The 57,671-nt window shown below is 73.4% G+C and carries 17 protein-coding genes (2 of these 17 running past the window's edge); 3 read left to right on the top strand and 14 right to left on the bottom strand.

The genetic code is table 11. The annotated features are described in order from the left end of the window. The 12 genes from ACH4D5_RS19620 to ACH4D5_RS19565 all read right to left on the bottom strand — a co-directional run. On the bottom strand, positions 1-337 hold the start of the coding sequence (locus ACH4D5_RS19620) for an MFS transporter (RefSeq protein ID WP_398303906.1). It extends 941 nt beyond the left edge of the window; only the first 337 of its 1,278 coding nucleotides appear in the window; it begins with the start codon at positions 335-337; the stop codon falls past the left edge of the window. Further along, positions 334-1,101, bottom strand: a complete 768-nt coding sequence (locus tag ACH4D5_RS19615; protein WP_398303904.1) for a GNAT family N-acetyltransferase — start codon at positions 1,099-1,101, stop codon at positions 334-336. The genes ACH4D5_RS19620 and ACH4D5_RS19615 overlap by 4 nt, the downstream gene beginning before the upstream one ends. A 147-nt stretch (positions 1,102-1,248) precedes the next feature. Then, entirely contained in the window at positions 1,249-1,452 is a 204-nt protein-coding gene (locus ACH4D5_RS19610) for an MbtH family NRPS accessory protein (RefSeq protein ID WP_067045059.1), read from the bottom strand. 164 nt (positions 1,453-1,616) lie between these two features. Beyond that, positions 1,617-22,124: a non-ribosomal peptide synthase/polyketide synthase gene (locus tag ACH4D5_RS19605; RefSeq protein WP_398303901.1), complete on the bottom strand. Its 20,508-nt coding sequence runs from the start codon at positions 22,122-22,124 to the stop codon at positions 1,617-1,619. Between the two features lie 13 nt (positions 22,125-22,137). After that, positions 22,138-41,247, bottom strand: a complete 19,110-nt coding sequence (locus ACH4D5_RS19600; protein WP_398303899.1) for a non-ribosomal peptide synthase/polyketide synthase — start codon at positions 41,245-41,247, stop codon at positions 22,138-22,140. A gap of 1,511 nt (positions 41,248-42,758) precedes the next feature. Further along, on the bottom strand, positions 42,759-44,111 hold the full coding sequence (locus tag ACH4D5_RS19595; protein WP_398303898.1) for a serine hydrolase domain-containing protein: 1,353 nt from the start codon (positions 44,109-44,111) through the stop codon (positions 42,759-42,761). A 105-nt stretch (positions 44,112-44,216) separates the two neighbouring features. Beyond that, entirely contained in the window at positions 44,217-45,425 is a 1,209-nt protein-coding gene (locus ACH4D5_RS19590; RefSeq protein ID WP_398303896.1) for a cytochrome P450, read from the bottom strand. 1,031 nt (positions 45,426-46,456) lie between these two features. Beyond that, positions 46,457-47,263 (bottom strand): xanthine dehydrogenase accessory protein XdhC, encoded by an 807-nt coding sequence (xdhC, locus tag ACH4D5_RS19585; RefSeq protein ID WP_398303894.1) that lies wholly within the window; start codon positions 47,261-47,263, stop codon positions 46,457-46,459. 1 nt (position 47,264) lies between these two features. Continuing rightward, a complete protein-coding gene (xdhB, locus tag ACH4D5_RS19580; protein WP_398303892.1) occupies positions 47,265-49,730 on the bottom strand; it encodes a xanthine dehydrogenase molybdopterin binding subunit in 2,466 nt (821 codons plus the stop codon). Beyond that, on the bottom strand, positions 49,727-51,223 hold the full coding sequence (locus tag ACH4D5_RS19575; RefSeq protein ID WP_398303890.1) for a xanthine dehydrogenase small subunit: 1,497 nt from the start codon (positions 51,221-51,223) through the stop codon (positions 49,727-49,729). The genes xdhB and ACH4D5_RS19575 overlap by 4 nt, the downstream gene beginning before the upstream one ends. A gap of 442 nt (positions 51,224-51,665) precedes the next feature. Beyond that, entirely contained in the window at positions 51,666-52,040 is a 375-nt protein-coding gene (locus ACH4D5_RS19570) for a VOC family protein (protein ID WP_398303888.1), read from the bottom strand. A gap of 125 nt (positions 52,041-52,165) precedes the next feature. Next, entirely contained in the window at positions 52,166-52,951 is a 786-nt protein-coding gene (locus ACH4D5_RS19565) for a helix-turn-helix domain-containing protein (RefSeq protein ID WP_398303886.1), read from the bottom strand. A 63-nt stretch (positions 52,952-53,014) separates the two neighbouring features. Here ACH4D5_RS19565 and ACH4D5_RS19560 point away from each other — a divergent pair, with 63 nt between their 5' ends. Next, complete coding sequence (locus tag ACH4D5_RS19560; protein WP_398303884.1) at positions 53,015-53,821, top strand: SDR family oxidoreductase; 807 nt, start codon at positions 53,015-53,017, stop codon at positions 53,819-53,821. Positions 53,822-53,956: 135 nt separating this feature from the next. Here ACH4D5_RS19560 and ACH4D5_RS19555 read toward each other — a convergent pair whose 3' ends face one another. Then, on the bottom strand, positions 53,957-54,946 hold the full coding sequence (locus ACH4D5_RS19555) for an NAD-dependent epimerase/dehydratase family protein (protein ID WP_398303882.1): 990 nt from the start codon (positions 54,944-54,946) through the stop codon (positions 53,957-53,959). A gap of 151 nt (positions 54,947-55,097) precedes the next feature. On the opposite strand from ACH4D5_RS19555, the gene thpR reads away from it, so the two are divergent. Both thpR and ACH4D5_RS19545 read left to right on the top strand, forming a co-directional pair. Next, positions 55,098-55,754, top strand: coding sequence for an RNA 2',3'-cyclic phosphodiesterase (gene thpR / locus ACH4D5_RS19550; protein ID WP_398303880.1), 657 nt, complete (start codon positions 55,098-55,100; stop codon positions 55,752-55,754). A gap of 182 nt (positions 55,755-55,936) precedes the next feature. Then, positions 55,937-57,343 (top strand): erythromycin esterase family protein, encoded by a 1,407-nt coding sequence (locus ACH4D5_RS19545; RefSeq protein WP_398303878.1) that lies wholly within the window; start codon positions 55,937-55,939, stop codon positions 57,341-57,343. Here the strand turns inward: ACH4D5_RS19545 and ACH4D5_RS19540 are convergent. Continuing rightward, positions 57,336-57,671 carry the 3' portion of an isoprenylcysteine carboxyl methyltransferase family protein gene (locus tag ACH4D5_RS19540; RefSeq protein ID WP_398303876.1) on the bottom strand. 231 nt of this gene lie beyond the right edge of the window, so 336 of the gene's 567 nt are visible here — the last part of the coding sequence; its start codon lies off the right edge, out of view — the gene reads right to left on this strand; it ends in the stop codon at positions 57,336-57,338. The two genes, ACH4D5_RS19545 and ACH4D5_RS19540, sit on opposite strands and share 8 nt — an antisense overlap.

The following is a 57,671-nucleotide window of genomic DNA, read 5'->3' as shown; positions in this document are numbered from 1 at the left end:
CCACTGCCCAGCCGAGCAGCGCGTACCCCGCGAGCCGCAGTACGTCGCAGGTGATCATCAGGCGGCGCCGGTCGAGGCGGTCGGCGAGGACGCCGGCCGGCAGCCGGCACACGAGGGTGGCGACGAGTCCGGCGGTGCCGACGAGCCCGGCCTGGGCAGGGGATCCGGTCTGTTGGAGCACCAGCAGCGGCAGCGCCAGTTCCACCATGGCGCCGCCGAGGTCGGACAGACACTGCCCGGACCACAGCAGGTTGAAGTCGCGGTTGCGCCACAGCCCCGGCGACCGGTCGCCGTCCGCCGTCGCGGCGGTTCCCCCGCCGACGGACGGCCGGCTCATACCGGTCCCCTGGCGGGCCCGGCCCCGGCAGACCCGGCCTCGGCCGTCCCAGCTGTCCCGGCTGTTCCGGCTGCTCCGGCTGTTCCGGCTGCTCCGGCTGCTCCGGCTGCTCCGGCGCCACCGTCCGCGTCGGACGTGCCTGAGCCGGACGTACCTGCGCCTGCCGCCCCGCCTCGTACCGGCTCCGTGCCGTCCGGCTCCCCGGCACTCCGCTCGTTTCCGAACTCCCGGCGTCCGGTGTCGGATGCCACCTCATTCGGATCCGGACACGGAATGACCATCATCTTCGTGACGGAGCCGTCGTCGCCGACGACGTCCCGGACGTGGCGGAACCCCAGGCGGCGGCACAGGGCGAGGCTGGCGGTGTTCTCGGCGCCGACCATGCCGTAGGCCTCGCTGAGTCCGAGGTTGTCGGCGGCGTGCCGGAGCAGGCCGCGCACGGCCTCGCCGCCCAGCCCCTGTCCCCAGTACGCGGGGGCAAGCGCGGTGACGAGTTCATGGCCGTCGACGTTGCCGGTGGGCTTCACCTCCGCGTGCCCGACGTAGGCGCCCGCCAGCCACAGGCCCCACACGTCGAACCGGTGCGTGGGGTAGACGTCGGTAAGGATGGCGCGGAACACCTCGCGCAGCTGTGGTTCGGGCACGAGGTCCTGGCCCATCCAGCGGCACACCTCCGCGTCCCGCAGCAGCGCGACGAAGTGGTCCTCGTGTTCGGGTCGGTACGGGAGGAAGTCCAGGCGTTCGGTGCGCAGGACGGGGGTCATGGCGGGCTCCTCGGGAGTGGTGCCGTGCGGTGGTGGGCCGAGGGCGGTGGGGCGCCGGAACGGCGACGCGTGGGGGGCGCCGGGCCGCCGCGGGTGCGGTCGGCCCGGCGTGCGTTCGCGGGTGCGGGTGCGGGTGTGGGTGGCCGGTCAGGCCCCGGCGTTCTCCATGCGCTCGCGCAGGCTCTTGGGCCGCATGTCGGTCCAGACCTCGTCGACGTAGGCGGAGCACTCGGCCTCGGTGCCCTCCTTCCCGACGGGCTGCCAGCCCGCGGGCACCTCGATGTCGGCGGGCCAGAGCGAGTACTGCTCCTCGTCGTTGCGCAGCACCTGGTAGCGGGTGTTCTCGTCCATGTCGCCTTCTTTCGTCGTCCGTCGTTCGTCGTTCGTCGTTCGGTTCGGTTGGGTTCGTTTCGGTTGGTCGATGAGTCGTCGAGGGTGGGCGGTCGGGGCGCGGGGTGCGCGAGGGCTGTGCCGGGCGGTCCGCCTGGACGGTGCCTCGCGGGGGCGGAGTGTCGTCACCTGCCTCCCCGGGCGTGCCGGGCGAGGTGGCGCAGGGCCTCGGCGAAGTCCTCGGCTGCCCGGCGCACGGTCGCCGTGTCGTGGAGGCCCGGCCGGTGGTGCCACGTGAAGGCGAGTCGGCCGTGCTGCACCGCGCCCACGACTTCCACCGGGTGCGAGCCGGGGTCCCGGGGGTCGTGGTCCTGTCCGAAGGAGCCGTGTTCGGCGCGGACCAGGCCGCCGTTCGCCGTCTCGGGGCGCGCGTCCCACTGGCCGAGGTAGTTGAACACCACCTGGCTGTGGGCCCGGTCGCCGAGGCGTTCGCGGACCTCGGGCGAGCCGAAGGTGCGCAGGGCGCCGTATCCGATGCCGTTGCCGGGCACGGCGCGCAGCTGGCGGCGGACCGCCTTGACCAGGGATCGCCAGTCGCGGTCCGGGCCGAGGTCGCCGGGTCCGGGCACCTGGATGGCGACCGGGTAGACGGTGGTGAACCAGCCGACGGTGCGCGAGAGGTCTACGTCGTCGAGCAGGTCCTCCCGGCCGTGGCCCTCCAGGTCCAGGCGGACCCGGTCGTGGCCGGTCCAACGGGCCAGTGCCAGGGCGAGCGCGGCGAGCAGTACGTCGTTGACGCGGGTGCGGTAGGCGGTGGGCGCGGAGCGCAGCAGGGCCGTGGTGTCGTCCTCGTCGAGTTCCACGCTCACCGTGGCGGCCGGCTCGTCGCCGGTGGCGGTGGCCGGGTCCGCGGGGGCGGTGGCGGGGGCCGGTTCGGCGCCCGTCGTCTGCTCCCAGTGCGGCAGTTCGTGGTCGAGGCCGCCCTCGGCGACGTGTTCGGCGAGGCGCCGGGACCAGGTGCGGAAGCTGGTGCCGCGCTCGCCCAGCGCGACCGGGTCTCCCTGGAGGGCCTGTCGGTAGGCGCTCTCCAGATCGTCGCGCAGGATGCGCCAGGAGACGGCGTCCACGACCAGGTGGTGCGCGACGAGGAGGAGGTACGCGGGCCGGCCCGGGTCCCCGGTGAACAGAGCTGCCCGCAGGTGCGGGCCGCGGGCCAGGTCGAAGCCGGCGTGGAGTTCGTCGGCGGCCTTCGCCATCGCCGCGTCGGCCTCCTCGGCGGACAGACCCGTCAGGTCGTGACGTACGAGGATGTCGTCGCCTGCGGCGGGTGGTGGGTTGAATTGCCGCCAGCCGTGCTCGTCCTGGGTGAAACGCATGCGCAGGGCGTCGTGGTGCTCAAGGAGGGCGTCGAGCGCGGCGCGCAGCGCCCCCGGGTCGGGGCGGCCGTCGAGTTCCAGCAGTGCCGACTGGTTGAAGTGGTGGTGGGCCGCGCGGGGTGTGGTGAGGAACCACTCCTGGATCGGGGTGAGCGGTACCTCGCCGGTCACGGGGCCGCCGGCGGAGCGCCGGGGCGTGGTGCGGACCACGGTGGCGAGTTCGGCGACGGTCTGGTGCGTGAACAGGTCCCGGGTCGCCACGTGCAGTCCGTCGCGGCGCAGCCGGGAGACGACCTGCATGCTCAGGATGGAGTCGCCGCCGAGCGCGAAGAAGTTGTCGTCGGCGCCGACCTCCTCGATGCCGAGCACATCGGCCCAGATCCGGGCGATACGGCGTTCGGTGTCGGTACGCGGCGCGGTTCGCGGACCGTGGGCGGCCTGGGCGGGCCCGGGCGCGGGCAGCGCCCGCCGGTCGGTCTTGCCGTTCGGGGTGAGCGGCAGCCGGTCGAGCGGCACGAAGACTGAGGGCACCATGTGCGGTGGCAGCGACCCGGCCAGGTGCAGCCGCAGTTCGGCGATGGGCAGGGCGGGGGTGGGCGGAGCGGTGCGTGAGGCGCCCGTTCCGGGCAGGTCGGCGCCCGGGGAACCCATCCCGGGCAAGTCGGCGCCCGGGGTACCCGTTGTGGACAAGTCGGCGCCCGAGGCCGCGTTTTCGGGCGGGTCGGTGCGCGAGGTGCCGGTTCCGGTCTGATCGGGGTGGGCGGTGACGGGCGGTTCAGCGCCCGACGGCCCGGTGGCGGCCGGGTCGGTGCCCGAGGAGCCCGTGTGGGACGGGTCGGCGCCGGACGGATCGGCGCTCGACAAGCCGGCGCCTGACGGATCGGTGCCCGACGAACCGGCGCCTGACGGTTCCGTGCCCGAGAAGCCGGTGCCCGACGAACCGGTGCCCGACGAACCGGAGCCCGACGGGCCGGTGCCCGACGGGCTGGCGCCGGACGGGTCGGTGCCGGACGGGTCGACGCCCGACGGATCGGTGCCCGAGAAGCCGACGCCAGACGAACCGGCGCCCGACGAACCGGCGCCCGACGGATCGGCGCCCGACGGTTCCGTGCCCGAGGAGCCGGCCCCCGACGGATCAGGGTGAGCCGGTGTCGTAGCGGACGGCGGTGTCGGGACGACGTAGGCGACGAGCCGGGCCGGCGCGCCGGCCCCCTCCCCCGCGCGGACGACCACGGCCGCGTCCCGCACCAGCGGGCTGCGCCGCAGCGCGCTCTCGATCTCCCCGGGCTCGATGCGGAAGCCGCGCAGTTTGACCTGGTCGTCGGCGCGGCCGGCGAACCGCAGCCGCCCGTCCGCGGTCCAGCGGACCAGGTCCCCGGTGCGGTACATCCGCTCCCCCGGCGCGCCGAACGGGTCGGGCAGGAACCGCTGGGCGGTGAGCTGCGGCCGCCCCAGGTAGCCGCGGGCGAGGCCGGGCCCCGCGATGTACAACTCGCCGGTCACGCCGGGCGGTACGGGGCGCAGGGCGGCGTCGAGCACGTACACGCGCGTGGCGCCGGACGGGCGTCCGATGGTCGGGGTACCGGTGCCCGCGACCAGCGGGCCGGTCCAGGTGGCGACCACGGTGGCCTCAGTCGGGCCGTAGGAGTTGACCATGCGGCGGCCGGGAGCCCAGGTGTCGACCAGGTCGGCCGGGCAGGCCTCGGCGCCGACGATGAGGGTCCGCAGGTGGGGCAGGGCGGCGGCGCTCTCCGGCGGCAGCGTGGCCAGTGCCGCCGGCGGGATCAGCGTATGGCTGACACGCCGTTCGGCCAGCACTTCCGCGAGCCGCTCCCCGACCAGTGGCCCTTCCTCGCCCGTCACCAGCGCGGCCCCGCTGAGCAGGGAAACACACAGTTCGAGTACGGACGCGTCGAAGCTCGGGGAGGCGAACTGGAGCACCCGGTCGCCGGGTCCCGCCGCGTACTGCTCGGCGGCCGCAGCGGCGAAGGAGGCGAGGCCCCGGTGGGTGACCACGACGCCCTTGGGCGTGCCGGTGGAGCCTGAGGTGTAGATGACGTAGGCGGGATGGGCAGGGGTGAGGGCGATGGTGCGGTCGGCGTCCGTGAGTGCCGTGTCCGGCCCCTCGGTGGACCACACCTCGGCCGGATCGTCGAGGACCAGGTGGGCGCCCGCGTCTCGGATCATGAACTCCCTTCGCTGCGGCGGGTAATCGGGATCCACGGGCAGGAAGGCCCCACCGGCCTTGGTGACAGCGAGCTGCGTGACCACGGCCGCCGCCGAGCGCGGCAGCGCGAGGGCCACCACACGCTCGGGTCCGACCCCGTCCCGGACGAGCCGGTGGGCCAGCCGGTTGGCGGCCCGGTCCACGTCGGCGTACGTCAGCTCCCGGTCGCCGTCGATCAGCGCCACGGCATCCGGGGTACGTGCCGCCTGCCGTTCGAACAGGGCGGGCAGGGTGGCTTCCGGCACGGGGCGGAAGGTGCCCCGGCCCTGCGCCAGCAGGTCCCCTCGCTTGTCGTCGGAGGCGAGTGGCAGCGCGCCGAGCGGACGGCAGGGGTCCTCGGCGACGGCGTGCAGCAGGGTACCGAGCTGGCCCGCCATCCGGTCGGCCGTGGCCGCGTCGAACAGGTCGGTGTTGTAGGTGAGCAGGGCGTGCAGCTCGCCGGAGTCGGTCTCGGCGAACTCCAGTGTGAGGTCGAACGCGGTCTGCTCCGACTCCGGTTCGACGTCGGTGACGTCCAGGCCGGGCAGGTCGAGGGCGACGGCCGGAGTGTTCTGGAGGACGACCATGACCTGGAAGAGCGGGCTGCGGCTGGTGTCGCGGACGGGCTGCACCTCGTCCACGACCCGTTCGAACGGCACGTCCTGATGGGCGAAGGCGTCCATGACGGTCTGCCGTACGTCGCCGAGGAACGCGGTGAACGGCCGGTCGGTCTCGACCCGGGAGCGCAGCACCAGGGTGTTGACGAAGAAGCCGACGAGGGCCTGCGTCTCGGGCCGGTCGCGGCCGGCGTTGACGGTGCCGACGGCTATGTCCTCGCTGCCGGAGAGCCGGGCGAGGTAGCTCTGGGCGGCGGCCACGAGCGTGGTGAACAGGGTGGTGCCGTGGTCGCGGGCGATCCGGGTGAGCCGCCGGGCGGTGGAGGCGGGCACGACCAGCCGGGTGTTCGCGCCGGCGCTGGTGCGGACGGCAGGCCGGGGCCGGTCGGTGGGCAGCTCCAGCGGTGCGGTGTCGGCCAGTTGCTCCTTCCAGTAGGCGAGGTGCCCGTCGGCCTCGGTGTCGCCGGTGGTGCGCTGCCAGTGGGCGTAGTCGGCGTACTGAACCGGCAGAGGCATCAATTCACCTACCTCTACGCCGAGTTCGGTGCGGTAGAAGTGCGCGAGGTCGCCGAGCAGGACGGAGGTGGACCAGCCGTCGGTGACGATGTGGTGCAGGGTGAGGGTGAGTACGTGGTCGTCCTCGGCGAGCCGGAGCAGGCAGGCGCGCAGCAGCGGACCTTCGCGCAGGTCGAAGGGGCGGAGGCGTTCCTCGGCGAGCAGTCGGCGCACGGCGGGTTCCTGCTCCCCCGCGTCGAGCCGGGACATGTCGTGCACGGGCAAGGGCACGCCCTGGGGCGGGTGGACACGTTGAATCCCATGCCCGTCGATGCTGTCGAAAGTGGTGCGCAACGACTCGTGCCGGGCCACCACCGCGCCGAGGGCGGCGCGCAGCGCGTCTGCGGCCAGGGTGCCGCGCAGCCGAAGAGCGAGTGTGGTGACGTACTCGGCGCTGTCGGGCTCGAACTCGTGCAGGAACCAGAGGCGTTGCTGGGCGTGCGACATGGGTGCGACCGCGTCGCGGGCGACCGGGACGAGCCCCGGGCGGCCGGAGCCCCGACGGTCTTCGCCGAGCAGGCGGGCCAGGGCGGCCGGTGTCGGGTGGGTGAAGACCGCGCGCGGTGTGAGGTCGGTGCCGAAGGCCTCGGCGAGGCGGGAGGCGAGCCTGATGCTGAGGATCGAGTCGCCGCCGAGCTGGAAGAAGTCGTCCTCCACACCGGGCGGTTCGCTGCCGAGCACCTCGCCGAAGACGTCCGCTGTGCGACGCTCGGCCTCGGTGCGGGGCTCGACCCGCTCGCGGCACGGCGCGGCGTCGGCGTCCGGCGCGGGCAGGGCGGCCCGGTCGACCTTGCCGTTGCGGCTGAGCGGCAGCGCGGTGAGCGGGACGACGGTGGTGGGCACGAGGTAGTCGGGCAGGGTACGGGCGGCGTACGCCCGCAGCGCCTCGCCGTCCTCACCGGCCGGTCCGACGACGTAGGCGACGAGCCGCTTGGCGCCGGGGCGGTCCTCGCGGGCCAGGACGGCCACGTCGACGACGTCCGGGTGGGCGGCGAGCACGGCCTCGACCTCGCCGGGCTCCACCCGGAAGCCCCGGATCTTCACCTGGTCGTCGGCGCGGCCGAGGAACTCGACGGTGCCGTCCGGGCGCCGCCGGGCCAGATCGCCGGTGCGGTACATGCGGGCGCCGGGCGGACCGAGCGGATCGGCGAGGAAGCGGCCTGCGGTGTCGCCGGGTCGGCCCAGGTATCCCCGGGCGACCCCCTCCCCGGCCAGGTACAGCTCACCTGGGCAGCCCGGCGGTACGGGCCGCAGCCGGGAGTCGAGGACCAGCGCCCGCATGTCGTCCAGCGGCCGGCCGATGGGGATGGTGCCGGGCACCGCCGCCGGGTCGGTGAGGGCGAAGGAGGTCGCGAAGGTGGTGGTCTCGGTGGGGCCATAGCCGTCCACGACAGTGAGGCCGGGGCAGGCGTCGAGCACCCGGCGTACGGCCTGCGCCGGTACGACGTCACCGCCGGTCCACAGCTGCGCGAGGCCACGGAAGCAGTCGGGCGCGTCCTGCGCGAGCAGCCGGAACAGACCGGCGGTCAGCCACAGCGCGGTCAGTCCGCCGTCGGCGGCGATCCGGCGCAGCGAGGCCGCGTCGACGGTGCCGCCCGGCGCCACGACCACGCAGCCGCCGTTGAGGAGCGGCGCCCACACCTCGAAGGTGGCGGCGTCGAACGCCACCGGCGAGTGCAGCAGCACACGGTCGCACACCCCGCCGGTGAACCGACTGTCGGTTGCCAGCGCCGCCACGTCCCGGTGCCGCACCGCGACCGCCTTGGGCAGCCCGGTCGACCCGGAGGTGAACATCACGTAGGCGAGTTGGTCGGGGTCAATGGTCGGCACGGGCCGACCGTCTCGCTGCGGGGTCCCGGGCCGGGCCGCCGCTACCTCCACGGCGGTGAGCCGGCGGGTCGCGCCCGCCTGGGCGAGCAAGGTGCGGCGGCGTTCCTCGGGGGCGCGGGTGTCGACGGGGACATAGGCCCCGCCGGCCATGAGGACGGCGAGCTGGGCGACGACCAGTTCGGCGGAGCGGTCGAGGAGCAGCGCCACCCGCTCCTCGGGGGCCAACCCGTCGGCCCGCAGCCTGGCGGCCAGCGAGTGTGCCCAGTCATTGAGTTGACGATAGGTCAGTTGCCGGTCGCCGTCGTGGATCGCGGGTGCGTCTGGCGTGCGTCGGGCCTGCTCGGTGAACAGGTCGACGGGGCTGCGCGGCGCGGTCCGGCGGGCGGTGATGTTCCAGGTGGCCAGCAGCTCGCGGTCCGCCGGGGCGAGCACGTCCAGGTCGGTCAGGTCGGTGTCGAACCCGTCGGCGAGGGCGGTGAGCAGTCCGGCCAGTCGGGCAGCTGCCCGCTCGGCGGTGGCGGGGTCGAACAGGTCGGGGTCGTAGGCCAGGTCGAAGCCGAGCCGTTCGGCCAGGTGGGCGCGGAGGCACCAGGGGAACGTGGTGGCGTCGTCGGCGCGCACCTCCTCGACCTGGACACCGGTGCGAGCCGTCGCCGACTCGTCCACGGGGTAGTTCTCGAACACCACCATGCTGTCGAACAGCGCCTCGCCGGAAGGGACTTCACTCACGGCCTGGATGCGAGGCAGGGCGAGGAAGTCGAAGCGGCGGGCGTCGCTCTGCCGTTCCTGGAGGTCGCGCAGCCACGGCAGCACCGGCCCGCCGGGTATGCGGACCCGGGTCGGCACCGTGTTGATGAACATGCCGATCATGCCTTCGACACCGGGCAGTTCGGCCGGGCGGCCGGAGACGGTGGTGCCGAAGACCACGTCGTCGCGTCCGCCGGAGCGGGCGAGCAGCAGCGCCCAAGCGCCCTCCACCACCGTGTTCACGGTGAGTCCGGCGCGGGCGGCGGTCTCCCGCAGTCGCCGTGAGAGACCGTCGTCCAGCTCGTGGTGGACGGCCGCCGCGGAGCGGGCCCGGTGGGCCTCGGTGGGCGTACGGTCGTACGGCAGCGGGGTCCTGGCGGTGAACCCATCCAGGGCGTCGGCCCAGTGCCGCTCCGCCGCCGCCTCGTCCTGCTCCCCCAGCCAGTGCAGGAAGTCCGCGAAGGGCCGCCGCAGCGGGGGCGCCTGGTCCGGTCCGCCGGTGAGTGCGGCGTAACGTTCGCACACTTCAGTGAGCAGCTGCCCGGTGCTCCAGCCGTCGAGGACGATGTGGTGGGTGGACCACACGAGCAGCACCTCGTCGCCGGGCAGGGCGGCCAGGGCGAGCCGGGTGAGCGGCGCCGTGCCGAGGTCCATTCCGGCGGCGCGGTCCTCGGCGAGCAGCTGATCGGTGGCCGAGGCGCGCTCGGCGGGTGTGAGCGCGCGCCAGTCGAGGTGGCGGACGGGCAGTTCCGCGTGGCGGTGGACGACCTGGACCGGGTGCGGCAGGCCGTGCCAGTGGACGCTGGTCCGCAGCACCGGGGTGCGATCGGCGACCTGCTGCCAGGCGGCGGCGAAGGCCTGCGGGTCGGCGACGCCGGACAGGCGTACGGCCGTGCGGTCGAAGTAGGCGTGCTCGGTGTCCACGAGGCCGTGGAAGAGCATGCCGGACTGGAGCGGCGTGAGCGGCAGGACGTCCTCGACGTGTTGGCCGTTGCCCAGGAGCCGGTCGAGCTGTTCCTGGGCGAGGTCGGCGAGGGGGAAGTCGGAGGGGGTGCGGCCGCCCGCCTCGGGGCGGGCACAGTGCGCGACGATCTCCCGCAGGGCCGTGAGCATGTCCTCGGCGAGTCGCTCGACGGTGGCGTGGTCGTAGACGGCGGCCGGGTAGGTCCAGCCGAGTTCGAGCTGCCCCTCCTGGACCACGCCGGTGATGTCCAGGAGGTAGGGCCGTGGTTCGTCCGGGTCGGTGTCGCGGCCCGCCGGGGGCAGGGCGCCACGGAACAGGCCGTCGGCGGTGTCCGTGTCCCACTGGCCGTGGTAGTTGAAGCCGATTTGCGGGGCTGGGGCCGTGGCGAGCGGGCTGCCGGGCACGAGGTGGCGCAGGGCACCGTGGCTCAGGCCGTGCAGCGGCACCGCGCGCAGCTGTTCCTTCACAGAGCGGAGAGTGTCGTGCCAGCCGCCGTCCGGGGCGACGCGCAGGGCGAGCGGGAACTCGGCGGTGAACCAGCCGACGGTCCGCGACAGATCCACGTCCGCGAACAGTTCCTCGCGCCCGTGGCCCTCGACGCCCAGCAGGACGGTGTCGCGTCCGCACCAGCGGGCCAGGGTGCGGCCGAGGGCGCTGAGCAGGACGTCGTTGACCTGGGTGCGGTAGGTCGGGGGGACCTCGCGCAGCAGGGCGTCGGTGGTCCGCGCGTCGAGGGTGACGGTGAGGGTGGTGGCGGTGCCGTGGGTGTTAGGGCCGGGTCGGCCTGCGGGCAGTTCGGCTGGTGCCGTGCCGGTGCGAGTCCAGTACGGCAGGTCGGCGTCGAGTCCGCCGGAGCGGGTGTGCCGGTCCAGTCGGGTCGCCCAGTGGCCGTACGACGTGCCGGTGGGAGGCAGTTCCACGGGCAGGCCGTCCGCCGCCGCCCGCTGGGCGGTCTCCAGGTCCGCGATCAGGATGCGCCAGGACACGCCGTCGATGACCAAGTGATGCGCGGTGACGACCAGTTGCCCGGGCTGTCCGGGGCCGCGGTCGAAGAACAGGACGCTGACGACCCGTCCGGTGGTGGGGTCGAGAGCGGCCTGCGCCTCGTCCGTCAGCCGCTGGACCTCGGCCTCCAACGACGCGTCGTCCAGACCGACCGCGTCGTGCCGGGTGAAGACGCCGTCCGGCGCCTCGGGCAGCACATCCTGGCGCCAGCCGTCGGCCGTGCGGCGGAATCGCGTGCGCAGGGCGGCGTGGTGGCGTACGAGGGCGTCGGTGGCGGCCCGGAGCGTCGGTCCTGTGGTGTCAGGGGCGAGTTCGAGGCGCTGGGTCATGGTGAAGCGGAGCCGCCGTTCCCCCGGGTCGCGGCCGTCCAGGTACCAGCGCTGGATCGGGGTGAGCGGCGCCTCGGCAGGCTCCTCGACAGCATCCTGCTGCGGGGCCGCCTCCCGTACGCACAGAGCGAGTTCGGCGACCGTCTGGTGGCGGAAGACGTCCTTGGTGGCGAGGGCGAGTCCTGCCTGCCGGGCGCGGGAGACGATCTGGATGCTCAGGATGGAGTCGCCGCCGAGCGTGAAGAAGTTGTCGCGGGCGCCGACGCGTTCGACGCCGAGCACCTCCGCCCAGATCGCGGCCAGGCGTTCCTCCGTGCCGGCCCGGGGAGCGACGTAGGGCGTGCCGCTGTCGGGCTGTGCGGGCGGGGCGGGCAGGGCGCGCCGGTCCGTCTTGCCGCTGGTGGTGCGCGGTATGCGGGCCAGCGGGACGAACGCGGCGGGCACCATGTGGTCGGGCAGGGTGCGGCGCAGTGCGAGGCGCAGGTCGTCCGGGGACGGCACGCGGTCAGCGGTGGCGGGCACGACGTAGCCGACGAGCATGAGGCGGCCGGCGTTCTCGCGGGCGGCCACCGCCGCGTCGGCGACGTCCGGGTGGTCCAGGAGGGCGGCCTCCACCTCACCTGGTTCGATGCGGAACCCTCGGATCTTGACCTGCTCATCCGCCCGGCCCAGGAATTCCAGAAGGCCGTCGCGGTCCCAGCGGGCGCGGTCGCCGGTGCGGTACATCCGCTCGCCGGGCGCCCCGAACGGGTCGGCGAGGAAGCGGGCCGCGGTGAGGCCGGGCCGGTTCAGATAGCCGCGGGCGACCTGCGCCCCGGCCAGGTACAGCTCGCCGGGCGTGCCGGGCGGCACCGGGCGCAGGGCGCCGTCGAGGACGTACGCGCGCAGGTTGCCGCCGGGGCGGCCGATGAGCGGACGATGCGGCTGGTCGGAGCAGCGGCCGTAGACGGCGTCGACGGTGGTCTCGGTGGGCCCGTACATGTTGTACACCGCCACGCCCAGGTTCTGTTCGGCGCGCACGAGGTCGCGCCAGTCGGCCGTGGTGACGGCCTCGCCGCCGACGAGCAGCAGGCGCGGGTGGTGCCGGTCGGCGGCGAGCAGCCCGGCGGCGATGAGTTCGCGCAGGTAGGACGGGGTGACGTTGACCAGGTCGAGGCGGTGTTCGGCGACCTGGGCGCAGAACGCCCGCGGGTCCAGGCGTACGTCCTCGTCGATCAGGTGGACCTCGTGGCCGAGGGCGAGGAGCAGCGGTCCTTCCCAGGAGGTGTCGAAGGAGAAGGAGGCGCTGAGCGCGGCCCGCAGCCGCTGCCCGTCGGCGGTGTGCGGGGCGAGCAGGCCCGCGCGGTGGTCGTGGCAGAGGTTGACCAGGTTGCGGTGTTCGACGCTGACGCCCTTGGGGCGGCCGGTGGAGCCCGAGGTGTAGATGACGTACGCGGTGTTCTCGGGCAGCAGGGGCCGGACGCGGTCGCCGTCGGTCGGGTCGTGGGCGGACAGCCGGTCCCAGGGCACCGCGTCGAGGCCGGTCAGCAGGGTGTGCGGGCGGGCGTCGGCGAGGAGGAACTCCTGGCGTTCGACGGGGAGTTCGGAGTCGAGGCAGAGCAGGGTGGCGCCCGCCTTGAGGACGGCGAGCACCGCCACCATCAGGTCGCTGGTGCGCGGCAGCCGGACCGCGACCACATCTTCGGGCCCCGCGCCTTGAGCGATGAGGTGGTGGGCGAGCCGGTTGGCGCGCTGGTTCAGCGCGGCGAAGTCCAGCGTGGCGTCGCGGGCGACCAGGGCGGTGTGCTCCGGTGTGCGGGCGGCCTGGGCCTCGAACAGGGCGGGGAAGGTGGTGTCCGGCTCGGGCAGGCGGATGCCCTCACCCTGGCGCAGCACGCGGTGCCGCTCGTCGTCGGTCATCAGCGGCAGCCGGTCCGCGCTCTGCCCGGGATCCGCGGCGACGGCCTCAAGCAGAACGCGCAGCCGGGTGGCGAGGCGTTCGGCGGTGTCGGTGTCGAAAAGGCCGGTGTTGTACTCCAGGTGGGCGGTGAGTCCGTCGTCGCCCTCCACGAAGTCGAAGGCGAGGTCGTACGTGGCGACGCGCACCGGCGGGGTCACCGGCTCCGCCGTCAGGCCGGGCAGCCGGAGCGGCTCGGCGCCGAGGTTGTGCAGGGCGACCATGACCTGGAACAGCGGGGTGCGGCTGGTGTCGCGTTCGGGCTGGAGGGCGTCCACCACGCGCTCGAAGGGCACCTCCTGGTGGGCGAACGCCTCCAGGGCGGTGTCGCGCACCTCGGCGAGCAGTTCCCGGAAGGGCACACCGGGGCGGATCCGGGCGCGCAGCACCAGCGTATTGACGAACATGCCGACCAGGTCGTGCAGTTCGGCCCGCTCGCGGCCGGCGGTGACGGTGCCAACGGTGACGTCCTCTTGGCCCGCCCACCGGGCGAGCAGGGTCTGGCAAGCCGCCACCAGGGTCATGTAGAGGGTGGCGTCGGCCTCCCGTGCCCGCTCGCGCAGCCGCTCGGTGAGCGCGGCGGGCAGGGTGAAGGTCAGCAGGGCGCCGTCGCGGGTGCGGACGGCGGGGCGCGGCCGGTCGGTGGGCAGCTCCAGCGGGGTTACGCCGTCCAAGGCCCGGCGCCAGTACGCGAGTTCGGTGTCGGAGCGGTCGGCGCGGGAACGCTGCCAGGCCGCGTAATCGGCGTAGCGGACGGGGAGCTCGGGCAGCTGCGGGCGGCGGTCCTCCAGGGCGGCCGCGTACAGCTCGCCCAGGTCCCGGGCCAGTACGCCGACGGACCAGCCGTCGGTGACGATGTGGTGCACGGCCAGGACGAGGACGTGCTCCTCGGGGGCGAAGCGCGCCAGATGGGCCCGCAGCAGGGGGCCGGTGGCCAGGTCGAAGGGGGTGGTGGCGACCCGCTCCACGAGGGTGTCCAGGGCGGCGTCGTCCGGGAGGTCAAGGACCGGCAGGTCCACGGGCCGGGGCGGGTGGACGATCTGCCGGGCCTGACCGTCGTGCTCGGCGAACGTCGTCCGCAGCGCCTCGTGCCGGGCGACCAGGCCGTCCAAGGCGGTGCGCAGGATTGCACAGTCCAGCGGACCGCGCAGCCGCAGCACGGACAGAGTCGTGAACTCCGTGCTGCCCGGCTCGAACCGGTCGAGGAACCACAGGCGCTGCTGGGCGTACGACAGGGGCGCCGGGACGTCCGGGTCGGCGGCCGGGATGACGTCGGCGGTGTCCGCGCCGCCCGGCTCGCCGAGGGCGGCGGCGAGATCGCGGAGCGTGGAGTGGGTGAACAGCATGCGGGGCGAGACGTCCGTGCCGAAGGCGGCGCGCAGCCGGGATGTGACACGGACGGCGAGGATGGAATCGCCGCCGAGGGCGAAGAAGTCGTCGTCGGCGCCGACCTCGTCGGTGTCGAGTACGTCGGTCCAGGCGGCGGCGACGAGCCGCTCGGCACGGGTGCTCGGCGGGGTCCGCGTGCCGTCGGCGGCGAAGCCGTCGGGGCCGGGTGCGGGCAGGGCACGGCGGTCGAGCTTGCCGTTGGCGGTGAGCGGCAGGGCGGCCAGCGGCACGTAGGCGGCAGGCACCATGTGCGCGGGCAACAGTCCTTCGAGGTACGCGCGGAGTTCGGCGGCGGGCGGCGGCGTGGCGCACTCCCGGCGCTCCCCAGTGCCGGAACCGACGACGTGGGCGACAAGCCGCCGCGTCCCCGCGGAGTCCTCGTACACGCCTACGGCGGCCGCGCCGACGCCGGGGTGGCCATGCAAGGCGGCCTCGATCTCGCCCGGTTCAATGCGGTAACCGCGGATCTTGACCTGCTGGTCGGCGCGGCCCAGGTACTCCAGGGTGCCGTCGGCGCGCCAGCGGGCCCGGTCCCCGGTGCGGTACATGCGGGTGCCCGGCCGACCGAAGGGGTCGGCGAGGAAGCGGGTAGCGGTCAGCCCTGGCCGGTTCAGGTAACCGCGCGCCAGCCCCTCACCGGCCACGAACAGCTCGCCCACGGCGCCCGGCGGCACCGGCTGGAGCGTGTCGTCGAGGACGTAGAGCCGCAGGTCGGGTATGCCGGTGCCGATGGGGCTGGCGGCGGCGGTGTGGGCGTTCGAGCTGTCGAGGTCCGCGTACGTGACGTGCACGGTGGTCTCGGTGATGCCGTACATGTTCACCAGACGGGGCGCGGTGTCCGGGTGGCGTGCGTACCAGTCGGCGAGCCTGCCCACGTCCAGCGCCTCACCGCCGAAGATGACGGTGCGCAGCGCCAACCGGTCGCCCGCGCTGGGCAGTTCGGCGTCCGCGCGGATCAGCGGGTAGAACGCGGACGGCGTCTGGTTGAGGACGGTGACCTGTTCGTCGGCGAGCAGGCGCAGGAAGTCCTCCGGGGAGCGGGCGGTGTCCTCGGGGACGATCACGAGCCGGCCGCCGTGCAGCAGCGGACCCCACAGCTCCCACACCGAGAAGTCGAAGGCGTACGAGTGGAACAGCGTCCACACGTCGTCGGCTCCGAAGCCGAACCAGTGCCGGGTGCGGGTGAACAGCCGGACCACGTTGGCGTGCGGGACGACGACACCCTTGGGACGGCCGGTGGAGCCGGAGGTGTAGATGGCGTAGGCGGGGCTCTCGGGCAGTGCGCGCGGGGCCGGTCCTGCGGCCGGGCGGCGGGCCAGGTCGGCGGACACCTCCGGGTCGTCGAGGAGCAGGCGGGGCACGTCCGGGACGATCGGCGCGGTCTGCTGCGTGGTGACCAGAGCGACCGGTCCGGCGTCGGCGAGCAGGTGCCGAACGCGTTCCTCGGGCAGCCGGGGATCGATGGGCAGGTAGGCGGCGCCGGTCTTGAGGACGGCGAGGACGGCCACGACGAGGTCGGTGGAGCGGGGCAGCGCGAGGGCGACGAACGTCTCGGGCCCGGCGCCGAGTTCGACGACCTTGTGGGCGAGACGGCCCGCCCGCGCGTCCAGGGTGGCGTAGTCGAGCCGTTCGTCGCCGCAGGTGAGCGCCTCGGCGTCGGGGGTGCGGGCGGCCTGGGCGGCGAACAGCGCGTCCAGGGTGTCGGCGGGCCTGCCCTCCTCGGTGCCGTTCCAGTCGGTGAGCATCCGCCGCCGTTCCTCGGCGGTGGTCCAGGCCAGGGAACGCACGGGCCGGTCCGGGTCGTCGGCCAGCTCCGTGAGCAGCAGGCAGAGCCGGTCGGCGAGGGCGCGTACGGTCGTGGCGTCGAACAGCTGAGGGTCGTAGGCGAGGTCGAAGCCGAACCGCTCGCCCTGGTAGGCCCGCAGCACCAGCGGGAAGTTGGTGGCGTCGCGGGAGGAGACGTCGGCCAGGCGTATCCCGGTGGTGGCCGAACGAGCCTCGTCGAAGGGGTAGTTCTCGAAGGCCACCATGCTGTCGAAGAGCGGGCTGCCGGCCGGTACGTCGCTCAGCGAGGTCAGCTCGGCGAGGGACACCGCCGCGAACCGGCGCGCCTGCGCCTGCTCCTCCTGGAGTTCCCGGAGCCAGGCGGCGGCCGTGCGGTCGCCGTCCACGCGGACCCGGGTGGGCAGCGTGTTGATGAACATGCCCACCATCGACTCGGCGCCGGGCAGGTCGTCGGGCCGTCCGGAGACGGTGGTGCCGAACAGCACGTCCCGTTCGGCGCTGTAGCGCGACAGGAGCAGCGCCCAGGCGCCCTGCACCACGGTGCCGAGGGTGAGTCCGGCGGTCCGGGCGGTGTGGGCAAGGCGGGCGGAAATGTCGTCGGACAAGGCGCCCGTGTGCACGTCGGCGGACCGGGTCTCGTGCCCGGGGCGCCGGACTCGGTCGACGGGCAGCGGGGTCGGGGTCGCGAACCCGTCGAGGACGGTCCGCCAGTGCGCGTGGGCGGCCTCGGTGTCCCGGTCGGCCAGCCAGCGCACGTAGTCGCCGAACGGCCTCCGCGCCGACGGCCGGGGCTCGGCGCCGGTGGTGAGTGCCCCGTACTCCTCGGATACGTCGGTGAGCACCTGGGCGAGGCTCCAGCCGTCCAGGATCAGGTGGTGGGAGGTCCACAGCAGGTGCAGCCGGGCATCGGGGAGGCGGACGAGGGTGAGCCGCATCAGGGGTGCCGTGCCGAGGTCGAGGCCGCGCGCGAGGTCGTCGGCGCGCAGCCGGTCGAGGCGCTCGGTCCGCTCCCCCGCGTCCACGTCACGCCAGTCCAACTGGGCGACGGGTACCTCGACGCGCCGGTGCACGACCTGGAGCGGCACCGGGACGCCCTCCCACACCACCGAGGTGCGCAGGGCGGGGGTGCGGTCGGTCACCCGCTGCCAAGCCAGGGCGAGGGCGTCCGGGTCGCTGACGCCCTCGAGGAGCAGGGCGGCCTGGTCGACGTACACATCGTCGTCTCCGCCGACCAGCCGGTGGAAGAGCATGCCTTCCTGGAGCGGAGTGAGCGGCAGCAGATCCTCGACGTCACGGCCGTCGCCGACGAGCCGGTCCACACCGGCCTGGTCCAGGCGGGCCAGCGGGAAGTCGGAGGGCGTACGTCCGCCCGTGCCGGGACGGGCGCAGTGCTCGGCGATGGCGGCGAGCGCCCGCACCATGCCGTCGGCCAAGTTCCGGACTGTGCCCTCCTGATGGACCTGGTCGCTGTAGTGCCAGGTGATCTCCAGTTGGCCGTCGGTGACCAGGGCGGACACGTCGAGGAGGTGGTCCAGCGGCGCGTCGGGGCCCATGTCCCGGCCGGGCACGTCGGCGACGGGCGCGAAGTCGCCTCCGGCAGCCGCCTCCCACTGCCCGTGGTAGGTGAAGCACACGTCGGGCAGCGGCAGTTGACCGAGCGCGCGGGCCTCGGGCGCGGGTGAGCCCAGGTGGCCGAGCGCCTGGTAGCCCAGGCCGCGGCGGGGCACGGCGCGCAGCCGTTCCTTGACGGACTTGAGAGTGGTCCCCCAGTCGTCCGGTCCGGCAGGAGTGAGGGTGACCGGGTACTGGGTGGTGAACCAGCCGACCGTACGGGACAGATCGGCGCCCTCGTCCAGTTCCTCTTCCCGGCCGTGGCCCTCCAGCGCGACGGTCACGTGCTCGGCGCCTGTCCAGTCGGCCAGTACGCGGCTCAGTGCGCTCAGCAGCACGTCGTTGACCTGCGTGCGGTACGCGCCCGGCACCCGCCGCAGCAGTGCCTCGGTGGTGTCCCGGTCCACGCGCGTACTGACGGTGTGCACGGACCCGGCGAGCGGGGTGCCCGGCAGATCGACGGGGAGCGGGGTGCGCGGCGCCTGCGCCTCCTGCGTCCAGTGGGGCAGGTCGGCGTCGAGGTCGCCGGCCCGGACCCGTTCGGTCAGGGTCCGCGCCCAGTCGGCGAACGGGGTGTGCTCGGGCTCGGGCGCGGGTTCCTCACCCGCAGCGGCCTGTCGGTACGCGTGCTCCAAATCGGCGAGGAGGACGCGCCAGGAGACGCTGTCGACCGCCAAGTGGTGGGCGGTGAGGAAGAGTTGCGGCCGTTCGCCACCGGGCAGCAGGGCCGCGCGCAGCAGGGCGCCGGTCGCCGGGTCCAGGGCGGCGCGGGCCGCTTCGGCGGCTTCGGCGGGCGGGGTCGTGGGGTCGTGGCGGGTGAGCAGTCCGGTCGCGGGGCCGGTGCCGGGGTGTTGCTGCCAGGCCCCGTCGGTGTGGGTGAAGCGGGTGTGCAGGGCCGGGTGGCGGGCCACCACGGCGTGCAGCGCCCGGTCCAGGGCGCGTTCGTCGAGGTCGTACGGAAGGTCGAGCAGCATCGACATGGTGAAGTGCCGCAGCGGCCCGTGCGTGGCGAAGAACCACTCCTGTACGGGGGTGAGCGGGGCGGGCCCGTCCTCGTGCGGGCGCCGGGGCGCGGGCACGGCGGCGGTACGGCGGGACGCGGCGGCGGCCAGGTCGGCGACCGTCTGGTGGCGGAAGACGTCCTGCGAGCCGATGTGCAGGCCCGCCGCGCGGGCGCGGGAGACGGCCTGGATGCTCAGGATCGAGTCGCCGCCCAGCTCGAAGAAGTTGTCGGTGACGCCGACCCGGGCGACCCCGAGCACTTCGGCCCAGATTCGGGCCAGGGTCTCCTCGCCAGGTGTGCGCGGGGCGACGAACTCCCGCTCCTCCGCGGTGTTTTCCGGTGTCGGCAGAGCGCGGCGGTCCAGCTTGCCGCTGGTGGTCAGCGGCAACGCGTCCAGTGAGGTGAAGGAGGACGGCACAAGGGCGTCGGGCAGCACCTCGCGCAGAGCCGCCCGCAGGTCGGCGGGGGCAGGCCGGGGCGCGTCGGGCACGGGGACGACGTAGGCGGCGAGACGGGTGTGGCCGTGCGGGTCCGGCAGGGCGACGACCGCGGCGGCGACGACGGCGGGCAGCGCGAGCAGGGCGGCCTCGATCTCGCCGGGCTCGATGCGGTGGCCGCGCACCTTGACCTGGTCGTCGGCGCGTCCGAGGTAGTCCAGGCGGCCGTCGGCGGTCCAGCGGGCCAGGTCGCCGGTGCGGTACATCCGCTCCCCCGGCCCGCCGAACGGGTCGGGCAGGAAGCGGGCCGCGGTCAGCCCCGGCCGGCCGGCGTAGCCGCGGGCGAGCTGGCCGCCCGCGAGGTACAGCTCGCCGCCGACACCGGGCGGCACCGGCCGGAGCCGGTCGTCAAGGACGTACGCCCGTACTCCGGGCAGGGGGCGGCCCACCAGCGGGCGGTCCCCGCCGTCGATACGGCAAGACAGCGCGTCGACCGTGCACTCGGTGGGGCCGTAGAAGTTGTGGGCGGTCACGTCCGGGTGGGCGGCCAGTTCACGCCAGAGCGCGGGGCCGACCGCCTCGCCGCCGAGCATGAGGACGCGGGGGTGGTGCCGGGGGTCGGTGAGCAGCCCGGCGGGCAGCAGTTGCCGCAGGTAGGACGGGGTGACGTCGAGGAAGTCGACGCGGTGCTCGACGACGTACTCGACCAGCGCGGCCGGGTCCATCCGGGTCGTCTCGTCGACCAGGTGCAATGGGTGGCCGTCGGCCATAAGCAGCACGCCTTCGAGGGAGGTGTCGAAGGAGAACGACGCGGTGAGCGCCACCCGCAGCGGGCCGCCGCCCGCCTCGGCGACGAAGCCGGCCCGGTGGGCTGCGAGCAGGTGCGCCGCCGCGCGGTGGGTGACGGCGACGCCCTTGGGGCGGCCGGTGGAGCCGGAGGTGTAGATGACGTACGCGGTGTGGTCCGCCAGCAGCGGGACGCGCCGCTCGGCGTCGGTGGGGTCGGTTTCGGGGGCCTCGGCGGGCACGGCACGCAGGGCCGGTTCGTCGAGGACCAGGGCCGGGCGGGCGTCGTCCAGCAGGAACCGGACCCGCTCCTCGGGCAGAGCCGGACCCAGAGGGAGATAACCCGCGCCTGACTTCCAGACGGCGAGGATCGCGACGATCATGTCGGCGGTGCGCGGCAGCCGCAGGGCGACCAGTTGTTCGGGGCCTGCGCCGTGGGCGATGAGGTGGTGGGCGAGCCGGTTGGCGCGGGCGTTGAGTGTGGCGTAGTCCAGGCGTTCGCCGCCCGCGACGAGCGCGAGGGCGTCGGGGGTACGGGCCGCCCGGCGTTCGAACAGCTCGGGGTAAGTGGTGTCCGTGACGGGGAGCGGGGCCGGGTTCCAGTCGTGGACGACGCGCCGGGTCTCCTCCTCGGAGAGCAGCGGGAGGCTGCCGAGGGCGCGATCCGGCGCGGCGCAGGCGCCTTCGAGCAGGCGTATCAGCTGTCCGGTCATCCGCTCGGCGGTGGCCGCGTCGAACAGGTCGGTGCGGTACTCGAGGAGACCGGTCAGGCCGTCCCCTTCCGGTACGAACTCGATGCTCAGGTCGAAGGTGGCCGCGTGCCGGGGCACGGTGACCGGGGTGGTGGTGAGCCCTCGCGGGGCGGTCGCGGCGGGCGGTTCGGGGTGCAGCAGGACCAGTACGTCGAACAGAGGGTTGCGGCCCGCCTCACGGTGCGCGCCCACCGCTTCCACGATCCGCTCGAACGGGGTGTCGCCGTGGGCGAAGGCGTCGCCCACCGTCTCGGCCGCCCGGGCGATCAGCTCGCGGAAGGACCCGGACGCGTCGACCGTGGTGCGCAGCACGACGGTGTTCACGAAGAACCCGACGGTGCGTTCCAGGTCGGTGCGGGAGCGGCCGGGCGTGAGGGAGCCTACGGTGATGTCGTCCTGGCCGGACCAGCGGGCGAGCAGCGCCTGGGCGGCGGCGACGAGGGCGGTGTGCAGGGTGGTGTGCTGCTCTCTCGCGAGGTCGCGCAGGCGCGCGGTCAGCGGGGCAGGGACGGCAAAGGTACTCACGGCGCCCTCGCCCGCCTCCTCGCCGCGCCGCGGCCGGTCGAGAGGCAGCTCGGGCGCCACCGCTCCCGCCAACTTCTCTCGCCAGTGGGCGAGTTCGCTTTCGAGGCGAGCGCCCGAGAGCCGGGCACGCTGCCACACCGCGAAGTCCGGGTACTGCGTGGCCACCGGCGGCAGGGCGGGCGCGCCGCCCTGCGCGAGGGCGTCGTAGGCGGTGCACAGCTCGTCCAGGACGACGCCCATCGACCAGCCGTCCGTGACGATGTGATGCGCCGTCAGCAGCAGGACGTGGGAGGTCGCGGACTCGCGCAGCAGCAGGGCGCGCAGCAGCGGTCCGTTGCGCAGGTCGAAGGGCCGGGAGTACTCCGACAGGAGGTCCTTGTCCAGGTCACCGACGTCCCGGACCGGCAGCGGCACAGGACCCGCCGGGTGGACGCGCTGCACCGGGCGGCCGTCGGTCTCCTCGAAGGTGGTGCGCAGCGCCTCGTGCCGGGCCACGACGGCGGTCAGGGCCTTGCCGAGCGCCTCCTGGTCAGGCGCGCCGGTGAGGCGGAGCGCGACCGCGCTGTTGTAGCGGGCGTCGCCGGGCCGCAGCCGGTCCAGGAACCACAGCCGCTGCTGGGCGAAGGACAGCGGCAGGGGGCGCTCCCGGTCGGCGCGCGGGATGCCTTGCCGGGCGGCGGGGGCGGCACCACCGGCCGCCCGGCCGGCGAGCCGCCGTCGCAGCGCTTCCCGCATCTCCTCGGGCAGGGCCTCGGCGCGGGCCCGCCGGGACGGCCGTGCGGAGTCGGCGGGGCCCGAGGCCGAGTTCGAAGCGGGGTTCGAAGGGGTCGAAGACGTCATGGTCGTCGGATCCTCACCGTTCGTGGTCGTGGTCGTGGCCGCCGGACGCGGCGTCTTCGGAGTGGTGGCCGCCGTACGCGGCGTCTTCGTCGTACCCGACGTCGCCGGACGCGACGTCCTCGCCGTACGCGCTCTGTTCGAGTTCGCTCAGCACCTGCTCCTCCACCAGCTCCGCCAGGGCGGCGACGGTGCGGGAGACCAAGACGTCGCGAGGGGTGAGCGTGACGGCGAACGCGTCGTTGGCGCGGGAGGCGATGAGCAGGGCGCGCAGCGAGTCGCCGCCGAGCAGGAAGTAGTCGTCCTCGGCGCCCACGGCCGTCTCCAGGGTCTCCTCCCAGATGGCCGCGACCGCCTCCTCGGTGGGGGTGCGGGGTGCCACGTACTCGGGCCGTGCCCGTTCCCCTTCACGTTCCTCGGCCGGTGCCGGGGCGGGCAGGGCGGCCCGGTCGGTCTTGCCGTTCTCGGTGAGCGGGAAGCGGTCGAGCACCACGAACGCGGACGGCACCATGGTGGCCGGCAGCGAGCGTGCGGCCAGTTCGCGCAGTTCCGCCGGGTTCGCCGGTTCCGCTTCGGGGGCCGTGAGCAGGTGGGCGACCAGGCGCGGCAGGCCCGGTTCGTCTTCGCGTACGGTCACCACGGCGTCCAGCACGCCCGGATGGCGGACCAGGGTCGCCTCGACCTCGCCCGCCTCAATGCGGTGGCCGCGCAGTTTGAGCTGGTGGTCCGTGCGGCCCAGGTAGTGCAGTTCGCCGGCGCTGTCGCGGCGCACCAGGTCACCGGTGCGGTACATGCGGGTGCCGGGCGGCCCGAACGGGTCGGCGGTGAAGCGCGACGCGGTCAGCCCGGGGCGGCCGAGGTAACCGCGCGCCAACGCCGGTCCGCTCAGCCACAGTTCCCCGGTGACGCCGTCGAGAACCGGCCGCAGGCGGGAGTCGAGGACGTAGGCGCCGGTGGCGGGCAGCCGGCGGCCGATCGGCGGTGCGCTGCCGCCCGCGGTCAGTGGTGCGGACCAGGTGGCGACGACGGTGGCCTCGGTGGGGCCGTAGGAGTTGACCATGCGGTGGTGCGTCGCCCAGCGTGCGACGAGTTCTGGGCCGCACGCGTCGGCGCCGACGATCAGGGTCTTCAGGTCCGGCAGCGTGCCGGGGGTGTCGGGCGGCAGCGTGGCGAGCGCGGCGGGCGGCAGCAGGGTGTGCGTGATGCGCCCGGCCCGCAGGACGTCGGCGAGTTCGGCGCCGAGCAGCGGTCCCGGCCGGGGTACGACGAGTCGGGCACCGTGCGGCAGGGACGCGCACAGTTCAAGGACGCTGGCGTCGAAGCTGGGCGTGGCGAACACCAGCACCCTGTCCCCCGGGGCGACTTGGTAGTGGGCTGCCTCGGCGGCGCTGAACGCGGCGAGCCCGCGGTGGGTGACGACGACTCCCTTGGGCGTACCGGTGGAGCCGGAGGTGTAGATGACGTACGCCGGGTCGTCCAGGTCGAGCGGGCGGGTCCGGTCGGCGTCGGTGGGCCGGTGTCCGGGGGTGCCGTCCGGCGGTGCGGCGAGCAGGTCGGCGACCTCCTGGGCGTCGAGGGTGAGGGCGGGGGCGGCGTCGCTCAGCATCAGGGCGATCCGCTCCTTCGGGTAGGCCGGGTCGACGGGCAGGAACGCGGCACCGGCCTTGGTCACCGCCAGCTGTGCGAGCACCATGTCCGTGGAGCGGGGCAGGAGCAGCGCGACGAGGTCGCCGGGCCCGGCGCCCCGGGCGATGAGCCGGTGCGCGAGCCGGTTGGCCCGGTCCTCCGCCTCCGCGAAGCCCATCGACGCGCCGACCGCGTCGGGCTCTGCGAGTTCTTCGAGCGCGGTCGCGGTCGGCCACCGGTCGACGGCGGCCTCGACGAGGGCGGGCAGGGTGGCCGCGGGCACCGATCCGGTCTCGGGCCTGGCCGGGCCGTGCAGCAGCCGGTCGCGCTGCGCGGGCGGCAGGACGTCGAGGTCGTCCAGGCGGACGGTGCCGTCCGAGGCGGCCAGGGCGTCCAGGGTGTGCAGCAGCTGCCCGGCCAGCGATTCGGCGCTGGACTCCTCGAAGTACCGCGGGTCGTAGCCGAGTTCGACGGTCAGCCGGTCGCCAGGCGAGACGACCACGGTGAGCGGGTAGTTGGTGGCCTCCCGGGCGTCCAGGTCCCGCAGGGCGAGTCCGTGCGCGCCCGCGGTCGCGTCGCCGACGGGATAGTTCTCGAAGACCACCAGGCTCTCGAAGAGGGCGGTGCCCGGCGGCAGTTCGCCGAGGGCGTTCAGGGCGGTGAGGGGCAGGTGGTCGTGGCGGCGGTCCTCCGCGCGGGCCTCCTGGAAGGCGCGCAGCCAGGCTCCGCAGCCGGCGCCGCCGTCGACCTCGGTGCGGGCGGGCAGGGTGGTGATGAACAGGCCGGTGATGGTGTCGGCACCGGGCAGATCAGCGGGCCGTCCGGAGACGGTGGTGCCGAAGCAGACCTCCTGTTCCCCGCTCCACCGGGCGAGGAGCAGCGCCCAGGCACCCTGCACCACGGTGTTGAGGGTGAGCCGGTGCTTGCGCGCGAACTCTTGTAGCTGGCCGGACCGTTCGGTGTCGAGCCGCTGGGACAGCCAGGTGTCGGAGCGCGCGGTGGCGTCCGGGGCGGGCCGTCGGTCGTACGGCAGCGGGGTCGGGCCGCGCAGCCCGGCGAGGGCGGCGCGCCAGTGCTCCTCCGCCCGGCGGGTCTCGCGGGCGGCGAGCCAGGCGGCGTAATCCGCGAAGGGCCTGCGTTCGGGCAGGTGGGGCCGCTCACCGCGGGTGAGGGCGGCGTGCGCGGCCGTGACGTCGGACAGGACGTGGAAGACGCTCCAGCCGTCCAGCAGGACGTGGTGGAAGGTCCACACCACGCGGACCGCGTCCGGGCCGAGCCTGACCAGGGCGAGCCGCATCAGCGGGGCGCTCTCCAGGGCGACGCCTCGGGCCCGCTCTTCCGTGAGCAGCCGCTCCAGCTCCGCGTCGCGCCGGTCGACCGGGAGAGCACTCCAGTCGTGCTCGGTGACCGGCAGCGTCACGTCCCGGTGGACGACCTGGAGCGGCACGGGTACGCCGCGCAGCGCGACGGAGGTACGCAGCACGGGGGTGCGGTCGACGACGTGCTGCCAGGCGGCGGCCAGGGTCCGAGGGTCGTGTGCGCCGTCCGCCACGAAGGTGATCTGCTCGACGTACAGGCCGTTTTCCGCCTCGTCCAGAGCGTGCATGACCATGCCGGTCTGGGTGGGCGTGAGCGGGTAGATGTCCACCACGTCCGTCACGTCCGCTCCGGTGCCGACGAGCCGGTCGACGCCCGCCTGGTCCAGCGGGGCGAGCGGGAAGTCGGCGGGGGTGCGGCCGCCGGCGCCGGGCTGGGCGCAGTGCCGGACGATCGCGCGCAGTTCGTCGGTCAGCTCGTCCGCGAGGCGGGCGACGGTCTCCCGGCTGTGCACCTGGCGGGAGTACGACAAGGTGAACTCGAGCCGGTCCGCGCTGACTTGGCCGAGCACATCGAGGAGGTACGGCCGCTGCGCCGAGCGGTCCATGCCACCGGCCAGACCGCCGTAGGGCGCATGCAGCAGGCCGCCCGGCGTGCCGGTGCGGTCCTGTCGGCCCAAATAGTTGAAGCAGACCGGCGGCAGGGCAGGCAGCTCGCGGCCGGCCGTGGGGTGCAGGAAGCGCAGGGCGCCGTAGCCGAGTCCGCCGTGGGGCACGGCCCGCAGGTTCTCCTTGACGGCCTTCAGCACAGTGCCGGTGTCGGCGTCCCGTGGCACGTCCAGGGCGACGGGATACATGGCGGTGAACCAGCCGGCGGTCCGGGCGAGGTCGGTGTCCTCGAACAACTCCTCGCGGCCGTGCCCCTCCAGGGTCACCGCCACCCGGTCCTGCCCGGTCCAGCGGGCCAGGACCCGGCCAAGGGCGCACAGCAGGACGTCGTTGACGCGGGTGCGGTACGCGTCCGGCACGTCCTGGAGCAGCCGGCGCGTCTCCTCGGCGTCGAGTCCGACGGTCACGCTCTCCTCGTCGGCGACGGTGTTGGCGCCGCCGGGGCGGTCGGCCGGCAGCGCGGTGGCGCCGTCGTCGACGCCGCGCCAGTGGGCGAGCTCGCCATCGAAACCGCCCGCCTCCGTGTGCTCGGCGAGCCGCCGCGCCCACGTCCGGAACGACGTGCTCTTCGGGGCGAGAGCGGGCCGCCCGCCGTCCCGCAGCGCGTCGTAGGCGGCGTCCAGATCCTCCAGAACCAGCCGCCAGGACACGGCGTCCACGACCAGGTGGTGGGCGGCGAGCAGCAGCACCGGCCGCCTGCCGTCGCCACCCGGCCGGCACAGCGCGGCCCGCAACAGCGGCCCACCGGCCAGATCGAAGCCGGCACCCAGGGCGCCAGCCACCTCCTCCGGCGCCGTCCGGTCGTGCACCTCCAGATGTACGTCATGGTCACCTGGCGGAGTGCCGTACTGCCGCCACCGTCCGTCGCCGAGCGGCTCGAAGCGCATCCGCAAGGCGTCGTGGTGCTCCAGTACGGCGGAGAGGGCGGCGCGCAGCAGTGCCTCGTCGGGGTCGACGGCCAGCTCGAAGGAGACCGTCTGGCTGAAGTGGGCGGGGTCGCCCGTGAGCGTGTCCAGGAGCCAGTGCTGTACGGGAGTGAGGGGGACGTCGCCGGTGACAGGCCCCTGTTCGGCGCTGGCTGTGGCGGCCTCGGGCACCGGCTCGGCCGCGGCGGCGAGTTCGGCGAGCGTCTGGTGGGTGAACAGGTGCCGAGGGGTCAGGGCGAGTCCGGCCCTGCGGGCGGCGGAGACGATCTGGATGCCGAGGACGGAGTCACCGCCGAGCGTGAAGTAGTTGTCGTCCGCGCCGACTTCGGGCACGCCGAGCACCTCGCACCAGATGGATGCGAGGGTCTGCTCTGCCTCGGTACGCGGCGCCCGGCCACCCGTACCGGCGGTCGGCGCCGCCCACTCGGGCACGGGCAGCGCCCGCCGGTCCAGCTTCCCGGTGGCCCCGAGCGGCAGCCGCTCCAGCGGGACGACGAGGGCGGGCAACAGATGGTCGGGAAGACTCCGGGCGAGGAAGGCGCGGAGTTCACCGGTGTCGGGGAGGGCAGGTGCCACCGGTTGGTTGGCGGGGCCTGCCGCCGGTTCGTCGGCTCCCGCTTCGCCGCCGGGCCCGGCCGGAACCGCCGTGTAGCCGACGGCACCCGCATCGCCGGAGGGGCTGGGCAGAACCGACGTACCGCCGACGGCACCCGCAGCACCAGAAGCCCCGGGCAGAACCGCCGCGACTCCCCCTCCCCCGGAGGACACAGGCAGCGTCTCCGCAGCTCCTCCCCCATCGGAGGACACAGGAAGGGCCCGCGCGTGAGGCACCACGTACCCGATCAGGCGCCGATGCCCGTCCTGCTCCACCACCCGTGCCGCTGCCGCCGCCACCCCCGGGTGGCGGGCCAACGCCGCCTCCACCTCGCCGAGTTCGATGCGGAAGCCGCGTACCTTGACCTGGTCGTCTCCCCTGCCCAGGTAGACGAGGTCGCCGTCGGCCGTCCAGCGGACCCGGTCGCCGGTGCGGTACATGCGGTTGCCGGGCGGGCCGAACGGGTCGGGCAGGAACCGGGCGGCGGTCAGGCCGGGGCGGCGCAGGTAGCCGCGGGCGACGCCGGTTCCGGCGAGGAACAGTTCGCCGGGCGCGCCGACGGGCACCGGGCGCATCCGCTCGTCCAGGACGTAGGCGCGGGCGCCGCCGAGCGGGCGGCCGATCGGCGGATCGCGGTCGGGGTCGGCTGGGTCGCAGGTGAAGGCGGTGGCGTAGACGGTGGCCTCGGTGGGACCGTAGATGTTGAGGATCTGGCTGCCGGCCACGGCCTCGCGGACCCGGCCGACGGTCCGGGCGGGCAGCCCCTCCCCCGCGAGGACGACGGTGTCCGCGGTGACGTGGACGGCGCCCTCGGCGAGCAGCCGGTCCAGGGCAGAGGGCACCGCACTGAGCAGCCCGGCCCGCCAGGGCCCGGAGCGCTCGGCGAGGGCCAGCAGATCACGCACGATCTCCACGCAGCCGCCCGACAGGAGCGGCGAGAAGATTTCGAACACCGATACGTCGAAGTTCAGCGAGGTGGACGCCACCACGTGCTCCAGGCCGCGCCCGGTGAATTCGGCCGCCGCCCAGTCGGTCAGGGCGCGCACGGACACGTGGCTGACGACCACTCCCTTGGGGCGGCCGGTCGAGCCGGAGGTGTGGATGACATAGGCCGGGTGTGCGGGCAGCAGGGTGGTGTGGCGTTCGGCGTCGCCGACGGGGGTGTCCGGCAGGTCGGTGCCGGGCTCCTCGTCGAGGAGGATCCGGGTGTACGGCCCTTCGGGCAGCCGGCCCGCGGTCTCGGCCGCCGTGATCACGGCGTCCGGCCGTACGTCGTCGAAGAGGAACGCGACGCGCTCGGCGGGGTACTGCGGGTCGACCGGCAGGTACCCGGCGCCGCTCTTCAGGACCGCGAGGAGCGCCACGACCAGGTCGGCGGTGCGGGGCAGGCAGAGGGCGACGAAGTGCTCGGGTCCGGCGCCGGCGGCGATGAGCAGCCGAGCCAGCCTGCTGGAGCGGGTGTCGAGTTCGCGGTAGCTGAGGCAGGTGTCGCCGTGGCGGACGGCCGGGGCGTCAGGGGTGCGCTCGACCTGCCGCCTGAATGCCTCGGGCAGGGTGTCGTACGGCGCCACGGGCACCGTGTCGTGCGGCACCTCGGACAGGGTGTCGTACGGCACCTCGTGCCGGGCGTCGTACGGCACCTCGGACAGAGCGGCGTACCGCGCGTCGCCCACCCGCCCGCCGAACCGGGCCACCAGGTCGCGGCCCTCGGCCGGGTCGAGGAGGGCCAGGTCGGCCAGGCGGCGGTCCGGCGCGTCGGCCATGCCGGTCAGCAGGGCGCGCAGGCTCTCGCCGAGCGCCTCCACCGTGCCGGTGTCGAAGGCGGCCGGGTCGTAGTCCAGGTTCACGGCCAGGGTCTCGCCGGGCGCGACGACCACGCTGAGCGGGTAGTTCGTCGGTTCCAGGTCCCGCTCCGCCTCCATCGCCAGACCGTGCCGGGCGATGGCGCCTTCGTCGAAGGGGTAGTTCTCGAAGACGACGATGGAGTCGAAGAGACTGGTGCCGCCGGGCACCTCGCTCCACGACTGCACTTGCGCCAGCGAGACGAAGTCGTGGCGCCTGGCCTCGGCCTGGGCGTCCTGCAGTGCGCGCAGCCAGTCGAGCAGGGCGCGCCGCCCGTCGACACGGGCCCGGGTGGGCAGGGTGTTGATGAACAGGCCGACCATCGAGGTGACGCCGGGCAGGTCGGCGGGGCGGCCGGAGACGGTCGTGCCGAACACGACGTCCTCGCCGCCGCCGTACCGGGACAGGAGCAGCGCCCACGCGCCCTGGACGACCGTGTTGAGGGTCAGTCCGGCCCCTTGGGCGGTCTCCCGCAGCCGTGCCGAGACGTCCGCGCCGAGCGCCATCCGCACGGATCCGGAGGAGGAGGCGCGGTGGGCCTCGGCGGGCCGCCGGTCGCGGGGCAGTTCGGTGGGCGCCTGGAAGCCCGCGAGGGTGGTGCGCCAGTAGTCTTCGGCGCGGTCGGCGTCCTGCTCGGACAGCCAGCGCAGGTAGTCGGCGAAGGGCCGCCGGTCGGGCAGCTGCGGGCGGTGCCCCGCGGTCAGGGCGGCGTACCGCTCACACACCTCTTCGAAGACCTGGGCGGCGCTCCAGCCGTCGAGCAGGACGTGGTGGAAGGTCCACACCAGCCGGACGCGGTCCGCCGCCAGCCGGATCAGCGTCAGCCGCATGAGGGGCGCGGTGCCCAGATCGATGCCGGTCTCCCGGTCCTCGGCGAGCAGGCGGTCCATCTCCCGTGCGCCGCGCTCGGCGGACCAGCCGGACCCGTCGTGGTGGGTGACGGGCACGGTGGCCCGGTGCCGGACGACCTGGAGGGGTTCCGCGGTCTCCTGCCACACCAGGTGGGTGCGCAGCACCGGGTTGGCGTCGGCGGTGTGCTGCCACGCCTCGGCGAGCGCGTGCGGATCGGTGACGCCGGACAGCACGAGCTGCACCTGGTTGACATACGTGCGGTTGTCCGCGTCGAGCAGGCTGTGGAAGAGCATGCCTGCCTGCATCGGCGTCAGCGGGTAGATGGCCGCGACGTCCCTGCCGTCCCCGGCGATCCGGTCCACGGCGGCCTGGTCGAGGCGGGCCAGCGGGAAGTCCGACGGGGTCCGGCCGCCCGCGTCCGGCAGGGCGCAGTGCGCGACGATGTCGCCGAGCGCCCGCAGCATGGCGTCGGCCAGCGCGCTGACGGTCTCCTCACGGTGGCGTCCGGCGCTGTAGTACCAGGTGATCTCCAGCTGGTCGTCCTCGACACGGGCCACGACGTCCAGCAGGTGCGGCCGTTCGGTGTCGGGTGCCTCGGCTCCGCCCAGGCCGCCGGGCACGGCCGCGACGAGGGTGCCTTCGTCGGCGGACCAGTCGAAGCGGCCCAGGTAGTTGAAGCTGATGCCGGGTTCGGGCGCACCGGTGAGCCGTTCCTCGCGGGCGAGATGGCGCAGCACGCCGTAACCGATCCCCCGGTCGGGGACGGCCCGCAGCTGCTCCTTCACCGACTTCAGCGCGGTACCCCAGGAGCCGGCCGGGACGGACAGCGCGAGGGGGTAGAGCGAGGTGAACCAGCCGACCGTGCGGGACAGGTCGACGTCCTCGAACAGCTGGTCCTCGCGGCCGTGCCCCTCCAGGCCGACGGCGACGGTGTCGCGTCCGGCCCAGTCACCGAGGACCCGGCCAAGCGCGGTGAGCAGGACGTCGTCGACGCGGGTGCGGTAGACGCCGGGGACGCGGCGCAGGAGGCCGTCGGTGTGTTCGCGGTCGAGGCGTACGGTGACCTGGCGGACGTCGGCCGTGGTGTTGCCGCCGTCGAGATCCACGGGCAGCGGGTCGGCGCAGACCCGGGCGGTGCGCTCCCAGTGGCCGAGCCGCGCGGCGAAGCGGTCGTCGTCGCGCAGCCGGTCGGCCCACTCCCGTACGGAGGTGGTGCGAGCGGGCAGCCGTACGGGTTCACCGGAGACGGCCTGCCGGTAGGCGGTCTCCACGTCTTCGAGCAGGATCCGCCAGGACACGCCGTCGACCACCAGGTGGTGGGCGACGAGGAGCAGCCGGGCGCTGTCGGCGGCGAAGAGGCGGGCGGTGAACAACGGGCCGGTATCGAGGCTGAGTCCGCTGTGCGCTTCCGCGGTGACGCGTTCCTCGTCCGCCGGGTCGTGCACGTGGAGCAGCTCGGGTACCGGTCCGTCGGCGGCGGCGATGTCCTGCCGCCAGGCGCCCACGTCGTCGAGGAGGAACCGGGCGCGCAGGGCGTCGTGGTGCGTCCACAGAGCGGTGAGGGCAGTGCGCAGGGCGTCCTGGTCGACGGGGCCGGGCGTCTCAATGACGACGGACTGGTTGAAGAAGGCGGGGTGCGCGGGGCGCGGGTCGAGGAACCAGTGCTGGATGGGGAGGAGTTCGGCCGCTCCGGTGACGGGTGCGGTACCGGCGACGGAGCGCGCGGCGCCCTCGGTGGCGGCGGCCAGTTCGGCCACGGTGGGGTGCCGGAAGAGGTCGCGGGGGCTGATCGCGAGCCCTGCGGCGCGGGCCCGTGATACCACCTGGATGCTGAGGATGGAGTCGCCGCCCAGCATGAAGAAGTTGTCGTCCGCGCCGACCCGTGCCACGCCGAGCAGCTCGGCCCAGATCCCGGCGAGGACCTGCTCCGCCTCGGTGCGCGGGGCGCGGTGGGCCTGTTCGCCGCCCGCCGCCCAGTCGGGCGCGGGCAGCCGCCGCCGGTCGACCTTGCCGTTGGCCGTCAGGGGCAGCTCGGGCACGGTGACGAACGCGGCGGGCAGCATGTAGTCGGGCAGCCCGGCCGCCAGGTGGGTGCGCAGCCCGGCGGCGGAAGGCAGTTCGGCGGCGCAGGACGGCACGAGGTGGGCGGCGAGCCGCTTGCGTCCGCCGTCCTCGTACAGGGAGACGACGGCCTCGGCGACGGCCGGGTGCGCGGTGAGCCGCGCCTCTATCTCGGCGGGTTCGACGCGGAAGCCACGGATCTTGATCTGGTCGTCCGCGCGGCCGACGAAGTGCAGCTCGCCGTCGGCGCTCCAGCGCACGACGTCGCCGGTGCGGTACATGCGGGTGCCGGGCGGGCCGTAGGGGTCGGCGAGGTAGCGGGCGGCGGTCGCGCCGGGCCGCCCCGCGTAACCCCGGGCCAGTCCGGCGCCGGCGATGTACAGCTCGCCGGGGATGCCGGGCGGCTGCGGCTGGAGGGTGCCGTCCAGGACGTACACGCGGGTGTTGTCGAGCGGGCGTCCGATGGGCAGTACGGCGGGCAGCGGGTCGCCGGAGCGGAAGACGCGGCGGGTGGCGAAGGTGGTGGTCTCGGTGGGGCCGTAGCCGTCGACGACGGTCAGGCCGGGGCAGGCGTCGAGGACCCGGCGCACCACCGCGCCCGGCACGGCCTCGCCGCCCGTCCACACCTCACGGGCACCGCGCAGGCAAGCGGGGTCCTCCTGGGCGAGCAGGCGGAACAGGCCCGCGGTCAGCCACAGGCAGCTCACCCGCTGCTCGGTGGCGGCGTGCCGGACCTGGGCGGCGTCGAGGTCGGCGGGCGGGGCGAGGACGGCCGTCCCGCCGCGCAGCAGCGGCACCCACACCTCGTAGGTGGCGGCGTCGAAGGCGTGCGGCGAGTGGACGAGGACCCGGTCGTGCCCGACGAAGGCCCGGTCGAGGGCGAGCGCGACGACGTCCCGCTGGCGCACGGCGACGCCCTTGGGGGTGCCGGTGGAGCCCGAGGTGAACATCAGGTACTGGATGTTGTCGGGGTGCACGGCATGGTGGGGCACCGGGCCGGTGGGCGGCTCGAAGGTGCCGTCGGCACGCAGGACGCCGTCGCCCGGCAGCACCTCGCGGGCCGTCGCCTCCCAGGCGGCGTCGGTGAGCAGCAGGTCGGCCCCGGCCTCGGCCAGGGTCCGGCGCAGCCGCTCGGCCGGTGCCCTGCCGTCCAGCGGCACGTACACGCCGCCGGTGCGCACGAGCGCGAGCTGGGTGACGATCAGGTCGACGGAACGGTCCATGAGGACGCCGACGGGAAGTTCCGGGCACACCCCGGCATCGGTCAGCCGCGCCGCCAACTCCGCCACTCGCGCGTCAAGTTGACGGTACGTGAGATGGTCGTCCCCCGCTTCAAGGGCCACGGCGTCGGGCGTGCGGCGCACCTGGGCGGCGAAGAGGTCGGCGACGGTGTTGTCGGGCAGGTCGGTGGCGGTGTCGTTCCAGGTGCGCAGGACCTGTTCGCGGCGGTCCTGGCCGAGCAGCGGCAGCCGGGCGGGCGGGCGCAGTGAGCCGGTGGGCATGCCGGTGAGCAGGACGGTGAGGTACTCCGCCATGCGCCCGGCCGTGTCGGCGTCGAACAGCTCGGGGTCGTAGCCGAGGCGCAGCCCCAGCTCCGTGCCCGGGTAAGCGGTCAGGCTCAGCGGGTAGTTGGTGGTCTCGACGCCTTCCAGGCCGCTCAGGCGCAGGCCGTGGGTAGCGGCGAGGTCGTCGTCCACCGGGTAGTTCTCGAAGACGACGATGCTGTCGAAAAGACCGACGCGCTCGGGGAGTTCGGTGAACGTCTTCATGCGGGTGAGCGGCAGGTGGTCGAAGCGCCGGTCCTCGCTCTGGTCGTGCTGGAGTGCGCGCAGCCAGTCGAGCAGGGTGCCGTTGCCGGGGACGGTGACTCGGGTGGGCAGGGTGGTGATGAACAGGCCGGTCATGGCCTCGGCGCCGGGCAGCTCGGCGGGACGGCCGGACACGGTGGTGCCGAACACCACGTCGTCGCGGCCCGCCTGCCGGGCCAGGAGGAGCGCCCAGGCGCCCTGTACCAGGGTGTTCAGGGTGAGGCCCGAGGTGCGGGCGAGCTCTTCCAGTGCCCGGGTCGCGGCCGCGGGCAGCGTGCCGTGGACCGCGTGCGTGGACTCGGCGCGGTGGGCCTCGCGCGGCTCGCGGTCGTACGGCAGCGGTGTGGCCTCGGTCAGGCCGGACAGGCGGCTTCGCCAGTGCCGTTCGGCCGCGTCCTGGTCGCGCCGCCGCAGCCAGGAGACGTACTCCCGGTAGGGCGGGCGGTGTTGGAGCGTGGCGGTGTCGGGTCCGGCGTGGTGGGCGAAGACGTCCGACAGCACCTGGAACATGCTCCAGCCGTCGAGGAGCAGGTGGTGGAAGGACCACACCACGCGCACGGCGGTGTCGGAGACGCGGGCGAGCAGGAGGCGTTGGAGCGGGGCCCGCCCGAGGTCGATGCCGGCGGCACGGTCCCGGACCAGCAGGTCGTCGAGGCGGGCGCGGCGCTCGTCCTCGGTCAGGTCGCGCCAGTCCAGGTGGGTGACGGGTACGGCCGCGTGGCGCGCCACCACAAGCAGCGGTTCGGGTACGTCCTGCCAGACGACCCGGCCGCGCAGCACGTCGGTGCGGTCGGTGACGTGCTGCCAAGCGGCGGCGAGGGCCGCCGGATCGGGCACGCCGTCCAGGACGAACGTCAGCTGCTGGACGTAGACGCCGCGGTCGTCCTGGGACAGGCCGTGGAAGAGCATGCCCGCCTGGGTGGGTGTGAGCGGCAGGACGTCGGCCACCGCGGCCGGGTCGGCGCCGGTGATCCGGTCCACGGCGGCCTGGTCGAGGCGGGCCAGCGGGAAGTCGGACGGGGTGCGTCCGGCGGTGCCCGGCCGGGCGGCGTGCCGGGCCAGGTCGCCGAGCGCGTCGTTGAAGCGCCCTGCGAGGTCCGCGACCGCGTCCTTGCGGCCCGGCAGGTCGGCGTAGAACCAGGTGAACTCCAGTGCTTCGCCGACGAGTTGCCCGACGAGCTCAAGGGCGTGCGGGCGCTCGGCGGCCGGGTCGGCGTCCAGTTCCAGCGGGCGTACGGTGCCCCGGTAGAGGCTGTCGGGGTCTTCCGGTGCGTCCATGCGGCCCAGGTAGTTGAAGCTGATCTGGGTGGCCGCGGTGCGCGGTGCCGCCCCGGGGCCGGCCAGCTGGAGCAGCACGTCGTGGCCGAGGCCGTTGCGGGGTACGGCGCGCAACTGCTCCTTGACCTGTTTCAGCATGGTGTCCCAGCCGGCGTCTTCCGGGACGGCGAGCGCGACGGGGTACCGGGTCGTGAACCAGCCGACCGTGCGGCTGATGTCCAGCTCGCCGAAGAGCTCCTCGCGGCCGTGGCCCTCGACGTCGACCACCACCCGCTCGCGGCCGCTCCAGCCGCACAGCGCCCGGCCGAGCGCGCTGAGCAGCACGTCGTTGGCCTGGGTGCGGTAGGTGTCGGGCAGGGTGCGCAGCAGGGCCGCGGTCGCCTCGACGCCGAGGCGCACGGTGAGCGACCTCTGCTCGGCGTAGGTGCCGGGGCCGCCCGGCAGTTCGGCGGGCAGGACGGTCTCGGTGGCGGGGACCGCCTCTTCCCAGTACGCGCGTTCGTCGTCGAAGCCGCCGTCCGCCGCGTGGGCGTTGAGCCTGCGGGCCCACTGTCGCAGCGGCGAGGACTTCGCGGGCAGTGCCGCGGCGCCGTCCTCACCCGCGCGGCGCGCACGGTAAGCGCGATCCAGGTCCTCGAGCAGCAGCCGCCAGGAGACTCCGTCGACCACCAGGTGGTGTACGGCGAGGTGCAGCAGGTGGGACACGCCGTCGTCTGGAGCGTGCAGCACGGCGCGGAGCAGCGGCCCTCGGGCGAGGTCGAACGGGCCGAGGTGCGGGGTGTCCGTCTCCGGGCCGGCATGGTGGGCCAGTTGGAGGCGGGGTGCCCGCTCGTCGATGTGCCAGCCGACCGGCTCGCCGCCGGTGAAGCGGGAGCGCAGGGCGTCGTGGTGGGCGACCAGGTCGTTCAGCGCATCCTCCAGCGCCGCCGGGTCCAGGTCGGCGGGCATCCGGAGGGACAGCACCTGGGAGAAGTGTCCGGCGCGTTCGCCGACGGCGCCGAACAGCCAGTGCTGGATGGGGGTCAGGGGTGCCGTGCCGGTGGGCGCCTGCGGTGCGGGCGCGGCTTCGCGCGGTCCCGCCGACGCGTCCGCGCGGTGCGCGAGGGCGGCCACGGTTTGGTGCTGGTAGAGGTCCCGGGAAGTGAGCGGCAGACCCTCCTGCCGGGCGCGGGCCACCACCTGGATGCTGAGGATCGAATCGCCGCCGAGTTCGAAGAAGTTGTCGTCGACGCCGATGCGTTCCTCCCGCAGCACCTCCGCCCAGACCCGCGCGAGAGTGCGCTCGGTGGGCGTGCGGGGCTCGACGTGGCGCACCGCGCGCACGGCGGGGCCCGGGCTGGGGAGCCGGGCGCGGTCGAGCTTCCCGTTGGGGTTGAGCGGCAGGGCGTCGAGCACGACGACGGTCGACGGGACCATGTAGTCGGGCAGCGTCCGGCCGAGTTCCCGGCGCACCGCATCGGATTCGGTGTGCTGCCCGGCGGCCGGGACGACGTAACCCACCAAGCGGCGGTTGCCGTCACCGTCGGTGGCCGCGACGGCCGCCGCCTCGGCGACGCCCGCGCAGCCGCGCAACGCTTCCTCCACCTCGCCCAGTTCGATGCGGAAGCCGCGCACCTTGACCTGCTGGTCCGTGCGTCCCACGTATTCGAGTCCGCCGTCGGGACGTCGGCGCACCAGGTCGCCGGTACGGTACATGCGCTCTCCCGGCGCGCCGAACGGGTCGGCGACGAACCGGGCGGCGGTCAGTCCTGGCCGGTTCAGGTAGCCGCGGGCCAGGCCGCCGCCCCCGAGGTACAGCTCGCCGGGGACGCCGACGGGCTGCGGCCGCAGGGAGGTGTCCAGTACGTAGGTGCGGGTGAGCGCCACCGGGTCGCCGATGGGCGGGGCCTGCTCCGGCAGCCGGTCACCGGCGAACCAGGCGGTGGCGTACACGGTGGCCTCGGTGGGGCCGTAGACATTGGCGATCCGGCAGCCGGGCATGGCGGCCCGCACGTCCTGTGCGGTCTGCGCGGGCAGGGCCTCGCCGGCGAGGACGACGGTGTCGGCGGTGAGGGGTGCCGTGCCGTCCGCGACGAGCCGGGAGACGACGGACGGCACGCCGCTGAGCACAGTGGTGCGCCGGGGCCCGGCGCCGTCCGTGAGGGCCGGCAGATCGGCGACCACCTCGACGGTGCCACCGGCCACCAGGGGGCAGAGCAGTTCGAACACCGAGACGTCGAAGTTGAGGGAGGTGGAGGCGACCACATGGGCCAGGCCCTCGGCCCCGAACCGCTCCCCCGCCCACTCGGCCAGCGCGGCGACGCTGCGATGGCTGACCACCACGCCCTTGGGGCGGCCCGTGGAACCCGAGGTGTAGATGACGTACGCGGGATGGTCCGGCAGCAGCGGCCGGATCCGGTCGGCGTCGGTCACCGCGGTGTCGGCCAGGGCGGCGTCGGGCGCGGCGCAGTCCTCCAGGAGCAGCGGTACGCACTCCGGGGGCAGCGCGGAGGCGGTCTCCCGGGTGGCGAGGACGAGGGCGGGCCGGGCGTCGTCGAGCATGAAGCGGACCCGCTCGGCGGGATAGGCCGGGTCGACCGGGAGGTAGCCGGCGCCCGATGCGAGCACCGCCCACAGCACGGGCACGAGCTCGGCGGAGCGCGGCAGGCAGAGCGCGACCAGCGTCTCGGGACCGGCGCCGCGCGCGACGAGCAGCCGGGCAAGGCGGGACGCCCGCCGGGCGACTTCGGCGTAGTCCAGCCGGATCTCGCCGCAGACGACGGCGGTATGGTCCGGGGTCCTCGCCGCCTGGGCGTGGAGCAGTGCGGGCAGCGTGCCGTACTCGTTCTTCCGCATGACGCGGGCGGGCGGATTCCAGCTGTCCACCAGTGTGCGCTGTTCCTCGGCCGTGAGCATGGGCAGTTCGGCCAGCCTGCGACCCGGCCCTTCCGCCATGCCTTCGAGCAGCCGGTGCAGGTGGGCGGTCATTCGGGCCACGGTCGCCGCGTCGAACAGGTCCTTGTTGAACTCCGCGGTCAGCACGCAGCCGCCGTCCGTGTCCGGCGTGAACTCCAGGACCAGGTCGAAGCGGGCGGCGGGGCGCGGCAGCGGATGTCCGGTGACGCGCAGACCACCGGCGGGCGGTAGTGCGGGCGCGGCGGTCTGCTGCACGACGAGCACCTGCACCAGCGGGGTGCGGCTCGGGTCGCGGGGCGGGGCGAGCTCCTCCACCACCCGGTCGAACGGAACCCCGTCGTGGGCGAAGGCGTCGAGGACCGTCGTCCGCATCGTCTCCACGAACCGGTCCACGGTCGTCCGTTCGTCCACGTCGCCACGGAGCACCACGGTGTTGGCGAAGAAGCCAGGGACGTCCTCCAGGTCCCGGCGGCCGCGCCCGTTGGTGACGGTGCCGAAGGCGATGTCCCGCTGGCCCGAGTAGCGGGAGAACAGCAGCGCGGCGGCGCCCGCGTACAGGGTGAACGCCGTGGTGCCGCGGCCCGCGGCCAGTTGCCGCAGCCGGGACGTCAACTCCGCGGGCAGCACGTGCCGGTGGGCCCCGCCGACGGTGGTGCGCTCGGCGGGACGCGGCCGGTCCGTGGGCAGCTCCAGGTGCTGGAGGCCCGCCAAGTGCCGCTTCCAGTACGCCAGATCGGCGGCGTCCGCGTCACCGGCCCGCTGCCGGCGCTCCCAGACCGCGAAGTCGGGGTACTGGACGGCGGGTCGTGTCAGTCCGTCCGGCTCGCCGGTGGTCTCCGCGCGGTAGAGGGCGGCGAGTTCGCGGGTGAGGATGCCGACCGACCAGCCGTCGGTGACGATGTGGTGCTGGGCCAGGAGCAGCAGGTGGTCGTCATCGGCGAGCCGGACGAGCAGCGCCCGGGTGAGCGGTCCGGCCGCCAGGTCGAAGCGGCGGCCCAGCTCCTCGGTGAGCAGTTCCTCGGCAGCCGCATCACGCCGTGCGTCGGGTACGCCGGTGAGATCGGCCGTCCGCAGAGGTACGTCCGGCTCCGGCGCGACACGTTGGACGCCCTGGCCGTCGACCGTGGGGAACGTGGTGCGCAGGGAGTCGTGCCGGGCCGCGAGACGGAGCAGGGAGCGGTGCAGGGCGTCCGGGTCCAGGGCGCCGCGCAGCCTGAGGGAGACGCCGGTGTTGTACTCGGTGCCGCCCTCGGTGAGGTCGTCCATGTACCACAGGCGCCGCTGCGCGCTGGACAGCGGCAGGCCGCCTTCGCGTGGGGCCGGTGGGATCGGCTCCGGCGGCGCGGCGGCCGACGGGTCGGCGAGCAGGGGCGCGAGCGCGGCGATCGTCCGTGCGGTGAACACGTCCCGTACGGTCAGCCGGACGCCCAGGTCGTCGCGGACGCGGGCGAGCACACGGGCGGCGAGGATCGACTCTCCGCCCAGGTCGAAGAAGTCGTCGGTGACCCCGACCTCCTCGACGCCGAGGGCATCCGCCCAGATCCCGGCGAGGACCCGCTCCTCGACCGTCCGCGGCGCCACATGACCGGCCGACACCGTCCGCTCCGGCGCGGGCAGGGCCCGCCGGTCGATCTTGTTCTGCGGGGTGAGCGGCATCCGGTCGAGCACCACGACGGCGGACGGCACCATGTGTGCAGGCAGCACGGCGGCGACGGCGGCGCGCAGGGCGGCGGGGTCGAGGGAGTGCGCGGCGCCGGTAGGACGGTCGGGCTCGGTGGGACCACTGCGGCTGGTGAGGCCGACAGAGCCCGGTGGCACGTTAGGTGAGGTCCGGGTGGCCGCCGTGACGTAGGCGACGAGACGCCGATGGCCCGGCACGTCCTCGCGTACGACAACAACAGCCTCGCCGACGGTGTCGGCGCCCGCCCGGCGCAACGCCGCCTCGATCTCACCCGGCTCGATCCGGAAGCCGCGGATCTTCACCTGCCGGTCCAGTCGGCCCAGGAACTCCAGCTCCCCCTCGGCGGTCCACCGCACCCGGTCACCAGTGCGGTACAGGCGCGCTCCGGGTGTGCCGAAGGGATCGGCGACGAACCGCGCCGCTGTCAGCCCGGGGCGCCCCAAGTAACCGCGCGCCACCGCGTCACCGCCCACGAACAACTCGCCGTCGGCGCCGGGAGGAACCGGCCGCATCGCGGCGTCCAGGACGTACACCCGGGTGTGCGGCAGAGCGCCGCCGATCGTCGGCGTACCGCTGCCCGCGGTGAGCGGCCCGGTCCACGTGGCGACGATGGTGGTCTCGGTCGGACCATAGGAGTTGATCATCTGACGGCCGGGTGCCCAGCGGTCCACGAGTCCGGCCGGGCAGGCCTCGGCGCCGACGATCAGCGTGCGCAGGTGGCGACCGGTGCCCCGCGCGGGGTCGGGCAGAGAGGCCAGCGCGGCGGGCGGGATGAGGGCGTGGGTGATGCGGTGCTCGTCCAGGACCGCGGCGAGTTCGTCGCCCAGCCAGGGCCCGTGCGGCGGTACGACGAGGGTGGCGCCGGACAGGACGGAGATGAACAGCTCCAGGACGGAGGCGTCGAAGCTCGGCGAGGAGAACTGGAGCACCCGGTCGCCGGGTCCCACCGCGTACCGCTCGGCGGCGGCCGAGGTGAAGCCGCCGATGCCGCGGTGGGTCACCGTCACGCCCTTGGGGGCGCCGGTGGAACCGGAGGTGTAGATGACGTACGCCGCGTGGTCCGCGTCGACGCCGGGGCTGTCCGCCGCGTGGTCCGGGTCGTCGCCGGGGCTGCCCCCGTGTCCCGCTGCGTCTTCGGTCTCCAGCAGTTCGCGCACCTGACGCGGATCGTCCAGGGTGAGCGCGGGCGCGGCGTCGGCGAGCATCAGCGCGCGGCGCTCGGCGGGGTAGGCCGGGTCCACGGGCAGGAAGGCGGCGCCCGCCCGAGCGACGGCCAGCTCCGCCGCGATCAGCTCCATGGAGCGCGGCAGGACCAGGGCCACCACCCGGTCCGGCCCCGCTCCCCGGGCTATCAGATGAGCGGCCAACTGGTCGGTACGTTCGGCCAGTTCACGGTACGTCCAGGTCCGTCGGCCGTCGGTGAGGGCCGCTGCGTCCGGGGTTCGGGTCACCCAGGCGGTGAACAGCTCGCCGAGCGTCGGATGCGCCGGAGCCGCCGAGTTCTCCGGCGTGTCGGCGGCGGGGCCGCCCTGCGGAAGGGAGGACGCCGGTGCGGGCTTGTCGTGCAGGTCCGTCATGGGTGAAGTCCTTCTGGAGAGCGGGGCGATGCGGCGCGGGCCACGCGGACGATCCCGGCCCCGCCTCGTGGACGGTGCGCTGGATCGGACGTGACACACCGGGTGTGCGCGGCGGTGCGGTGGAACGGGATGGTGGCGGCGTGGTGCGGAGCGGATGGGATGGGATACGGCGGGTGTGCGCGGCGGTGCGGTGGAACCGGGTAGTGGCGGCTTGGTGCGGAGTGGACGGGATACAGCGGGCGGGGTGGTGCGGTGACCGACGGGCGTGGGCAGGTGATTGAGCCGTGGCTGCGACGAGCGACTCGCCGGTCCCGGTGGTGACCCACCCCGGCGAGCGGCCCACCACCGGGACCGCCAGGGCCACCCGGGCCGCCGGGAGAGCCACGGCATCCGGTGACCGCGGCCACCGCGACGCGCGAGCGCGCTGGGCTTGGCGATCCGGCCACGGAGCTGGTTGGCCGAGCCCCCGGGCCGGTTGGCCGAGCCGCCAGGCCCGGAGGCCCGACCACCGAACCCGGCGGCCCAACCACCGAACCCACCGGCCGGACCACCAAGCCAGGAGAGCGGACCGCCGAGCCCCGTGGCCCAACCACCGAACGCGATGGCCGGATCGCCGCCAAGCCCGAAGGCCAGACCCCCAGGCCCGGAGGCCGGAGCGCCGAACCCCGTGACCCAACCACCGAACCCGATGACCGGACCACCAAGCCCGGAGGCCGAACCACCGAACTTCGTGGCCAAACCACCCAACCCGGCGTTCGAAGCACCAAGCGTCGTGGCCCAACCACCAAGCCCGGAGGCCGGAACGCCAAGCCCAGTGGCCGGACCACGGAATCCGATGGCCAGACCGCCAAGCCCGGTGGCCGCACCACCAAGCCCCGTAGCCGAACCACGGACCCGAAGGCCAACACACCGGCACCGGCACCGGCAGCCGAACCACCCAGCCGCAGTGACCGGACCGGCACGGCCCGAGGATCGAGACCACTCGGCCCACCGACCGGCCCGCCACCCGAACCACCGCCCGATCCGCCACCCGAACCACCGCCCAGGCGACCGACCACCACCTCCCGGCGACTCCGATCCCCCGACCCGCCACCGGCCCCGCCTGCGGGCCCGGTCAGCGTTCCGGTGACCGGAATACGCCGGAGCCGAACGGCGCCCGGCAGACCGGCGGACCGCTGTGCCGCCACCGTGGCCCGGCAGCGACCCCACCGGACGCCACCGGAGTGGTCCGGCCACGGCGAACCGCCACCGGAACCGGTTCCGCACGGCAAGGCGGCCACACGCCCCAGCCCCCGGGCAACGGGTGCTGGGCCCGCGGCCGACCCCCGAGGGAGCCGGGACCAACACGCCGTCAGCCCTAGACCGAACCGGACCGGACGGGCGCCGACACCAGCACAAGCACCGGCACCGGCACCGGCACCGGCACCGGCACCGGCACCAGCCGACAACCCGCCCCCCCAGCCGGAAGAAGGCACGCCCGTCGAAGCCCGCGACGACGGCGACGACCGTGCTCAGCCGTCGTCGGCGCGGCGCGCGGTACGCCCGGATATCTGCACCCGATCGATCGTGCCGGTGGCCGGATCGCGGTGGAACCGGCCACCGGGTTCGACACGCCCGGTGGCCGGATCTCGCAGATCGCAGGACAGGTCGGCGTAACAGACCAGCGGCAGGGCCAGGTCCCCGTCGACGGACAGGGCCGGCGTACCGTCCGGTCCGGGCGCGACGCGGTAGGTCGTGGTGCCGTTGCGGTACGTGCCCGCACAGCCGGGCAGGACGACGGGTCGGCCGCGGTCCGTGGTGAGCGCCTCGGCGGGCACCCGGATACCGGTGAGCCGGGCCAGAAACTCGGCGAGGTCGCGCCACAGTGCGGTGGCGCCCCCGGCGTTGCCCGTGAAGGCCACCACGACTCCGCTCTCCGGGTCGGCCCGCAGGTGGCACGACGTACCCTGGGCGTTGCCGTCGTGGCCGCACCACACCCGGCCGTCCCGCTGGTACAGGGCGAGTCCGGCGCCCCAGCCGTCGGCGAGCGTCCCCGGGTCGGCGGCGGTCTCGGCCCGGCGCATCTCCTTGGCGACGGCGGGCGGCAGCAGATCCGAGCGGCCGGTCAGCGCGTTGCCGAAGGCGACCAGGTCCAGGGCGCTCGCGAGCAGCGCGCCGGCCGGTGCCTCCAGCGGTGCCAGGTTCTGCCGGGCGGCGACGGCCTGCCCGGTGACGGTGTTGACGGCGTGCCCCGCGGCCACCGGACGCAGGGGCGCGGCGTCGCCGACGAACACCGGCAGGACACCGAGGGGTTCGAGGAGCAGCGCCCGCACGGCCTCGGGCCAGGGCATGCCGGTGACCGTCTCCACCAGCCGTCCGGCGGCGACGTAGCCGGCGTTGGAGTAGGAGAAGTCGGTCCCGGGCGTGAACAGCAGATCGCGGGCGGTGCAGACGGCCGTCAAGTAGCGCGCCGGGGTGGTCGCGGCGGCGGTGTCGGAGTCGGGACCTGTAGGCAATCCGCCGGTGTGGGACAGGAGTTGACGGATCGTCACATTCGGAGTGTCGGCCAGTTCGGCCAGGTGCTCGGCGGCCGGCTCGTCCAGGTCGAGGTCGCCGTCGTCGGCGAGGAGCATGACGAGCGCGGCGGTGAAGGGCTTGGTCAGTGATCCCAGCGGAACCGCGGTGTCCGCGGTGAAGGGGCTGCCGGTGGTGACGTCGGCGGTACCGGTGTGCACGGCGACGACGCCGCTGCCGGTGTCCACCGCCAGTTGGGCGCCGGGTACCCGGTGGGTCCGGGCCAGGTCGTCGAGACGGTCTTGCAGCTCGCGGCGTAATAGGGCCGGTTCCCGTAAGGCGACCGGGGCGGGCAGGATGCTGTACGGCATGAGAAGGGGACTCCCGTTGGGTGGGTCTCATGTGGCGGGTGTGCCGATCCGGCCCGGGCACGAGCGGTGCGGGCCGGCCGGAGGGGGCGCTGCGTGCGCCGGGGACTACGGTCTTGCGACCTCTACAGGCAGATGTCGTACGCCGATGAGGACGGCCGGGTTCTGGTAGACGACGTCCTCGTAGGAGGGGATCGTCAGTTCGCGGAATCGTTCATGCAACATGTGAAGAGCGATCCGCGCTTCCAGCCGGGCCAGCGGCGCGCCGAAACAGAAATGGATGCCGTGCCCGAAGGTCAAGTGGGGATTGGGACTTCGGGTCACGTCGAAGACGTCGGGCGCGGTGAAGCGGGCGGGATCCCGGTTGGCGGCGCCGAGATGGGCCATCAGCATCGTGTCGGCCGGGATCTCGTGACCGCCGAGGACCACGGGTCGGGTGACCCTGCGGCCCAGTTCGGGGAAGGGCGGCAGCCAGCGCAGGACCTCCTCGACGGCGGCCGGGACGCGCGTGGGGTCGGCGCGCAGCGCGGCATCCGTGTCGGGATGCCGGTCGAAGGTGACGATCGCGTTGCCCAGCAGCGCGGTCGTGGTGATGTGCCCGGCCACAAGGAGCAGGGCCACGAAGCCGACCATCTCCTGGTCGGCGAGGCGCACACCGTCCACCTCGGCGGCTATGAGTCTGCTGGTGAGGTCGTCACCGGGGGCGGCGCGGCGGGCGCGGATGTGCTCCAGCATGTAGCCGTTCATCTCGCGCACCGTGGGGGCGATGGCTTCCAGCGCGCGCTCCAGGTCGGCCATGTCGGGCGCCTCGCCGAGCTGGTCGCCGCCGAAGAGAACGCTCGCCCATTCCTGGAAGCGCCGGTGTTCCTCCGCGGGGATGCCGAGGAGTTCGGCGATGACGATGATCGGCAGCGGGTAGGCCAGCGCGTCGACCAGGTCGAACCGGTCGCGGTCGGCCACGGCGTCGAGGAGCCGGGCGCAGACGGCCTCGATGCGGGGTTCGAGGCCCTGTACGACACGCGGCGTGAACGCCTGGCTCACCAGGGTGCGGAGCTTCCGGTGCTCCGGGGGGTCCATGCCGACGAAGTTGCCCTGGGTGAAGGTCTCGAAGTCGGACTGGGTGGGTGCGAGAGTGGAGAGCTCCGAGGAGTACGTCGCCGGGTCGGCGAGCACGGCGGAGACGGTCTCGTGGTCGAGCACCTGCCAGACGCTTTGGGTCTCGTCGTACCGCACCGGCCCGGTATCGCGTAAGCCCCGCCAGCGGTCGGGTAACTCCTCCAAGAGGGGTCGCTCGCCCGTCGGTTGCTTGCTGATCACCTTGTCTCCCTTGCTAGCGGCTGGCGCGTGCGGGCACGTTGGAGTCACGCGCACAGGGGTGTGGTGGTCCGGGTCGGCCGGGGCAGCACGGCCCCGGGCACAGCTGTGTCACTGTCGCCTGGACTTGAATCAGAACGGCATGTGCCCCGCGGAGTCCTCGTACGGCGGGACGGTCAATCGACGTCAGTCCGACGCCGGAACGGACCCCCGGGCCTCAGCACATGCGGTGCCCTCAACACATGCGGTGCAGGGTGCCGCCGCGGCTGCACGGTCGACCACGGCCCCGCAGTCGGCCCAGTCGTGCGGCGCGCCAACCCGACATAACCATCCCCCTCGGCGATACCTCCCGCGCACCGGATACGCGCGGGCCCCTCCCTGTCCTGGCGGACAGCGGACCTCCAGTCCCGGCCGTTCGAAACAGTGTGTGAGAGTACGCAATCGCGGCACGTGCCGTGCCTCGATTGGCATGATGCGTCCCCTCGGAACACCTTCGTTTCGATAGAACTCGGCAGAACTCGGCCACAGTCTTCACGGCGAGTCACGTGCAAGCAACCCCCTGAGGTTGAACGGAGAGTGTTCCGCCGGTGCTTTTGCGTCACCACTCAGCCAATTCGTCCGGCCGACCGCGCATCGAGGCCGATCGCCGAATGCCGCACCGCCGCGTGTGCCCCGGCAACTCGGCCGCAAACCGGACCGCGCGGAAAAGAACGCGGCCAGTGCGCGCACAGGCACGCCGAACACCGCCGGACCGGACCGGATGGACGCACCACCGCGCCGTCGACATTCCGGCCGGGATCTCCCCGATCTGGGGTGATGATTGAGCCAGCGGGCACCCCCTGCCCCGCCCGAAGGACCGTGGCTCAACACGGTGTGGGCGAATCCGATCCGCGGCCGACGCTCTCCGGTCGGATATGCGCCACTGCCGCACCGCTCGCCCACTCCACGAACGTCCGGAAGACACCCCTCTCTGCCAGTACACAAATTCGGCCAATTGGCGTGTGCCTGACGTAACCCTTATTCGGCGCGATCGGTCACCGTGCGCCCTCGAAGGCGCGCAGGAGATCCGCGGCGACGCTCACGGCGATCGTCGCGGGCTCCTTGCCGGTGATGTCCGCCAGCCCTATCGGGGTCTTGATCCTGTCGATGGTGGCGTCGTCGTGGCCGCCCTCGGTGGAGAGGCGCTTGCGGAAGCGCGCCCACTTGGCCGCCGAGCCGATCAGCCCTATGGAGCCGAGGTGGGTGGTGCGCAGGGCCGCGTCGCACAGAGCCGCGTCCTCTGCGTGGTCATGAGTCATGATCAGGACGTGCGTGCCGTGCGGCAGGGCCTCGAGCACCTCCTCGGGCAGCAGCGGCGTGTGGTGTACGTGGACCTGCGCCACCGCGTCCGCCAGCGCGTCGAGCCGCTGCGGCGCGAGCATGTCCGCGCGGCTGTCGACCAGATGGAGGTCGAGGTCCTGGCGGGCCAGGATGCGCGCGAGTTCGAGGCCCACGTGCCCCATGCCGAAGACGGCCACCGCCCGTACCACCGGCAGGGGTTCGAGCAGCACCGAAACCGTGCCGCCGCAGCACTGCACACCGTGCCGGTTGGTCACCTTGTCGTTCAGGGCGAAGTCCATCAGCTCCGGCTCCGCCGTGTCCGCGGCGAGCATCTCCCGGGCCCGGTCGATCGCGACGGCCTCCACATTGCCGCCTCCGATCGAGCCCCAGGTCTCGCCGCGCACCACCACAAGTTTCGCGCCCGCGCCGCGCGGGGCGTGGCCGCGCACGGTCGCGACGGTGACCAGCACGCCGGGCTCCCGGCGTGCCCGCAACCGCGCGACCGCGGCGATCCACGTCATGTCAGGCACCGTTCAACGCTGCGGCTTCGGCCGCCCGGTCCCGGCCGTCGGCGCTCCCGGCGTCGGCGCTCCCGGCGTCGGCGCTTCCGGCCTCGGCAGGCGCGTCGGGGGCGTGACCGTCCGGGGTGGCGGCGGGCGCGCTGCGTGCCGCCTCGATCGCCCAGAACACGGCCTCCGGTGTCGCGGGCGAGGCCAGTTCGACGCTGACTCCGCTCGGCCCGAACGCGGCGGCGGCCTGGCGCAGCGCCTCGCGCACCGAGAATGCCAGCATCAGCGGCGGCTCGCCCACCGCCTTGGAGCCGTAGACCGCGCCCTCCTCGGTGGCGTGTTCGAGCAGCGTCACGTTGAACTCCTCGGGCATCTCCGAGAAGCTCGGCAGCTTGTAGGTGCTCGCCGCCTGGGTCAGGAGGCGGCCGCGGTGGGGTCCTTCGCCGGTGTCCCAGCGCAGGTCCTCCAGTGTCAGCCAGCCCGCGCCCTGCACGAAGCCGCCCTCCACCTGACCGATGTCGATCATCGGGGAGAGGCTGTCGCCGACGTCGTGCACGATGTCCACGCGCCGGATGCGGTAGGCGCCGGTGAAGCCGTCGACCTCCACCTCGGTGGCTGCGGCCCCATGGGCGAAGTACTTGAACGGCGAGCCCCGGAACGACTTCGCGTCCCAATGGAGGCCCTCGGTCCGGTAGAAGCCCGCGGCCGACAGCTGGACCCGCTGGAAGTAGGCGGTGCGCACCAGGTCGTCCCAGGCCACCTCCTTGTCGCTGCCCAGGGCCCGTGCGACGCCCTCGACGATGCGTACGTCCGAGGCGTTCGCGCCCAGTTGGGTGGCGGCCACCTGCAGCAGGCGCTCGCGCAGCTGCTCACAGGCGTTCTTGATCGCCCCGCCGTTGAGGTCGGTGCCCGCGCTGGCGGCGGTGGCGGAGGTGTTGGGCACCTTGTCGGTGCGCGTCGGGGCGAGGCGCACCTTGTGCAGCGGGATGCTCAGCGTGGTCGCGGCCACCTGCATCATCTTGGTGTGCAGGCCCTGGCCCATCTCGGTGCCGCCGTGGTTGATCAGGACCGAGCCGTCCTTGTAGATCAGCACCAGGGCGCCGCCCTGGTTGAAGGCGGTGAGGTTGAACGAGATGCCGAACTTGAGGCCGGTGACGGCCAGCGCCCGCTTGGTGTGCGGGTGCGCGGTGTTGAACGCGTCGATCTCGCGCCGGCGGTCGGCGACACCGGCGCTTTCCTGCACCTGCCGCCAGACCGCGGAGATCCGCTCGGCCTGCGTGACGGGTTGTCCGTACGGCGTCGTCTGGCCCTGGCCAGGGCGGTAGAAGTTGCGTTCCCGCAGCACCATGGGGTCAAGGCCGAGCTTCGGCGCGCAGCGGCCCAGGATGTCCTCGATCACCAGCATGCCCTGGGGGCCGCCGAAGCCGCGGAAGGCGGTGTTGGAGACCGTGTTGGTCCTGGCGATACGGCCCGCCACGCGGGCGTTGGGGATCCAGTAGGTGTTGTCGATGTGGCACAGCGCCCGGGCGAGGACCGGCTCGGAGAGGTCGAGGCTCCAGCCGCCGTCGGCGACCAGGGTGGCGTCCAGGGCCTGGATGCGTCCTTCGGCATCGAACCCGATCTTCCAGGTGGCGTGGAAGCCGTGCCGCTTGCCGGACATGGTGAGGTCCTGGGTCCGGTTGAGCCGGAAGCGGACCGGCCGGCCGGTGAGTTTCGCGCCGAGCGCGGCGACGGCCGCGAACCCGTGCGGCTGCATCTCCTTGCCGCCGAAGCCGCCGCCCATCCGCAGGCACTGCACGGTCACTTCGTGCGCGGGCACGCCGAGCACGTGCGAGACGATCTCCTGGGTCTCCGAGGGGTGCTGGGTGCTGCTCTGGACGAACACCTGTCCGTTCTCGTCGATCTGGGCCAGCGCCGCGTGCGTCTCGAGGTAGAAGTGCTCCTGCCCGGCGAACTGGAACTCGCCGCTGAGCACGTGTGCGCTGTCGGCGAAGCCCGCGTCGATGTCGCCGGTCTCCATCAGGGGCCGCGCCCCGTGGTAGCTGCCGGCCTCGATGGCTTCCCGCAGCGTGACCAGGGAGGGCAGTTCCTCCAGGTCCACCTCGACGGCTGCCGCGCCGAGCCGGGCAGCTTCCAGCGTCTCGCCGAGCACCCAGGCGACCGCGTGGCCGTGGAACATGACCTCGTCGGGGAAGAGCGGTTCGTCGTGCTTCATGCCCGCGTCGTTGACGCCGGGCACGTCGGCACCGGTCAGCACGCGGACCACGCCGGGCACGGCGAGCGCGGGCTCGGTGCGCAGCGCGGTGATCCGGCCGCGGGCCTTCATGACCTGGACCGGGTAGGCGTGCAGGACGTCCTTGGTGCGCTGGACCAGGTCGTCGGTGTAGAGGGCGGCGCCGGTGACGTGCTGGACGGCGCTCTCGTGCGGCATCGAGATTCCGACGACGGGCTTCTCGGGACGCTGGGACAGATGACTCATGACGACACCGCCTCGGTGGTCTGTGCGTGCAGCTTGAGCAGGCTCTGGCCGAGCATCGCGGAACGGTAGAGGGCGCTGGCGCGGTGATCGCTCATCGGTGTGCCCTCCCCGCGCAGCACCCGGGCCGCGGCTTCGGCGGTCCGCGCCGACCACGGCTTGCCCTCCAGGGCGGCCTCGGTGGCCAGGGAGCGGATGGGCGTGGCGGCCACGCCACCCAGGCCGATGCGCGCCTTGCGGACGATCCCGTCCTCGACGTCGAGCGCGAAGGCGACGGCCACGCTGGAGATGTCGTCGAAACGCCGCTTGGCGATCTTGTGGAAGGCGGTGACGGGTGACAGCGGCAGCGGGACGCGCACCGCGCGGATCAGCTCCCCGGGACGGCGCACGCTCTGCCGGTAACCGGTGAAGTAGTCCGCCAGTGGGACCACGCGCTCGCCGTCGGCGTCGGCGAGCACCAGCGACGCGTCGAGGGCGAGCAGGACCGGGGCGCTGTCGCCGATGGGCGATCCGGTACCCAGGTTGCCGCCGAGGGTCGCGCCGTTGCGGATGAGCCGGGAGGCGAACTGTGGAAAGAGTTCGGCGAGCAGCGGAATGTCACCATCGAGGCGGCGCTCGATCTCCGTGAGCGTCAGTGCCGCGCCGATCTCGATGTGGTCGGACTCGACGCGCAGCTCCCGCAGTTCGGGCAGCCGGTCGATGGCGATGACGCAATCCGCGCGCCTCGAGCGGATGTTGACCTCGACTCCCCAGTCGGTGGACCCGGCGACCACGACGGCGTCGGGCCGCTCGCGCAGCACCCGCAGGGTCTCGGCAAGAGTGTTCTTACGCAGGAACACTCGGCCGTCCAGGGCGTATTCGGTGGCGACCGGCGCGGGCGGGGGCAGCTCGCGGCGCCGGGCCAGCGGGTCGTCATCGGTGGGCGCACCGACGGCGAACGCGGCGTCACGGATGGGTCGGTAGCCGGTGCAGCGGCACAGGTTCCCACTGAGGGCGTGCAGGTCGAAGCCGTTCGGGCCGTGCTCGGGGTCGGGGCTCGGGCCCGTCTCCGTACGGTCGGCCGCCCCCGTACCGGAATGTTCACAACGGCCGGGGCGGTAGTACTCCGCGGCCATGCTGCAGACGAATCCCGGCGTGCAGTAGCCGCACTGGGAGCCGCCGCGGACCGCCATCTCCTCCTGTACGGGGTGCAGGGAGGACGCCGTGCCGGGCGCACCGGCCGTCGCGAGCCCTTCGGAGGTGATGATCTCCTGGCCGTCGAGCGCCGCGGCCGGCACCAGGCAGGCGTTGACCGCCACCCAGTCGGTGGGCTTGTGCACTCCGGGACGGGCCACCATGACGGAACACGCACCGCACTCGCCCTCCGCGCAGCCCTCCTTGGTCCCGGTGAGTCCGCGCTCGCGGAGGAAGTCCAGCGCCGTGGTGTGGGGTGCGCACGGTGAGATCGGTGTCTCTGTCCCGTTCACCGTCATCCGCGCCCCGGTCGTGCCGGGCATCGCTTCAGGTGTTTCCGGTGTCCGTTCCGGCGCGTGATCGGTCACATTCATGTTCGCCAATTTCAGGCAGCTTTCTGTGTTCAGACGCGCCTCACCCGAGCGGCGGGCGCGGCAGGGCACGGGACAGCGACGTGCCGGAAGACGGTGAAGGGCAACAGGGAAACCCGGAGAGTGCCGCAGCGGGGCACATCAGGACGGCGTACTCAGCAGCCGTGCGCGATCCGACCCGGTACCCAGGCGGTGCACTGGGCGAGACGACCGAGGTCAGAGCTGGTGCACATCTGCTGGTCGCCTCCTTTCGTCACCACGGGTCAGTGGCTTGGGAACGTAGTGGCTGCGTCGCCGCAGGTCAAGGGGTGGACCACAAAACCGAAAAGGCCCGGAGACGGCGCGCCGGCCGCCCCGGGCACTCACGGCTACCTGTCAGGGCCCGTACTGGGGATCATGCCCCCGGCAGGAAGAGGCAGAACAGATGACCGTGCGGATCCCGCAGAACTCGTACGTTCTTCTGCGGCTGATGCTCCTCCAGCGTCGCGCCCAGAGCGAGGGCCCGCTCCGTCTCCGCCTCCAGATCGTCGACCTGGAGGTCCAAGTGGGCCTGCATCTGCTGTGCACCCGGGCGTTGAGGCCAGACCGGGGGCGTGTGGTCGGTCTCCAACTGGAAGCTGAGACCGGGCCGTTCCCGCTCCGGGTCGCGCAGGCGGACCCACTCCGGCCGGCGATCCACTTCGCGCCAGCCCAGCAGGGCCTGGTAGAAGTCGGCAAGCGCGGGCGGATCCGGAGTACCGAGCACAAAGGCACCAAGCGTCGTCGTCATGCCCTAACGGTGCCCCCGCCTTCCGGAATTTCACCTCCCAGGCTCCCGCTCCGGGACCGCATCACGACAGCTCGTAACCCGAGGGAGACTCATGCACGTCGGCGAACTCGGAGGCGTCTGGCGCGTCACACAAGACGCGACAGGGCCGCTTCGGACGGACTCCCGGCCGTCGCCTGGTACACGATGATCACTTGTTGCTCGGCGCCGCCGACGGTGAGTGCCTGCCTGCGCAGGGCGAGGCTGCCGACGACCGGGTGTGCGAAGCGCTTGAGTTCGTCACGGGCGGGCCGCGTCTCGTGCCGCAGCCACAGACGACGGAACTCCTCCTCCGTCTCCAGCTCGGCGACCAGGCGGACGGTTCTGGGGTCGCGCGGGTCGGCTTCGGCCCGCAGGGCCGCCGCGGTCTGCGCGGCTACCTCCGCCCAGTCGGGGAAGAGCCGACGGGACGCCGGGTCGAGGAACACCGCTCGGACCAGGTTGCTCCCGGGCTCGTACATCGGGGCGAGCGCACGGGCCTGCTTGTTCGCCGCCAGCACGTCGAAGCAACGGTCGCGGACGTACGCAGGGCGGTCCGCCCACGCGTCGAGCAGCCGGTGCACGTCCTCCGAGGCCTCGGTCCGCGACGGCGGCACGGGGGCAGGGTCGACGAGTGCGTGCAGGTGAGCGGAGGCGTCGGCGTCCAGCTCCAGCGCCCGCGCGAGGGAGCGCAGCACCTGGGGCGAAGGGTGCCGGTCGACGCCCTGTTCGAGCCGGACCAGGTACGGCTCGCTGATGCCGGCGAGCCGGGCCAGTTCCTCCCGGCGCAGTCCCGACACCCGGCGACGTCCGCCGACGGGTCCCGCCACGTCCGCCGGAGCGACCCGTCCGCGCCGGGCCTTGAGGAAATCTCCCAGAAGATTGTCGGCCGCCATGGTGCGAGGGTAACCCTGCGAGGGTGCTGGCTGCCGAGGTGGAAACGACGCAGGCTCGATGCCATGAAGACCTGGTTCATCACCGGCGCGTCCCGCGGCTTCGGCCGTATCTGGGCCGAAGCCGCACTCGAACGCGGCGACCGCGTCGCCGCCACCGCACGCGATCCCAAGACCCTGCAGCCCCTCGTGGACACCCACGGGGACGACGTCCTCCCACTCCCCCTCGACGTGACCGACCGCGCCGCCGCGACCACCGCGGTGCAACGGGCCGCCGAAGTCTTCGGCCGCCTCGACGTGGTCGTCAACAACGCGGGTTACGGCCTGTTCGGCATGGTCGAGGAAACCACCGAGGAACAGGCCCGCGCACAGCTCGACACCAACCTGTTCGGCCCGCTGTGGGTGACGCAGGCGGCCCTGCCGTACCTGCGGGCCCAAGGCAGCGGCCACATCCTGCAGGTCTCCAGCCTCGGTGGCCTCGCCGCCTTCCCCACGCTCGGGCTGTACAACGCCTCCAAGTGGGCCCTGGAGGGGATGAGCGAGGCCCTGGCCCAAGAGGTGGCTCCGTTCGGCATCAACGTGACCCTCGTCGAACCCGGCCCCTACGGCACCGACTGGTCGGGCGCCTCCGCGGTGCACACCAAGCCGCTCCCCGCCTACGAACCCGTCCGCGCCGCGCGCCGGGCCGGCGCGTCCGCCCGCGCGCCCCAGGACGCGCGAAGCACCGCCACCGTCGTCCTTGACCTCGTCGACACCGACGAACCGCCCCTGCGGCTCTTTCTCGGCACCTACCCCTATCCGATTGTCGAGTCGGCCTATCGGAAGCGGCTCGACATGTGGGACGAATGGCGCCACCTCGCCTCCCGTGCGTGACCGGCACGGACAACCCTGCGGCCTCCAAGGTCTCCGCGCGTCACCCGCTGCATGCTGTCACCGGCAATGCGTGCGGGACGCCTCGACGGGCGCATCGCCTGGCCGCCCGCCAGGCCGCCCTGGCGTCCCATCCGACTAGGGCGCGAGCGCTTTCAGGAGTTGGCGCTCTCGCTCGCCGCTGAGGCCGGCCCGGCGGGGCCGGTCCAGGCCCTGCTCCCGCTCCCAACGCAAAGTGTCCGCCAGCATCTCCGCCCGTGGCCGGTGTCGCAGACCTGCCGCGCTTGCCGCAGCGCCGTTGCGAGCGCTGAAGCCGACCCAGTTCGGGTCGGCCACCCACAGCGCGAGCGACTCCGGGCCCATGGCCTGGACCACGTTCTGTCCGAGCAGCCAGGCGTCGTCGGCCTCCATCACCGGGCCGGTGTGCCCGCCGATCTGCCGCGACAGGGCGACCCATTCCCCGAAGGGAACGATGGGGCCGACCGCGTTGTACGTCCCCGTCGTTCCCTTCTCCGCGCAGTCGAGCAGCCATGCTGCGAGGTCTCGCGCATCGATCACCTGAGTCGGGATACCTGGGGAAGCCGGGACCAGAAGCGGTGCCAGCGGCTCGCGGGCCGCGCGGGCGACCCAGTACCCGGAGCGTCCACTGTGATCACCGGGACCGCCGATCAGCCCTGCTCGCGCGATGAGAAGCCGGTCGCCCACCGAGGCCGCCGCAGCCTCCTCGCAGGCCACCTTGGCCTCCCCGAACTCCTGGTGGTCGACCTCGTCCCGCTCGGCCGCCGGGAGCAGTTCCGCCGACTCGTCAGCGTGTGGCTGCGCATGCGAGGCGTATGCGCTGACCGACGACACGTACGACCAGTGGCCCGCCCGTTTGCCGAGCTCCGCGAGCGCCCTGCGGACGAAGCCCGGCTGCCACGACACCTCGACCACTGCGTCCCAATACCGGCCCGCCAGACTTTCGTACGCCGTCAGGTCACGCCTGTCCGCAGCAACCAGCACCGCACCGGCGGCCACTTTGCCGCTCTCTCCACGGGCCAGACAGGTCACCCGATGCCCACGTTCCAGTGCCTGCCGCGAGATTTCGCGGCCCACCCACGCCGTTCCGCCCAACACCAAGATGTTCATCAGCGCACTCAAACATGGACAGGCCACCACCGCGTCCCTGTTCTGCTGAGAGCAGGGGCCCGCAAAGGTAGACAACGGCAAGGAGAGTTCCCGGCCCGGATGTCCCCCTATGGGCAACACCTCAGGCTCCGGCCCTGCGGACGCATGAGGTATGAAGACGTCCGTGACCGAACCGCCCCAGACCGCCACCCAGCACGCCTTTATCGCCCTTGCGCCGCCCGATGGCGCGAAGAAGGAACTGGCGGCTGCCCTGAGCCCGGCCTATGCCGCCTATCCCGACCTGCGCTGGAACCGCATCGAGGACTGGCACATCACCCTCGCCTTCCTGGGCGAGCTTCCGGTGCGGGTCGTCCAGCGGCTTCGTTCGCCCCTCGCCGACCTGACGGTCGCCCGCCCCTCTCTCGAACTGGCGTTGATCGGTGGTGGACACTTCGACGAGCGCGTGCTGTGGAGCGGCATCGAGGGCGACCTCGGCCAACTGCACGACCTGGCCGACGCAGTAAGGGCGTTGGTCAGGGACTGTGAGGTCGACTTCCCCGAACGTCCGCTGCGTCCCCACCTCACGCTGGCCCGCGCTCGCCGCAACGACAACGCGTCCGTGAAGGCTGCGGCCGCCTGCCTCGACGGCTTCACCGGACGCCCTTGGCAGGCCGAGCGCCTCCACCTGGTCGGCAGCACGACAAGAGGCCACTCAGGCCCGCGGCGCTATCGCGACATCGACGCGTGGCCCCTGGCCACTGCCCGCCTTGGGCAAGCAGCCACGCGCTCCGGGCCAACTGCACAACGGTTCTCGCCGGATGAGGGTTGACTACGCACGCCATATGGAACCCCACGCCTCGTTCCCGTCCAGGACCAGGAGAGCAGGACCCGGGACCAGGACCAGGACCAGGGTCCTGGTTTTCGTTCCTGAATGGGTGGAGCTAACTCCCGGGCGGTTCGGGGGGCGCACTGGATGGTCCGGAACATGCCCTCGCGGCGAGAGTTGGGCTCATGAGAACGCACAAGGCCCTGCTCGCCGCCCTCCTCGTCCCGCTCGGTGCCACCCTGGCCGTCGTCCCGGCCGCCTCCGCTGCCACTCCGCCCGCTTCGCCCGCCGCATCGGTCTCCGCCGATGCCGCCGCACCCGCCGGCCCGAAGGGGGCCGCGCCCGCCGCCTTCCGCTCCCCAGCGGCGGCCCTTGGCCGGGTGGCTCACCCGCTGCGCACCACCGAGCCGCGCGGTGGCCTGGCCGATCTCGGCCCGTTCGGCCAGATGGTCGGCGGCGCCCGGGTGGTGGGCCTGGGCGAGGCCACCCACGGCTCGCACGAGTTCTTCACCGTCAAGCACCGAATCTTGCGGTACCTGGTCGAGAAGAAGGGCTTCCGGGCCTTCGCCCTCGAAGCCCCCTGGAGCACCGGACTGCGGCTCGACGCCTACCTCACCCGTGGCGAGGGCGACTTGAAGCAGATCATGGACGAGGAGTTCCAGGGCACCTACCAGTTCTGGAACACCAGCGAGTACCGCGATCTGCTCCAGTGGATGCGCGCGTACAACGTCAAGCACCCCAAGGACCCCCTCCGCTTCGTCGGCGACGACAACGGGTTCGCCGGTGCCGAGCTGTACGACAAGGTGAGCGCCTACGCGGCCGCGGCCCGGCCCGAACTCGGCCCGCGGCTCACCGAGTTGTACCGGGGCCTGCGGCCCACCACCGACGCCGAGACGTACGTCAATGACTACCTGTCGAAGCCGCTGGCCGAACGCAAGGAGCTCGCCGAGCGGACCGGCCGGGCACTGGACCTGCTCGAACAGCGGCCCGGCAAGGACGCCGACGGGCACGCCTGGGCCGTCCAGCACGCCACCGCGATCCACCAGATGACCACCATGTACGCCTTTGACTTGGACGATCCACAGGTCGTCCCTGACGCCATGCGCTACCGCGACCAGGTCATGGCACAGAACGTCGCCTGGTGGCAGCGGCAGACGGGCGACAAGATCCTGCTCTCCGCCCACAACAGCCACATCGCCCTCAAGACGTACGTCCCGAATACGCATCCGAAGGCCCAAGGCGACTTCCTTCGTGAACAGTTGGGCCGCCACTACCTGAGTGTGGGCCTCACCTTCGACCGGGGCTCGTTCAACGCCTTGGGCCAGGACGGCGGCGTCCACCGGTTCACCGTCGGGCCGGCCGCACCCGGCACCACCGAGCACACCCTGGACCGGGTACGCCACCGCGACTTCATGGTGGACCTGCGCAACACCCCCGCCCCGGCCCGCGCCTGGCTCACCGAGTCACGCACCGTCAAGAACATCGGCGCCACCTACCCCTGGAACGGCAACGCCGCCAAGATCCGGCTCGCGAAGACCCACGACGTTCTGATCCACCTTCACCGGGTGAACGCGGCCGACATGCTCAAGTAGCGTCGGACCCGCACTGCGAACAGGCCCGCGCCACTGGCCACAGCACCGCGTCCTCCGTGCGGACGCGGACGGCGAGCCAAGGCGTGTTGGCGATGGTGAAGAGCACGGCAGTGATCCATGCGGTGTGGACGAGGGGCAGGGCGACGCCTTCGAACAGGACGATGAGGTAGTTGGGGTGCCGCATCCAACGGTAGGGGCCGGTGGTGACCAGCGGTAGGCCGGGCACGACGATGACGCGGGTGTTCCATCGGGGGCCGAGCGCCCTCATGCACCAGGCGCGGCCTGCCTGTACGAGGACGAGGACGGCCAGCGCCGGCCAGCCGATCAG

Source organism: Streptomyces sp. NPDC018029, from assembly GCF_044327655.1.
Lineage (GTDB): Bacteria > Actinomycetota > Actinomycetes > Streptomycetales > Streptomycetaceae > Streptomyces.
This window is presented reverse-complemented; position numbering and strand designations above follow the sequence as displayed.

What these genes read in the sequence shown, in the direction of transcription:
- xdhB (WP_398303892.1), bottom strand. Translation starts at nt 49,730, where the DNA reads ATGAGTCATCTGTCCCAGCGTCCCGAGAAGCCCGTCGTCGGAATCTCG.
- ACH4D5_RS19560 (WP_398303884.1), top strand. Translation starts at nt 53,015, where the DNA reads ATGAAGACCTGGTTCATCACCGGCGCGTCCCGCGGCTTCGGCCGTATC.
- ACH4D5_RS19615 (WP_398303904.1), bottom strand. Translation starts at nt 1,101, where the DNA reads ATGACCCCCGTCCTGCGCACCGAACGCCTGGACTTCCTCCCGTACCGA.
- ACH4D5_RS19575 (WP_398303890.1), bottom strand. Translation starts at nt 51,223, where the DNA reads ATGCCCGGCACGACCGGGGCGCGGATGACGGTGAACGGGACAGAGACA.
- xdhC (WP_398303894.1), bottom strand. Translation starts at nt 47,263, where the DNA reads ATGACGTGGATCGCCGCGGTCGCGCGGTTGCGGGCACGCCGGGAGCCC.
- ACH4D5_RS19600 (WP_398303899.1), bottom strand. Translation starts at nt 41,247, where the DNA reads ATGACGGACCTGCACGACAAGCCCGCACCGGCGTCCTCCCTTCCGCAG.
- ACH4D5_RS19595 (WP_398303898.1), bottom strand. Translation starts at nt 44,111, where the DNA reads ATGCCGTACAGCATCCTGCCCGCCCCGGTCGCCTTACGGGAACCGGCC.
- thpR (WP_398303880.1), top strand. Translation starts at nt 55,098, where the DNA reads ATGAAGACGTCCGTGACCGAACCGCCCCAGACCGCCACCCAGCACGCC.
- ACH4D5_RS19545 (WP_398303878.1), top strand. Translation starts at nt 55,937, where the DNA reads ATGAGAACGCACAAGGCCCTGCTCGCCGCCCTCCTCGTCCCGCTCGGT.
- ACH4D5_RS19565 (WP_398303886.1), bottom strand. Translation starts at nt 52,951, where the DNA reads ATGGCGGCCGACAATCTTCTGGGAGATTTCCTCAAGGCCCGGCGCGGA.
- ACH4D5_RS19610 (WP_067045059.1), bottom strand. Translation starts at nt 1,452, where the DNA reads ATGGACGAGAACACCCGCTACCAGGTGCTGCGCAACGACGAGGAGCAG.
- ACH4D5_RS19555 (WP_398303882.1), bottom strand. Translation starts at nt 54,946, where the DNA reads ATGAACATCTTGGTGTTGGGCGGAACGGCGTGGGTGGGCCGCGAAATC.
- ACH4D5_RS19570 (WP_398303888.1), bottom strand. Translation starts at nt 52,040, where the DNA reads ATGACGACGACGCTTGGTGCCTTTGTGCTCGGTACTCCGGATCCGCCC.
- ACH4D5_RS19605 (WP_398303901.1), bottom strand. Translation starts at nt 22,124, where the DNA reads ATGACGTCTTCGACCCCTTCGAACCCCGCTTCGAACTCGGCCTCGGGC.